The sequence below is a fragment of the Bradyrhizobium sp. CCBAU 25360 genome (assembly GCF_028128695.1).
In the GTDB taxonomy this organism is placed as follows: domain Bacteria; phylum Pseudomonadota; class Alphaproteobacteria; order Rhizobiales; family Xanthobacteraceae; genus Bradyrhizobium; species Bradyrhizobium ottawaense.
Window position 1 is genome coordinate 451,305 of record NZ_LBJA01000045.1, and the last position, 55,804, is coordinate 507,108.

Here is a 55,804-nt window from a genome sequence, read left to right on the forward strand (position 1 = left end):
CACGAGTCGAACGCGCTCGAGGTGCTGGTCGGCCGGGTGCGCAAGAAGCTCGGCGCCGATCTGATCGAGACCAGGCGCGGCTTCGGCTATCTGATACCGGAGACGACGCCGTGAGCTGGGGCTCGTTGCGGCTGCGACTGGTGGCCGGCGGCGTTGTGGCCATCCTGGTTGCGCTGACCATTGCCGGCGCCGGGCTGACGCTGCTGTTCGAACGCCACGTCACGCGCACGATCGGCAGCGACCTCGACATCTATTTGAAGCAGCTCGTCGCGGGTATCGACGTCGATGCCCAGGGCAAGCTGGTGGTGGGCCGGCCGCCGGCCGATCCGCGTTTTGCCGACCCGCTTTCGGGCCTGTACTGGCAGGTATCGGACGACGGCGGTCAGGTGCTGCGTTCACGTTCGCTGTGGGACACGGCGTTGGACCTGCCGCAGGACGAGCCGTCGCCTCGCGAATTGCACCGTCACGTCATCCCCGGGCCGGCGAACGCGCGGCTCCTGGTCAGTGAACGCCGCGTGGTGCTCACCGTGGGCGACCGCCGCGTCCCGGTGCGCGTCGCGGTGGCGGCCGATCTTGCCCGCGTGTCGGTCGCCGCCTCGCAATTCGCCAGGGATCTGGCACTGGCGCTCGGCCTGCTGGGGCTGGTGCTGGCGGCGGCCACCTCGATCCAGGTCGGACTGGGCCTACGTCCGCTCGATGCACTTCGCCGCGGCGTCGCCGACGTCCGCTCAGGCCAACGCAAGCATCTCCCCGTCGACGTCCCTGCCGAGGTGAAGCCGCTGGTGGAAGAGGTGAACAATCTGATCGACGCCCAGGAAGGCGAGATCGAACGTTCGCGCAGCCGCGCCGCCGACTTGGCGCATGGGCTGAAGACGCCGCTCGCCGCGCTCGCGGCCGACGTCGCGCTTTTGCGTCAGCGAGGTGAGCAGGACGTTGCCAAGGCCATCGAAGCTGTCGCCGACGCGATGAGCCGTCATGTCGACCGCGAGCTGGCACGCGCCCGGGCGCGAGGCACGGCACGACAGCGTGGCGGTATCTCCACGCCCCTCAGACCGCTTGTCGAGTCCCTGATACTGACGCTGGCGCGCACGCCTGCCGCGCAGAGGCTTGAATTCAAGGCCTGCATAACGGGCGAACCGAGCGTGCCGCTCGATCGCACCGATCTGGCCGAAGTGCTGGGCAATCTCCTGGAAAATGCCGCCCGTCACGCCAAGAGCCAGGTGCGCATTGGCGCGGATGCCATTGCGGGCCCGGCGATCACGGTCGAGGACGACGGGCCGGGCATCGCGGCCGCCGAACGTTCGCGCGTGCTCGAACGCGGTGCGAGACTGGATGAGCGCGGCGAGGGCGCCGGCCTCGGCCTAGCAATCGTTCAGGACGTGCTCAGTGCCTATGGATGGCTGCTTGTCCTCACCGATTCCGAGCTCGGCGGACTGAAAGCCGTCATCGCGCCAGAGGGCAGCCGCGATCGAACGGCCGCTGCTGGTTGAAGACCCTAAAGCGCGATGCGATTAGGATGAAACGTCATCGCTCTTCAGGTTGTTGTTTGAGCATGATCTTTTCGGAAAACCGCTGCGCACTTTTCCGGATCATGCTTTAGCGCCGCACGATCGAGCCGGCGCGGCTGACCAGGCGGGCGAGTGCGCGGAAGCGGCTGCCGACGCGGTCGGCGACGAGGTCGCCGAGGCGGTGCTCGAACACCAGCATCAGCTTGCGGCCCTGGCTGCGGAAATGCGTGGCCGGCAGCACGCCCGGGCGCGCCGCCGAGATCAGATGCGCGACGCGGAACGCCGCCCCCAAGAGGCGCGCGCGTTCGAGCTGCGCCGGCGTCAGCAGCTCCTGCATGGTGACCGGCGGCTGGTTTTCCTCGCTCAGGCCCGCATAGCGATAGAACACCGACAGGCCGACGAAGGCACGCTCGGTGTGGGTGATCGCGCCGAAATTGCCGTTGACGACCAGGCTCAGCGTCTGCTCGCCGCGGTGATCGGGATGCACGCGCCAGCCGATATCGGACAGCAGGCACGCGGTGTGGCGCAAGCGGCGGTCCTCCTCGGTCTCGCGCAGCTTCACCACGCGCGCGAGGCGGTCGGTCCAGGCGATCAGCTCGTGGGCGTGCTTGGCCGAGCGCGACAGCAGCTGGTTCAGCTCTTCCGCGGCGCAGATCAGGCCGTCCTTGTTGCGTTCCGGCTCCGACAGCTTCTCGTGCAGCAGGCCCTCGCGCACGCCGAAGGTCGAGAACACGATCGTCTTCGGCTTCGCCACCCGGATGATGTGCTCGAGCACCAGCGCCGCATAGGTGAGAAGGGGGCGGCGGGCATCGGCGACGCTCTCGATGTCGGCGAGCATGTCCGCGGCCGCCAGGCGACGGAGACGACGCGAGAAGTCGAGCGCTTCAGCCGCCGACAGCGAGTAACCGTGCATCACCTGGAGCGGATAGCCGCTCTGGATGATGTGAATGCGCGCCAGCGCGCGCCAGGTGCCGCCGACGGCGTAGAAGGTGCGGCCGCTGCCGGCGGTGAGCTGCGGCACCTCGTCGAGCTCCTCGCGCACGATGCGATCGGCGCGCTTGAGCGATTTATGCGCGAGGTCCTGCAGCGCGAGGCCCCCCAGCGGCAGCGTCACGCCGCTGCGCACGCTGTTCCTGCGCACGTCGATCAATTCGAGCGAGCCGCCGCCGAGGTCGCCGACGATGCCGTCGGGATGGTGGATGCCGGAGATCACGCCGAGCGCCGACAGCCGCGCCTCGCGCGGGCCCGAGAGGATCTCGATCTTCACGGCGCAGATGCGCTCGGCCTTCGCGATGAAGTCGGGGCCGTTGGAGGCGTCGCGGCAGGCCGCGGTCGCGATCGCGAACACGCGCCCGACCTGCATCACACGGCACAATGCGCGAAAGCGCCTCAGCGAGGTCAGCGCCTTGTCGACGGCGTCGGGCGCGAGCAGACCGGTGCTCTGCACCTCGCGGCCGAGGCCGCACAGCGTCTTCTCGTTGAAGATCGGAATGAGGCTCCGCGTCAGCCCCTCGTAGACGACGAGACGGACCGAGTTGGAACCGATATCGATGACCGCGACGCTCGAGCCGCGCTTGCGCGGCCGCTTCACGTCGAACATCCCTGATCAGGATTGATGGCGTTCGTTCCGGCGCGTGAGACGACGCGGCGAGGATTCCTTGAGCGACTTTCCACGGCCAGACAGACTCGGATTTGTCATGAAGTAGTTGTGGACGTTGAAAGGCTCCTCGCCTTTCGCGGTCTTCATACGCGTTGAGGACCCGTCCGGCAACAATTGCCAGCTCTGCTCATTGTCCTTGAGATTCGCGACCATGATCTGTTCGAGAACCTGCTGATGCACCGTCGGATTTTGCAGCGGACACAGCACCTCGACGCGGCGGTCGAGGTTGCGCGGCATCATGTCGGCGGAGGAGATATACACAGCCGCTTTGGCGCTCGGCAGGCCCTGGCCCATGCCGAAGCAGTAGATTCGGCCGTGTTCCAGGAAGCGTCCGATGATCGACTTGACGCGGATGTTCTCGGACAGGCCGGGAATGCCGGGGCGCAGGCAGCAGATACCGCGCACCACGAGCTCGACCTGCACGCCGGCCTGGGAAGCCTCATAGAGCGCGTCGATGATGTCGGGGTCGACCAGTGCATTCATCTTCATCCAGACCGCACCGTGGCGGCCGTGGCGCGCATGCGCGGTCTCGCCCTGGATGTGCTCGATGATGCGCTTGCGCAGGGTCAGCGGCGACACCGCCATCTTCTCCAGATCGCTCGGCGCGGCATAGCCGGTGATGAAATTGAACACACGCGCGGCGTCGCGGCCGATGGTCGGATCCGAGGTGAAGTAGGAGAGGTCGGTGTAGATGCGCGCGGTGACCGGGTGATAATTGCCGGTGCCGGTATGGACGTAAGTCGTGAGGCTGCCGCCCTCGCGGCGCACCACCATCGAGAGCTTTGCGTGCGTCTTCAGTTCGAGGAAGCCGTAGACGACCTGCACGCCGGCGCGTTCGAGGTCGCGTGCCCAGCGGATATTGGCTTCCTCGTCGAAGCGCGCCTTCAGCTCGATCAACGCGGTGACGGATTTGCCGGCCTCGGCGGCTTCCGCCAGCGCGCGGACGATCGGCGAGTTGTTGGAGGTGCGGTAGAGCGTCTGCTTGATCGCGACGACATCGGGGTCGCGCGTGGCCTGCTGCAGGAACTGCACCACCACGTCGAAGGATTCGTAGGGATGATGGACCACGAGGTCCTTCTGCCGGATCGCGGCAAAGATGTCGCCGCCATGCTCGCGCACGCGCTCGGGGTGGCGCGGCACGTAAGGGGTGAATTCGAGATCGGGCCGGTCGAGGCGGGTGAGCTGCGAGAGCTCGTTCATCGCCTGCACGCCGTCGACCAGGAACACCTCGTCATCGGCGGCCGACAGCGCGTGTTGAACGAAGTTGCGCAGCTCCTCCGGCATCTTGGCGTCGATCTCGAGCCGGATCACCGATCCGCGGCGGCGGCGCTTCAGCGCGGTCTCGAACAGGCGGACGAGGTCTTCCGCCTCTTCCTCGATTTCGAGCTCGGAGTCGCGGATGATGCGGAAGGCGCCCTGGCCGTGCAGATTGTAGCCGGGGAACAGGCGGTTGATGAACAGGGCGGTCGCCTGCTCCAGCGAGATCAGCCGGACGGCCTTGCCCTCGGTCGGCAGGCGGATGAAGCGGTCGATCTTGCCGGGCATGCGGATCAGCGCGTTCATCTGCTTGCCGTCGGCGGCGCGCGTGAGCTGGAGCGCGATGGTGAAGCCGAGGCTCGGGATGAACGGGAAGGGGTGGGCGGGGTCGATCGCCAGCGGGGTCAGCAGCGGGAATACGTTGCTGAGGAAGTAGTCCTCGATCCAGGTCCGTTCCGCCTTTGTGACCTCCTTGCCCTCGACGAGCACGATGCCGACATCGGCCAGCGTGCCGCGCAGGTCGCGCCAGATCGCCTGCTGGTCGGAGGCGAGCTCGGAGACGGTGCGGTTGATCAGCGCGAGTTGCTCGGATGGCGTCAGGCCGTCGGGGCTGCGTTCGGCAATGCCCTCACGCACCTGGGCCTTGATGCCGGCGACGCGGACCATGAAGAACTCGTCGAGGTTATTCGCCGAAATCGACAGGAATCGCACCCGCTCCAGCATGGGGTGGCTGGGATTGACCGATTCCTCCAGGACGCGGCGGTTGAAATGCAGCCAGGAGAGCTCGCGGTTGATGAATCGCTCGGGACTCGATGCGATCGCCGGCAGGCTCTCGGTCTCTGGGGCTTTTTCTTTAGTTTCAACAGCTTGCGCAGAGTCCATCAGAAGTCGGTCCATCCAGTTCGCCCCAATTTGCGACTTATGTGCAAAACCGGCCGGAGCATGTGTTAGAGCGATGACGTTTCGATGACATTGATGTTCCGCCGGTTCGCCGCGTCAAGCGGGCTTGGCGTGGGTCTGGAGGCGGCCGCGGAGGCCGATCAGGCGTCGCGGAGCAGCTCGGCGGCCAGCGCCCGGGTGACCGGGCGGCCGAGCCTGAGGGCTTCGCTGTCGAGCAGTTCCACGGCCTGGCGGGCGGCGGCCGAGGACCGCTCCAGGCGGGTGGCGAGGTAGCCGACCACGCTCTCGTCCACGGTGAGCTGGCGGTCGGCGCAGAATTTGACGATCAGGCCGCGGAACAGCTGGTCGTCGGGCGGTAGCAACGCGACCACTGGAACGGCGCGCAGACGCGAGCGCAGGTCGCGAAGCTCGATCTCCAGCGAGGCCGGCACCTCGCGTCCGGTGAACAGGACGTAGGCGCTATCCTCGCGGGCGAGGTTCATCAGGTGGAAGAGGGCGCGTTCGTCAAGTTCCCTGGCCTTGAGATCCTCGACCACCAGCGCGCCGGTGGCGAGCGCGCCCGGGACCCCCGCGGCGCTCAGCGCATTGGCCGTGGTGGAGCGGGCCCCTGATGCCTCGGCCCAGATCGCGGCGAGATGGCTCTTGCCGCTTCCTTCGGGACCGGCCAGCCACATGATCCGGTTCGGCCATTCCGGCCAGCTGTCGATCAGGCCGAGACCGGCCGCATTGGCGGGGCCTTCGAGGAAATTGTCCCGGCTGAGGCTCTCCGCATGCGGAAGCGAAAACGCCAATTGTCGGGGGTGAACGCGGCCTGGCACGCTTGCTTTGCTCCATGCCGGCGCGCCGGCGTCATTCGAAGAGGTCGGACGTATCGAGCGGGAGTTGGCCTTTTACGGGGCCGCATCGCCTCTCATTTGGCCTCGATCGTGCTACTTGGCCTCGATCGTGCTACTTGGCCTCGATCGTGCTCATGTGCCGCAGCCACTCGACCAGATAGAGCGACACGGAGGAGAGTGTGAAGACCGTGACGAGGCCCATCAGGATGATATCATAAGGGGCCGGCTTGAAGCCGAAGGCAAGCGCTGCCAGCACGAGCGCCGCGAACGCCACCTGTGCCACGGTGTTGAGCTTGGACACTTTCGACGGCTTCATCTCAACGGGCCGGTCGAACAGCCAGGACACGATCACGGCGGCGACGATCATGATGTCGCGCGAGACCACCAGGATCACGATCCAGCGCGGAATTGCGCCCCAGATGCCCAGCGCCATGTAGATCGAGACCAGCAGCGCTTTGTCCGCGAGCGGGTCGAGCAGGGCGCCGAGTTCGCTCGTCATGTTGAAGCGCTTGGCCAGGAAGCCGTCCACGGCGTCGCTGATACCGGCGATCAGGAAGACGGCGAACGCGACCTCCATTTGGCTCGACACGATGGCCCAGACGATGATCGGGACCAGCATGATGCGGCCCAGGGTAATGATATTCGGAATACTCACGAAAGCGCTTCCCGGCACCCGGTCTGACCTCGAATCCGGCCTCTCGGGAGGCTGAACCGGTTGATATCTCTACATAGTATACGGCGGTGCGCCATGCGAGCCATTGCGCGTCCCCGGAATTCGACGTAACCAGCCGCGAACCCACTGGAAATCGGGCATGACCGACCGCAAAAACGGCCTCACTTACGCCGATTCAGGCGTCGATATCGATGCGGGCAACCGCCTGGTCGACCTGATCAAGCCGATGGTGCGCGCCACCGCACGGCCGGGCGCCGACGCCGAGATCGGCGGTTTCGGCGGCCTGTTCGACCTCAAGGCGGCCGGTTTCAAGGATCCGGTCCTCGTGGCCGCGACCGACGGCGTCGGCACCAAGGTCAAGATCGCGATCGAGACCGGGCTGCATGGCGGGATCGGCATCGATCTCGTCGCCATGAGCGTCAACGACCTCGTGGTGCAGGGCGCCGAGCCGCTGTTCTTCCTGGACTATTTCGCGTGCGGCAAGCTCGATCCGGAGGCGACGGCCTCGATCGTCGCAGGCGTCGCGGAGGGCTGCCGCGAATCCGGCTGCGCCCTGATCGGCGGCGAGACCGCCGAGATGCCCGGCCTGTACAAGGACGGCGACTACGACCTCGGCGGCTTTGCCGTCGGTGCTGCGGAGCGGGGCACGCTGCTGCCGCGCAAGGACATCGCGGCCGGCGACGCCGTGATTGGCCTCGCCTCGTCGGGGGTGCATTCCAACGGCTTCTCGCTGGTGCGCAAGATCGTGGAACAATCGGGCCTCGGCTTCGAGGCGCCGGCGCCGTTCGCCCCGGTCATGACCCTTGGCGGCGCGCTGCTGACGCCGACGAAACTTTACGTCAAATCCTGCCTGCGCGCGATCCGCGAGACCGGCGCGGTGAAGGGGCTCGCCCACATCACCGGCGGCGGCTTCACCGACAACATTCCGCGCGTGCTGCCGAACAACCTCGGTGTCGGCATCGATCTGGCCCGCCTGCCGGTGCTGCCGGTGTTCAAATGGCTGGCCGCGCAGGCCGGCATCGCCGAGCTGGAGATGCTGCGCACCTTCAACTGCGGCATCGGCATGATCGCGATCGTCGAGCCCGACAAGGTCGACGAGGTCATGCAGGTCTTCACCGACGCCGGTGAGACCGTGGCGCAGCTCGGCACCGTGATCCCGGCCGAGGGCGAGCACCGCGTCGTCTATAACGGCCATCTCGACATGGCACTGTAATGACTGGCGCTGTGATGAAGCGCCGCGTCGCCATCCTGATCTCCGGCCGCGGCTCCAACATGTCCGCGCTGATCAGGGCCGCAAGCGCGGCGGATTTCCCGGCGAAGATTTCGCTCGTCATCTCGAACAAGGCCGATGCGCTCGGCCTTGAACGGGCCAAGGCAAGCGGCGTGAACACGCTGGTGATCGAGAGCAAGCCGTTCGGCAAGGACCGCGCCGGTTTCGAAAAGGTGCTGCAGGCGGCGCTCGACCAGCACGGCATCGAGCTGATTTGTCTGGGCGGCTTCATGCGCCTGTTCACGGCCGAGTTCACCAGGGCGTGGTACGGGCGGATGCTCAACATCCATCCGTCGTTGCTGCCGTCCTTCCCCGGCCTCGATCCGCACGGCCAGGCGCTGCGTGCCGGCGTCAAGCTGTCCGGTGCGACGGTGCACTTCGTGATCCCCGAGACCGACGCTGGCCCGATCGTGATGCAGGGCGCGGTTCCCGTGAGCGATCACGACACGGGGGATACGCTGTCGGAGCGCATCCTCGAGGTCGAGCATCGCATCTATCCCGAAGCGCTGCGGCTGCTCGCCACCGGCAAGGTCCGGATCGAGGGCGACGTGTGCAAGACCGACGGAAGCTCCGCGTCGGAGAATTTTCTGGTTGCGCCGGTGGTGAGCTGAGCCGCATTCCTGCGACGGGCGTCCCAAACAAAATCCCCCGGCAGAGCCGGGGGCAACGTCATGATCTCTCGCGCTTTGGCTTGAGAGATATCAGGAGACCTTGAGGTTCTCCGCGGATGCTTTGCCGCGGTTCTCCACGAGGTCGTATTCAACCACCTGGTTCTCGTTGAGGGTCGAGAGTCCGGCACGCTCGACGGCGGAGATGTGGACGAACACGTCCTTGTCGCTGCCGTTCGGCTTGATGAACCCATAGCCCTTGGTCGGGTTGAACCATTTGACGGTGCCCTTTTGCGGCATCGCTAGTCTCCTCCACTAGATATAAAAAAGACGCGGCCGCTTTTCGCGTGCCACGCCACAAACGGGCTTCCGGGAGTCTGTTCGAGTCTTGAGTCTCAATGTCGCGAAACGCACAGCCGAGCGGCCAATTCCGATTGTGTCCAACATTGCAACATGAAAATCGCCCGTTAGCAAGCCGCGCGTAAATTTCAAGGGCGGGCGGATTGTGCCGTTCTGCAATTTCCGACCTGTGGCCGCGGAACCACAATCGAGGGCAATAGCCTCGGTGACCGCGGGCTAAGCGGTTGACCCTCCGTGGCAGTTCGGCACAAATCGCGACATGCGTGCGCCGCGCGTGTTGCATTTTTGCGCGCCGCCATTTGCTTCGGGATTTGTCGTCATGTGCTGCACACCGCAGCCCTCCGGGACACGGCAGACGATCGGGCTGGACCGCGTCCGCAGGGTCGCGGCAGCGATCGCGACGGCGTTTGCGATCGTCTTGATGTCGGCCACGTCGCCAGTCTTCGCGCAAAGCCCGACGCCTACGCCGACCCCGACGCCCACGCCGTCACCCACCCCGATCCCGTCCCCGTCAGCCGGCAACGCTGCGCTCGATCTCGGCTCGAACTTCCTGGAGCGGCTCGGCAACCAGGCATCGAACGGTTTCAACCGGACGTTCCGCACCAACCCCGGCGGCGGCGGCGCGTCCGCCGCCACCGAGGATCCGCGCTACCGCACCTGGTTCGAGGGCTACGGCATCTCGGTCCGGACCGATGCGCAAGGCGACTTCGTCGGCGACCGGCGCAAGACGGTTGGCGGCGTCGCGGGCTTCGGCGCGCGCGTGGCTCCGGGTGTCAATCTCGGCTTCTCCGTCGACCAGAGCCACACCGACGTCGACGTGCCGCTGGCGCTGCAATCGGCCACGCTCGACCTGACGCAAATCGGCTTCAACGGCTCGGTCGACAAGGGGCCATGGACCTGGGCCTTTGCCGTGGTGCACGGCTTCGGCAAGGTCCGTTCCAGCCGCGACACCGGCCTTGGCCTTGCGACCGCGGGCTATCGCGCCGCGGTCGACGGCGCGCTGACCGAGATCAGCTATTACTGGACCAAGGACCAGATGCGCATCGTGCCCAAGGGCGCACTGGAATATGTGCGCGCCACCAGCGCGGCGTTCCAGGAGGCCGGCGGCCTCGATCCGCTCAACGTTGGTTCGACGGCGCTCTCACGCGCACGCATCATGATCGGGGCCGAGATCGGCCGCTACTTCATCATCGACCAGAAGATCCTGGACCTGTCCGGCTACGGCAAGTTCGTTGACAATTTCCACCAGGATCTGGGATCGGTCCAGGTCAGCCTCGGCGCCCAGAACATTGTCGTTCCCGGCATCGGCGAGAGCCGTTACGGCGTGGATGCCGGTGCCTCGGCTTCGCTCAGCCTGACCAGCGTCGCGCGGCTCTACGTCAATTACGACGGCAAGTTTCGCAACGAGCTGACCTCGCACCAGGGCACGGTCGGGTTCGAATATCGCTGGTAGGCGCAGCCTCCTAGGTCGGCGTCGCCGCGACATATCCCGTCAATCCAAAACCCTCGCGCGCCGCCGTCATCATCGGCATCAGCGCGTTCGGATGGATGAACTCGTCGCGGAAGCAGGGATAGGTCTTGGCATCGAAGATCTTCTTCAGCCAGTCGACCACGATCTTGTGGCGCTCGGAGGTGCGGAATTCCCGGTGATAGGTGAGCCAGAGATCGGCGTGGTGGCTGACGCCGAGATCGACGGCGATCAGCGGCGCGCCGAGCGCGATCGAGACCGTCGGCAGGAAGCCGATGCCGGCGCCGCGCTCGACGGCATAGAGCACGCCGACCGAGGAGTTGGTCTTGATCCCGACGATGCCCTCGAGCGACTTCAGTCCGAGCACGCGCGCGTAGGCGCCGTCGTCGACCTGCGGCGCGCTCTGCTTGATGATGCGGTGGTTCTTCAGGTCCGCCAGCGTCGCCGGCACGCCGTAGAGATTTTCGTACTCCTTGGAGACGAAGGGATAGATGTGCAGACGCCCGAGCTTGGCGACGATCAGATCCGGATTGGTCGGCGGCTCGAGCTGGATCGCGATGTCCGATTCAAGCCGTGCGACGTCGGCCTGCTCCATCGCGCAGCGCAGATCGACGGTGATCTTGCGGTAGGTCTTCTGGAAGTCGATCAGTCGCGGCAGGATCCAGAAATTGCCCGGGCCTTCCGTCACCGCGACGCGCACTGTGCCTGAGGTGTCGTTCGACGACCGCGAGGCGCGCCGGAAGACGTTGAAGGCATGACGCTCCATATGCGCAACGTCGGCGATCATCGCGGTGCCTTCATCGCTGAGCGTGAGCCCGCTCTGGTCGCGCAGGAACAGCTTGCAGCCGATGCTCTCTTCGAGCCGGTCGATCCGGCGCATCAGCGTCGTGGAGGTGAGCCCGAGCTCCTCAGCGGCGTTGCGAAAACTTTTATATTTTGCGCACGCTAAAAACAGTTTCAAATCGTCCCAGGACGCGCCCAGGGCTTCTTCACGGTGCTGCATCATAGCAGCACCCCGGTGCAATAACTGCTGCATACTCCTGATCCCCAGCCGCTAAGCTCGTCGGCATAGCGGGGCACGAAAGCCCGGACGATAGAGGCGCGATATGGCTATGGAAAGGGGCTCGTTTGCCGCAAGGCATGATTTCGATGCCTTGCCGCTGAGCTCGGATGTGGATGTCCGCTGCGCGCAATTGTCCGAAATTGCACCGCTTTCGCAGATGGCGCACCGGCTGGTGCCGGGCGTGCGGATCGGGACAGCCGAACTTGCGCATTACTTCACGTTCGATCCCCAGAGCATCCTGACGTTCCGCCGGAAAGGCGATCTCGTCGGCGGCATGGCTTTCCTGTTTCTCAATGACCGCGGGCACGATGCGCTGCTGCTCGACGAGATCTGCCTCGCCGCGCCCGAGACGCGCTATCTCGCTTCCGCGAACGAAGAGGTCGCTGCCATCTACATCTGGGCGATCGCGGCGACGGGACGCGGTATCGCCGGTCTCGGCAAGGCTGCAGCACATCTGCGACAGCTAAGGTTTCGCAGCGCCGATTGCTATGCGCAGCCGTCAACGGTGGCCGGACGCGACATCATGAAGGCGACCGGCTTTGCGCCGGTCCCGAGCTTCCAGCCCGACCTCTGGTGCTACGAGCGGCCCTGGCATCGGCAGCCGATGCGGATGCCAGGCGCGATCATCCAAGCAAGGAGTTTTGCAGATGCACGGTACTAGGATTCCCGTCGCCAAGCCCTGTTCCCGCGCCATCACCATCCGCCTTGCGCGCGATCCAAGCGATCTCATGCTGGTCACTGCCATTCGCTCGGCGGTCTATCTCGCCGAGCAGGATTGTCCGTTCGAGGAGGAGTTCGACGGCAACGACATGGTCGCGGCCCATTTCATCGGCTTCGTCGGCAACGAGCCCGCAGGCTGCCTGCGGGTGCGCTTCTTCGGCGATTTCGCCAAGGTGGAGCGGCTCGCGGTCCGCCACCAATACCGGCGCTCGCGCGTCTCGTTCAAGCTGGTGCAGGCCAGCGTCGACTATGTGAAGCGCAAGGGTTTTCGCAAGATCTACGGCCAGGCGCAGGACAGGCTGGTCGATTTCTGGGCCCATTTCGGCGCCAAGCCGCTCGGCCACAATCGCAAGGTCACGTTCTCGGATTTTTCCTACACGGAAATGCTGCTGGAGATCGAGCCGGGACCGGACGCGATCACGCTGGACAGCGATCCCTACGTGATCATCCGCCCCGAAGGCGATTGGGACCGGCCGGGCGTGCTCGACGCTTCGGCGGGGCGGGCGGTGACCTCACCGCTGCGGGATCTCGCGCTCGCCGACCGTTGAAACTGGTGCAGCTCTGCGCAAGACAATGCTGGCTTCCATTCACGAAGATCCGCCGATCCTGGTCTGCGCGGATCTCCAGGTCGAATATCTGACCCCTGGGCGCCGCCACGTCGTCCTCGACGGCGACGCCGTCACTGCGCGCTGCCTGGAACTCCTGACCTTGTGGCGGGGCAATCTCTGGCCGGTGATGCATCTGAAGCGCATCGCACAGGCGGCGTGGTTCAATCCGGCATCGAGGCTGACCGATTGGATCGCGGAGACCAAGCCGCGGCCGGGAGAAATGACGTTCGACCATCCGCTGCCGTCGGCCTACAGCTCGTCGCGGTTCGTGGACTACATGTCCAATATCCGCACTGTGCGCTGCATTCTGATCGGTTTTTCCCTGGACGAGACCATCCTGGCCACCGCCGTTGATGGGTTTCACCGCAGCCATCGCTACCAGGTCGTCGCTGACGCCGCGGCTTGCCGGCAGCCGGGTACGGGCGATGCCGCCGCCTATAAGCATGCGGTAGTGAATGTCATCGGGAATTTTGCTACAATCCAGTCCAGCGCCGAACTGATCAGAACCAGCGGCGCCGTTGCGGTGTAGGCGGCCGCGACCGGCGGATGGGGTGAGAGATTGTCACGGGGAGACGAGCTCAAGGAGCTGGCGAGCGATCTGTCGCGTGCGGCCGAGAGGGCGCGCGGGCTGGGTTTGCCGACGACGGTCTATCTGCTCTCGATGGCGCTGGTGGAGGTGAGGGAAGCCGCCGCCGGCACTGACGACGGGCATGACGACGACGCGGCATGAGAGCTGCTCCACGTGTTGCTTCGTCATGAGCGGATTTGTCACGTGCGGCTTTGTCACGTGCGGCAATGTCACGTGCAGCTTTTTCGCGTGCATCTTTGTGCATCGCTGCTGAGCGCTTGCTGCCGACGAATTGGCGTTGCAAGTTCTGCGCTGTCGCAATAGCCAAGGTACTTGATCATCGAGTGATGACGCCGGCTGTGCCTGCGACGTGACGCTTTCAAGGATCCTCGCAAATGTCCATGCTGCCCAATTCGCAAGAGGCCCGGGATGTGGCCTATCAGCTCCATCCCTACACCAATGCGCGCACCCATCAGCAGGCCGGTCCCCTGGTGATCGAGCGCGGCGAGGGTCCCTACGTCTTCGATGCGTCGGGCAAGCGCTATTTCGAGGCGATGGCCGGCCTGTGGAGCGTCGGGCTCGGCTTCAACGAGAGGCGGCTGGTCGAGGCTGCACACAAGCAGATGCTGGCGCTGCCGTTCTATCACACGTTCTCCGCCAAATCGCACGGGCCCTCGATCGACCTTGCCGAGAAACTGGTCGCGCTCGCGCCTGTGCCGATGAGCAAGGTATTCTTCACCAATTCCGGCTCGGAAGCCAACGACACCGTCCTCAAGCTGATCGCCTATCGCTCCAACGCGCTCGGCCAGCCCCAGCGCAAGAAGGTGATCAGCCGGATGCGCGCCTATCACGGCGTCACCATTGCCTCGGCGAGCCTCACCGGCCTGCCGAACAACCACCGCTCGTTCGACCTGCCGCTGCCGAACATCCTGCACACGGGCTCGCCGCATTTCTACAAGGACGGCGCCCCCGGCGAGACCGAGGAAGCGTTTGCGACGCGCCGGGCCGAGGAGCTCGACGCGCTGATTCAGAAGGAGGGTCCCGATACGATCGCGGCGTTCTTCGGCGAGCCGGTGATGGGCGCGGGCGGCGTCATCGTGCCGCCGGCGACCTATTGGGACAAGATCCAGGCGGTCCTGAACAAGTACGACATCCTGCTCGTCGCCGACGAGGTGATCTGCGGCTTCGGCCGAACCGGCAAGATGTTCGGCTGCGAGACCTACGGCATCAAGCCTGACGTGCTCGTGGTTTCCAAGCAGATCACCTCGAGCTATTTCCCGTTCTCGGCCATCATCATGAACGATCGCATGTTCGAGCCGATCGCGGACGAGAGCAACAAGATCGGCGTGCTCGGCCACGGCTTCACCGCGGGCGGTCATCCGGTCGGATCGGCGGTTGCGCTGGAAAACCTCAAGATCATCGAGGAGCGCGGCCTGGTCGCGCATGCCGCCGAGCTCGGCGCCTACATGCAGGGCAGACTGCGCGAGCTCACCAGCCATCCGCTGGTCGGCGAGGTCCGCGGCGTCGGCATGATCGCGGCAATCGAGCTCGTGCTCGACAAGGGGCGCAAGACCGCAGCGGCGACGCCGGGCGCAGTCGGTGGCATCGCCAGCCGCATGCTCCAGGAGCGCGGCGTGATCTCGCGCAACATGCTGGACGCCATCGCCATCTGCCCGCCGCTGATCGTCACCAAGGCGCAGATCGACGACCTCGTCGCCGCCATTTCGGGCGTGCTGAATGACATGAAGGCGGAAGTGGCGAAGCTGACGCCGGCGTAGGCTCTTGTCTGGGCGCTCAATCTAACACCGTCACCCTGAGGTGGCCGCTTCTTCAGCGGCCCTCGAAGGGCGACGGCCCGGCTGGCTCGCAGTGTGGCCGCTCATCCTTCGAGGATCCCCGTGCGATGCTTTGCATCGCACGCCTTTGCAGACAACGGCTTCGCCGTTGCGCGGGGATGACGGTCTGAATTATGCCGCGTTGATAGCTGGCGGCAGCCTTACGCCCGCTGCACCCCGATCACGCGGCCCTTCTCGATCGCCAGCGCCAGCTCGCCGCGCTTGAGCTTCAAGGCGGCATCGCCGAACAGCTCGCGGCGCCAGCCGCGCAAGGCGGGGACGTCGGCTTCGTCGTCGGCTGCGATCTCTTCGAGATCGTCGACGGTGGCAATCACCTTGCTGGCGACCGCATGCCGCTCCGCGGTCATGCGCAGCAGCACCTTCAAGAGCTCGACGATGGCGGCGCCATTGTTGTTGTTGCGCGGCTTCTCCAGCTTCGGCAGCGTCGAAAAATCCCGCGCCAGCCCGCGCTCGACCGCGGCGACGATGTCCGCGCCCCATTTGGATTTCTCAAAACCCTTCGGCACCGAGCGCAGATGGGCGAGCTTCTCGAGCGTGTTCGGCGCGTGGGTCGCGATATCGCTGACGGCCTCGTCGCGCAGCACGCGGCCGCGCGGCACGTCGCGGCTCTGCGCCTCCTGCTCGCGCCAGGCGGCGACCTCCATCAGGACCGCGAGATCCTTCGGCTTGCGCACGCGCGTCTTCAGCCGCTCCCAGGCGCGCTCGGGGTGGAAGTCGTAGGTCCGGGGCGAGGTCAGGACCTCCATCTCGATGGAGACCCATTCGCTGCGGCGGCGCTTCTTGAGGTCGGCATCGAGCGCTGCGAACACGTCGCGCAAATGCGTGACGTCGGACACGGCGTAATGCATCTGCTCCTTGGTCAGCGGCCGGCGCGACCAGTCGGTGAAGCGGTGGGTCTTGTCGGGGCGGTGGCCGGTGACTTTCTCGACCAGCGCGTCGTAGGCGATGCTGTCGCCGTACCCCAGCACCATCGCGGCAACCTGGGTGTCGAACACCGGATGCGGGATGATGTTGGCCTGGTGCCAGATGATCTCGATGTCCTGACGGGCGGCGTGGAAGACCTTCAGCACGGCCTCGTTGGCCATCAGCTCGAAGAACGGCTTGAGGTCGATCCCCTCGGCCAGGGTATCGACGACGACGGCTTCCTCGGCGCTGGCCATCTGCACCACGCATAGCAGCGGGTAGTAGGTGGTCTCGCGCAGGAACTCGGTATCGACGGTAATGACGGGGTGCTTGGCCAGCCGGCTGCAGGCAGCCGCGAGGTCAGCGGTGGTGGTAATCAAATCCATGAACGGCCCATGACACTTGACATCAGCCGTTCTGCCGAAAGCGCTGTGATGTCAAGGGGCTCGATGCGAATTCGAGCCTTGCATTTGGATCGGAATCGCTTTTTCCGACGAAATTCCTATTCGTAGCGGACCCGGTGCGAGGATTTGCGGGCACAGGGCAACGCCACCACGACCACGCACATGGCGACCAACGCCAATCCCAGGAACTCGAAAACCAACAGATCCACGGCGAAATCTCCAGAAACATTGATAGATTTGTCGGGGGTGCGTTGAGGGTCTGTTAATTGCGATGGTTACCGGCGGTGCGGGCCGCCGGATGGTGGACGGGGGGTTAATACGGGCGACCGCCTAAAACGAAATCGGCGCCCCGCATGACGGAGCGCCGATGGTCGTTGGCGATGCAGCGATCCTTACGGCAGCTTCAGCGACGTCTCCGCATTGTACGGCTTCAGCGTCTCATCCGCGGCCTTCTGGGCGGCGGCGAGGGCCTCCTTCGGCTGCTTCTTGCCGTTGAGGACCAGCATCACCTCGTCCTCCAGCGTCTTGCGCACCGGGACGGTCTTGTAGGTCGCAAACCAGGGCTTTGCGACATCGAGCTGCTCGACGGCGGTCTTGGCGTCCGGGTTCTTGCTCAGGAAGTCGACCATCTCAGGCGTCTTGTAGGCGGCCATGTTGGGCGCGAAATAACCGGTGGCGCGGCTCCACCAGCCGCTCTTCTCGGGCGAGGTCATCCACTTGATCAGCGTCCAGGCGGCCTTCTGCTTGTCGGCCTCGAGCCCGGCCGGAACGATCAGCGAGGCGCCGCCGATCGGCACGGCGTTGCGGACGTTGCGCGGGATGAAGGCGACCTTGTAGTTGAACTTGGCGTTGTCGCGCACGTAAGTGAGCGAGCCCGTCGACAGCATCATCATCGCAGCATTGCCTGAGATGAAAGAGGTGCTGACGGCAGGGCCGGGCGTGGCGCCGGGCGCATGGACCTTGTGCTTGGTGACAAGGTCGTTCCACCAGGTCAGTGCGCCCAGCATCGAGGGCGTGTCGTAATAGACCTCGCCGCCGAACTCCTCGTTGTAGTAGCGCCCGCCATTGCTCATGGTGAGCGTTTCCATCATCCAGCCGCAATAGTCGTAGGCGCAGGGGATCGCGACGCCCCATTGGGTCACCTTGTCGCCCTCGCGCTTGGTGAGCTTCTTGGCCCAGTCGGTGAGCTCGGCCCAGGTCTGCGGCGGCTTGCTCGGATCGAGACCGGCTTCCTTGGCCTTGTCGGCGTTGATGTAGAGCAGCGGCGTCGAATTGTGGAACGGGACGCCGTAGACCGAGCGGTTGATCACCGCGTTGCCCTGCAGCGCGGGGAAGAACTGGCCGAGGAACTGCTCCTTGGTGGTGCCGTCGGCCTTGATCAGGGCATCGAGATTGGTGAGCTCGTTCTCGATCTGCATGTCGAGCAGGAAGTTGGCCGACATGATCACGGCGGACGGCGGCTTGCCGGCCTTGATCGCGGCGCGCGTCTTGATCAGCGTGTCGTCATAGGAGCCGGTGTAGACCGCGGTTGCCTTGACGTCCGGATGGGTCTCGTTGAACTCCTTGATCAAGGTGCCCATGTCGCGGGCGAGCTTGCCGTCGACGGGGACGGGGAAGAACAAATCGATCTCGGTCGGACCTTCGCCGGCGAGAGCCGGAAAGGCGAGGGCGCCTGCCATAGAGCCTGCCATGGCGAGGCCCAGCATGAGCCTGCGGGAAAACAGCATCGAAGAATCTCCTATTTGATGCCTGAGGTGACGAAAGAGCTGATGAAGCGCTTCTGGAAGATCAGGAAGGTGATGAGCAGCGGCGCGATCACCATCAGCGTGCCGGCGGCGATGGTGCCCCACGCTTGCGTGCCCTCCGCGGTCTTGGTGAAGACCGAGAGCCCGACCGTGAGCGGCCGCTTGTCCGGCGAGTTGATCACCATCAGCGGCCACAGGAAGTCGTTCCAGTGGCTGGTGACGGAGATGATGGCGAAGGCCGAGAAGCTCGGCACCGACAGCGGCACGTAGATGTGGCGGATGCGCTGGAACAGGCTGGCGCCATCGATCAGCGCGGCGTCTTCCAGTTCGGTCGGAATGGCTTCGAACGCCTGCCGCATCAGGAAGGTGCCGAAGGCGGAGGCGAAGAACGGCATCATCACGCCGGTGAGCGTGTCGTAGAGGCCGAGCTGCGCCACCAGCGACAGGTTCGGTACGATCAGCAGCACCGGCACCAGCATCAGCTGCATCAGGAACAGATAGAAGATCAGCGTCTTGCCGACGAAGGCGAGGCGGGCGAAGGCAAAGCCCGCCAGCGTGATCGTGGCGAACTGCACCAGCAGAATGCCGGCGCAGATGATCGTGGTGTTGAGCGTGTAGCGCGGGAAATCGCCGATCTCCCAGGCATCCCTGACATTGTCGAGCGTCGGCTTCAGGCTCGGCATCAACTCGGCCATGGCGTTGATGCCGTCGGAGGCCGGGCGCAGCGTCGCCACGACCATCCACAGGAACGGGATGAGCCAGACGATCGCGAGCAGCACGGTCAGCAGGAAGCCGAGCTTGGGCGTGATCTCGCCCCTTGTGGCGAGCGGGGCGTCCCTGAACAGGCGGTCGAACAGCTTCATGGCCCGCCCTCGCGGTTGGCCATGGTGCGGAAGGAGAGCGCGGTGAGGCCCATCAGTGCGGCGAGAGTCAGCAGCGTCGCGGCCGAGGCCTTGCCGACGTCGTAATGCTCGACCGCCTGCTGGTAGATGTAGAACAGCACGAGGTTGGTCGAGTTCGACGGTCCGCCCTGGGTCATGACGAAGACGTGGTCGACCTGCGTCACCGCGTTGAGCGTGGCGATCACGGTAACGAACAGGAAAGTGGGCTTGAGCTCCGGCAGGATGATGTGGCGCAGGCGCATGTAAGGCCCGGCGCCGTCGAGATGTGCGGCCTCCATCACGTCTTCGGGCACGGCCTGGAGGCCGGCGAGGAAGAACAGCATGTAATAGCCCGCGTTCTTCCAGATCGTGATGACCATGATCGCGTAAAGCGCGATATCGGGGTCGCCGAGCCAGTTCGGCAGCACCGGAAGCAAGCGGCCAATGTAGTAGTCGAGCAGGCCGACATTGGGCAGGAAGATGAACATGAACAGCGCGGAGGCCGCGACCATCGGGATCAGCACCGGCAGGAACAGTGCCGTGCGCAGCGCGCTGCTCACGGCGTTGGTGCGCGACAGCGCCAGCGCGAACAAGAGCGCGAGGCCGATGCTGGGGACCGCGGTGCCCACAGCATAGACGAGATTGTTGACGACCGCGCCGGAGAAAGCGGGGTCGGCCAGCACCGCTGCGACGTTGTCGAGACCGACGAAGCGGACCGGCGCCTTCGGCGTGGCGCGCTGGTAGAGCGCATCGACGAGCACGCGGCCCATCGCGCCATAGGTGAACAGCGCGAGGAAGACCAGCGAGGGCAGCAACAGGAGATAGGCGGGCAGCGAAGCTCTGAAGCGCGTGCCGAGGCGCTTCAGGACGTCCAGGCGCGGCGCCGCCGAGGTCGCGACCGGAAGAGCCGCGGGTTCGGCGAGGCTCATCTCACCGCGCCGGGAAATTGAGCGCATAGTCGCGGCCGTCCGTTCCCACGGGTGGTTCGAACGGGAAGCGCAGACTTTCGTCGAGGAAGTCGTGGCTGTGCACGACGAGATTCTCGTCGTCGATCAGCACGACGCCATAGGCCGGCGGCTCGTGGCTGGCGAGGTGCGGCGCGTTGGCGTCGAGCTCGAACCAGACCTGGTGGTTGGTGCCGCGCAAGGTCGAGAACGGGATCTTGCCGTAGCTGCCGAAGATGGGACGGTGCACATGGCCGAAGAAGAGATGGCGGATGCGGGCGCGATAGGGTGCGATCACCTCGGCAAATTCGGCGCTCTGCTTCAGCCCGATCTCGTCCATCGCATGGACGCCGATCGGGAAGGGCGGGTGATGCATGAACACGACGAATTGCTGGTCGGCAGGCGCAGCCGCGAGCGTCTTCGCGAGCCAGTCGAAGCGCTTGGCGCACATCTCGCCGGCGTGGCTGGTCTCGTCCAGCGTGTCGAGGAAGACGAACAGGCCGTGCTCGGTGGTCCGCGTGCCCTGCACGAAGCCGTTTGAATCGCGCGGCGCGGCCTTCAGGCTATCGAGGCAAGTCACGCGCTTGTCGTGATTGCCGACCATGGCAATGTAAGGGATTTTGAGCGCGGCCATCGCGTCGGCGAAATTGGCGTAGGACTCCGGCTCGCCCCAATGCGTGAGGTCGCCGGTCACGACCGCGAACGCCGCGTCGGACTGATGCTTGTTGATGTCGGCAATCGCAGCGTCCAGCCGGGCGCGCGGGTCGAGGCCATAGAGCTTCAAGCCGGGGTTTGCCAGATGCGTGTCGGTGATGTGGATGAATTTGAAGGGCATGGCGCGCTTTGTCGGGACCGTTGGAGGATGGGCGCCTCCGGCAAGACGACCCTGACAGGCGGTTAGAGGGCGTGTGTTTCAGTTTGATGACAGCGGTTCCTGCGTCCACAGTGCTCGCTTCGTAGGGTGGATTAGCCGAAGGCGTAATCCACCACAGTGAGCCAACTTCAAGTTGTGCTATCGGTGGGCGATGTCCGACTACCGCCGCGCATTCGTCCCGGGAGGATGCTGGTTCTTTACCGTGAACCTGCTCGATCGGCGGAAAGCTCTTTTGACCGACCAGATTGAGAGCCTACGAGACACGGTCGCCGCAACGCGACAGAGCCACCCCTTCGCAATCGATGCTTTCGTGGTTCTGCCGGACCATCTCCGCGCAATCTGGAAGCTGCCGTCGGGCGACGCCGATTTTTCGGTGCGCTGGCGCTTGATCAACTCTCGTTTCGCCAAAGCACTCCCGGTGACCGAGCGGCTGAGCGCTGTCCGTTTCTCACGGAATGAACGCGGCATATGGCAGCGACGGTTCTGGGAGCACCTGATCCGGGACGAGGCCGACTACGCCCGCCACGTCGAGTATTGTTATTACAATCCCGTCAAGCACGGGCATGTGTCGCGAGTCTGCGACTGGCCGTATTCGTCATTTCACCGCGATGTTCGTGCAGAACTGCTTCCGGAGGATTGGGGCGGAGACACTCAGTTCATCGGCGAGTTCGGAGAGCGGACGTGATAGCCGCGCCAATCTGTAGGGTGGATTAGCGAAGCGTAATCCACCTCTTTACTTTCCGGCTTCGAGAGAAGTGGTGGATTACGCCTTCGGCTAATCCACCCTACGCACCGGGTTTGTGGCTACGTCCCGCAGAACGTCTGCAACACCCGCTGGTCCGGCAGCGGTGGATCGGCATAGGCGGCGTAATCGGGCTGGTCCTCGAAGGGTTTCGCCAGCACCTTCACCAATTCCTCGAATGGCGCGTAATTGTCGTCGTTGACCGCGGCCTGGATCACGGCCTCGACGCGGTGGTTGCGCGGGATGAACATGGGATTGACGGCGTGCATGGCCGCCTGCCGCTCGGCGGCGCTCTGCGGCTCCAGCGCGATGCGTGCGCGCCAGCGGCCGGCCCACTCGTCGAAGGCCGCGGGCTCCATGAACTGCGCGCGCGCATCCGCACTGCCATCAACGGCGGCATGGCCCAAATTGCGGAAGGTGAGGGTGAAGTCGGCCTGGTTCTTGGCCATGGCGTCAAACAGGTCCTGGATCAGCGCCTCGTCGCCGTCGCGCTCCGTGAACAGGCCGACCTTTTTGCGCAGGCCGGCTTGATAAGCCGCGCTGAACTGGTCTGAGAACGCGCCGAGGATGTCCTGGGCCTCCGCGACCGCCTTCTCCTGCTCGTCGGAGAACAGCGGCAGCAGGCATTCGGCGAGGCGCGTCAGATTCCACAGCGCGATACGCGGCTGGTTGGCATAGGCGTAGCGGCCCATCTCGTCGATCGAGGAGAACACCTGCGAAGGGTTGTAGGCGTCCATGAAGGCGCAGGGTCCGTAATCGATGGTCTCGCCGGAGATGGAGCTGTTGTCGGTATTCATGACGCCGTGGATGAAGCCGACCAGCAGCCAGCGCGCGACGAGATCGGCCTGGCGCGCGACGACGCCGGCGAGCAGCGCATGATAGGGCCGCTCGGCGCCGACTAGTTCCGGGTAGTGCCTGGCGACGACGTGGTCGGCGAGCCGGCGGATCGCATCGGTGTCACGGCGCACGGCGAAGAACTGGAAGGTGCCGACGCGGATATGGCTGGAAGCAACACGCGTCAGCACCGCGCCGGGCAGCGCGGTCTCGCGGATGACGTGCTCGCCGGTGACGACGGCGGCGAGCGAGCGGGTGGTCGGGATGCCCAGCGCATACATGGCTTCACTGACGATGTATTCGCGCAGCACAGGTCCGAGCGCGGCGCGGCCGTCGCCGCGGCGGGAGAACGGGGTGGGGCCCGAGCCCTTGAGCTGGATGTCGCGGCGGATGCCGTCGCTGTCGATGACCTCGCCGAGCAGGATGGCGCGGCCGTCGCCGAGCTGCGGCACGAACTGCCCGAACTGATGTCCGGCATAGGCCATGGCGATGGGATCGGCGCCGGCGGGAACCGTTTTGCCGGCCAGGATCGCCGCGCCCTCCGGGGTCTCCAGCAGGTCAGGATCGAGCCCGAGCTGGACCGCCAGCGGGCGGTTCAGCTTGATCAGCCGGGGGGCGGCGACCGGGGTCGGCGCGACGCGGGCAAAGAAGCTGTCCGGCAGCGCCGAATAGGAGTTCTGGAAGGGGAAATGAACGGTCATGGAGGTAAAGATAGGCGGGGAACGCCTGATGGCAAAGGCTTGACGTCAGATCGGCCCAAAATGGGCCTTCCGAGCCCAAAACAGCCCGTTCCCTTGGTTGCCGCCTCGGGTCTCGTCGGGTAAACCCTGCCGCAATCTCGGACCGGCCATGACAGGCCGTCCGATTCGCTTCCTCCGACATCATTTTTGGGACGACCATGCATCGCTACCGGTCACATACATGCGGCGCGCTCCGCGAGAGCAACATCGGCGAGACGGTCCGCCTGTCAGGCTGGGTCCATCGCGTTCGCGACCATGGCGGCGTGCTGTTCATCGACCTGCGCGACCATTACGGCCTGACCCAGTGCGTGGTCGATCCGGACTCGCCGGCGTTCTCGCTGGCCGAGAAGCTGCGCTCGGAATTCGTGGTGCGGATGGACGGCAAGGCCCGCCGCCGCCCCGAGGGCACCGACAATGACGATCTGCCGACCGGCAAGATCGAGATCTACGTCACCGAGATCGAGGTGCTGGGTCCGGCCGGCGATCTGCCGCTGCCGGTGTTCGGCGACCAGGAATATCCTGAAGACATCCGCCTGAAGTACCGCTTCCTCGATTTGCGCCGGGAGAAGCTGCACCAGAACATCATGACGCGCGTCGAGATCATCAAGTCGATGCGCAGGCGCATGGAGGGGCAGGGCTTCTTCGAGTTCAACACGCCGATCCTGACCGCGTCCTCGCCGGAAGGCGCACGCGACTTCCTGGTGCCCTCGCGCATCCATCCCGGCAAGTTCTATGCGTTGCCGCAGGCGCCGCAGCAGTACAAGCAGTTGCTGATGATGTCGGGCTTCGACCGCTATTTCCAGATCGCGCCCTGCTTCCGCGACGAGGACCCGCGTGCCGACCGCCTGCCGGGCGAGTTCTACCAGCTCGACGTCGAGATGAGCTTTGTGACTCAGGAAGACGTGTTCGCGGCAATGGAGCCCGTGATCACCGGCGTGTTCGAGGAGTTCGCCAAGGGCAAGCCGGTGAGCAAGAACTGGCGCCGGATTCCGTTCGCCGAGGCCTTGCGCAAATACGGCAGCGACAAGCCGGATTTGCGCAACCCCATCGAGATGCAGGACGTCTCCGAGCACTTCCGCGGCTCCGGCTTCAAGGTCTTCGCGCGCATGCTCGAAGACCCCAAGAACCAGGTCTGGGCGATCCCCGCACCGGGCGGCGGCAGCCGCGCCTTCTGCGACCGCATGAACTCGTGGGCGCAGGGCGAGGGCCAGCCTGGCCTCGGCTACATCATGTGGCGCGAGGGCGGCGAGGGTGCAGGTCCCCTTGCGAACAACATCGGGCCTGAGCGCACCGCTGCGATCCGCGCACAGATCGGCGTGAAGGAAGGCGATGCCGCCTTCTTCGTCGCCGGCGATCCCGACAAGTTCTGGAAGTTTTCAGGGCTCGCCCGCAACAAGGTCGGCGAGGAATTGAACCTCACCGACAAGGAGCGGTTCGAACTCGCCTGGATCGTCGACTTCCCGATGTACGAGTACAACGAGGATGACAAGAAGGTCGACTTCTCGCACAACCCGTTCTCGATGCCGCAGGGCGGCCTCGACGCGCTGCAGGGCCAGGACCCGCTCACCATCAAGGCGTTCCAGTACGACATCACCTGCAACGGCTACGAGATCGCCTCGGGCGGCATCCGTAACCATGTGCCGGAGGCGATGGTGAAGGCGTTCGAGATCGCAGGTTACGGCGAGCAGGAAGTGGTCGACCGCTTCGGCGGCATGTACCGCGCCTTCCAGTACGGCGCCCCGCCGCATGGCGGTATGGCCGCGGGCGTCGACCGCATCGTGATGCTGCTGTGCGGCACCACGAATTTGCGCGAGATCTCGCTGTTCCCGATGAACCAGCAGGCGATGGATTTGCTGATGGGCGCGCCGTCGGATGCGACCACAAAACAGCTTCGCGAGCTGCATGTGCGGGTGAACCTGCCGCAGAAGTGAGTGGTGCGTGCCCCGGACGCAGCGCAGCACGCAGTGATGCGCTGCTGAGCCGGGGCCCACATTTCGGCACAGCAGGCTTTCTCCCGGACGCGCAGCGTCACTGCGTGCCGAGGCGCGTCCGGGACACGAGAGCTACAATCCCGTCGACGCCTCGATCCTGAACTGCGCCAGTGCGCCCTCGGGGTCGCTTTGCGACAGCTGCATCAATTGCATCAGCGGCACCTTGGCGCGGGGCGTTAGCTTGACGGTCAGCGTCTGCCCTGACGTCTCCACGAAACCGGCGAGCGCATCGACCGCCATTTTCACGTCGCCATTGGCCCCTGTGATCTTCTCACCCTGCGCCCTGATCATCGCGACGATGGCGCCGCGTGCGGCGTCGCGGCTGACGTCCTGCATGCGCGCGAACTGCGCCACGACGAGATCGACCACGCCGCTGTCGCGCAGTGAGAGCTCGAACGTGCCGGTCTCGACCTGCGCCGCCTGGCCCATCGCCTGCACCGGGTCGGTCGTGAACAGGCTGCGCGGGACGTTGGCAAGCCCAAAGCGGGCCTGCGCCTTGGCAAGGTTGCCGAGATCGAGCGTGGCCGGCGCGAGCGCGAATGCGCCGGACGATTCCGTCCAGGCCGCACCGAGATCGAGGTCGATCGCGAGCTTGTCCACGCCTGCCATGATCAGCGGCCGTTGCGCCGGATTGGCGGGATCTGCCGGCGCGACCATCCTCACGACCAGATTGGCCTTGCTCGGAATCGATCCGACCAGCTGGCCCCAGTTCAGGCTGATCGTGTCGATGGTGACGAACTGCCGCGTATTCTTGTAGGGCGCCACCACGCCCTTGATCTCCGCGCCTTCGAGCACGCGGAACAGGCCGAGCATCTGATCGGGCGAGGGCGGCTGCCCGTGGCTGCTGAGCCCCGCCGCCCAGCGCATCAGGTTTGCCGCGCTGAACGATTTCAGCGCGAACCGCTCCATCTTGAACTGCCCTTGCGGCGAGGGCGTATCGGCGCCCTCGACCGCGAACTCACCCTCCCGGTATCTGACGGCATTGATCCTGGCCATCCCTTGCGGCGTGCCCATGGATGACTTGCCGACCTCGATCTTGCCGATGCGAAATCCATCATAGAACCCGGCGAGCTTCTCCATCATCTCGCGCGATTGTGCGACGGTCGGGACCACCGACCGGTCCGTCGGCAATAGCGCAATGATTTCGGCCGGCCGGAATTTTGACGGTTGCACCGCGATGTCCTCGAAGGTGATACCGTCGATGTCCATCCGAATGCCCTGGGTCGATTTGAGCACATAGGGGCCGGCCGAGATCTGGCGGTAGACGCGATGATAGCTGTCGTCGCCGGTCTTCTGCGGATCGAGCGCCGCGGCGATCGCGGTCGCGTCGAAATCGTTGACGACGACGTTGGAGAGGTCGCCGGTCAGCTTGTCCTGCTTGCCCGGTTGCGGCACGTCGATGGTGAAGACGGCGCGGTCCGCTTTCATTGCATCGATCTTGCCGCGCTTGAGATTCTGGATTGCCAGCCCGGAATAGGCGACCTCGCCGCTGCCGGCGGCGCTGCCGCTCGCATCGAAGGTCATCGTCAGCGTCGGAGCCGTGACTGACGATGCCGTGATGCTGGCGTACTGATCGAGTACATAACGGTAAAGCTCGATCAGGGATCCGCCCGTCGGCGCATTGCCGGCGTGAACGGGGCCGGCATAGTCACGCAAGGTGAGTTGCGGAATCTTGTAGGACGCCTTCAGCTTCGCGGCGCCGACCTGGTCCAGCGCGACTTCGAAACCCGTGACGTCGATGCTGTCGGCCGAGAAGCTGTTATCGTCGATCAGGCGAACGCCGGCGCCCTTGATGCCGGCAATCTTGATCTGCGCCTGCGGCTGCTCGCCGGGAGCGATCGTGATATCCTCGATCGTCAGCGTGCGCGTCCCAAGTTCGAACCCGATCTTGCCATGGCTCGCCTTGCCGCCGCCTGCGCGTAACTGCTCGAAGGCTGCCTCGACCTCGCTCGTCGCCCGATGCTGGACATAGAGGTTGAAGCCGAACCATCCGCCCGCGCCGAGTACGGCTGCCACGATCAGGCCGATCAGGATTCGCTTCATTCCCAGCTCCAGTTGCTCGTTTTGCACCGCGCAACCTGCCATATTCGCGAAACGCCGCGTGGTCCAGGGAAAGCTATGGTTTTCAAATATTTGACCGCGCGCCCTGTTGATGGGCGCGCAATCGGATGTTGCCACCGGGGCGCCCGGCGTGCTTCATCCCGTTTCCATGACCCGGAAATACGGTCCGCTTGGACAGCCGCTTTCGGATCGTGCATTTTTGAGGCCGGTAACGCGAGGCGAGACACCGCATGTCGTCCTATTCTGATGATCTCCACCAGGCGGCGCTCGCCTACCATCGTCTGCCGCGCCCTGGAAAGCTCGAGATCCAGGCAAGCAAGCCGCTTGCCAACCAGCGCGACCTCGCGCTGGCCTATTCGCCGGGCGTCGCCGCGGCCTGCACCGAGATCGCCAAGAACCCGGCGGAAGCCGCCACGCTGACTACCCGCGCCAATCTGGTCGCCGTGGTCTCCAACGGTACCGCCGTGCTCGGCCTCGGCAATATCGGCCCGCTGGCATCCAAGCCGGTGATGGAGGGCAAGGCCGTCCTGTTCAAGAAATTCGCCGGCATCGACGTGTTCGACATCGAGATCGCCGCCGACACCATCGATCGCGTGGTCGAGACTGTGGCGGCGCTCGAACCGACCTTCGGCGGCATCAATCTGGAAGACATCCGCGGACCGGAATGCTTCGAGATCGAGGCGCAGCTCAAGGAGCGCATGAAGATCCCGGTCTTCCATGACGATCAGCACGGCACCGCCATCATCGTCGCCGCCGCCATCACCAACGGCCTCAGGCTGAACGGCAAGAAACTCTCCGACGTCAAGATCGTGGCGTCCGGGGCAGGGGCCGCGGCGATCGCGACGCTCAATCTTCTGGTGTCGATGGGCGCGCAGCGCAAGAACATCTGGGTCTGCGACATCGACGGCCTCGTGCATGAGGGCCGCAACACCACGATGGACCGCTGGAAGGCGGTCTATGCGCAGAAGACTGACAAGCGGACGCTCGGCGACGTCATCGGCGGTGCCGACATCTTCATCGGTCTCTCGGCGCCCGGCGTGCTCAAGCCGGAGATGGCCAAGGCGATGGCCGACAAGCCGCTGATCATGGCGCTCGCCAACCCGACCCCGGAGATCATGCCGGAGGAGGCGCGCAAGGTGCGCCCTGACGCCATGATCTGCACCGGCCGCTCCGACTATCCGAACCAGGTCAACAACGTCCTCTGCTTTCCCTTCATCTTCCGCGGCGCGCTCGATGTCGGCGCCAGCGCCATCAACGAGGAGATGAAGCACGCCGCCGTCGAGGCCATCGCGCAGCTCGCGCGCGAGGCGCCGTCGGATGCGGTCGCCCAGGGTTTCGACACTGGCGAGACGCAGGGTTTTGGCCCGGGCTCGCTGATCCCGAGCCCGTTTGATCCCAGGTTGATTTTGCGCATCGCGCCGGCGGTGGCGAAGGCGGCGATGGAGTCGGGGGTGGCGACGCGGCCCATCACCAATTTCGACGAGTACACCGCGCTGCTCGAGCGCTTCGCCTTCCGCTCCGGCCTCGTCATGAAGCCGATGTTCGCCAAGGCCAAGACCCAGCCGGTGCGCGTGATCTACGCCGAAGGCGAGGACGAGCGCGTGCTGCGCGCCACGCAAGTGGTGCTTGAGGAGAACCTGGCGCGGCCGATCCTGGTCGGCCGTCCTTCGGTCGTGGAAGCGCGCATCCAGCGCTTCGGCCTCTCCATCCGCGCCGGCAAGGATTTCGACCTCGTCAATCCCGAGGACGATCCGCGCTACCGTTCCTACGTGCAGTCCTATGTCGAGGTCGCCGGCCGCAGGGGCGTGACGCCGGATGCGGCGCGCACGGTGGTGCGTACCAACAACACGGTCATCGCTGCGCTCGCGGTGACGCGCGGGGAGGCGGATGCGATGCTCTGCGGCGTCGAGGGCCGATACATGAGCCATCTTCGCCATGTCCGCGAGATCGTTGGTTTTTGCCCGGGCATCAGCGACTACGCGGCGCTGGCACTGCTGATCACCAGCAAGGGCGCCTTCTTCATCGCCGACACGCAAGTTCGCCCCAATCCGAGCGCGGAGGAACTCGCCGAGATCGCTTCGCTCGCCGCGGTCCACGTTCAGCGCTTCAACATCAAGCCGAAGATCGCCTTCGTCTCGCACTCGGATTTCGGCAGCTACGACACCGATTCCTCGCGCAAGATGCGCCGCGCGACCCAGCTGCTCAAGGAAAAGCATCCGGAGATCGAGGCCGACGGCGAGATGCAGGGCGATACTGCGCTCTCCGCTGCCGCGCGAAAAATGGTGCTGCCGCATTCCAATCTCGAGGGCGAGGCCAACATCCTGATCATGCCGACGCTGGACACCGCCAACGTCGCCTATCAGATGATCAAGTCGCTGGCGGACGCGCTCCCCGTCGGCCCGATCCTGATCGGCCCGGCGCGCCCGGCGCATATCCTGACGCCGTCGGTGACGGCACGCGGCATCCTCAACATGACGGCCGTCGCCGTGGTCGAAGCGCAGGAGCGCGCGGCCCGGCAGCCGACGCTGTTTACGTAAGGGACCGTTCAAGTAAGATTCTCCGAACTCGTCATGCCCGGGCTTGTCCCGGGCATCCACGATCTTCGTGCCGCGGGACAGGCCGTGGATGGCCGGGACAAGTCCGGCCATGACGCAGAGAGAGAGTGGTGGTCGAATTCGTCCCGGTAGTTCGACTCCGGTAGCGAGCGCCACTACACTGTCCGCCTCGCCAACGTTGAATTACTTTCAGTTCTCCATTTCCCCGTTTGTAAAGCGGCGCGCAACTCTTCATAATCCTTGCGCGTTCCGTGCTTAGCGCTTTGCCAAGAGGCCGATCATGCCAGCGTTCGTGACTTTCGGGCGAATCCTGTTCGCCGTGCTGTTCATCTACACGGGCGCGACCAAGCTCTTTGCCATCCAGGCGACGGCCGACTTCATCGCCACCAAGGTCGTGGTGCCCGACATCGTCGCCCCTTACGCCAAGCAGGTGGAGACGGCCACCGCCATGACCACGCCGCAACTGCTGGCGATCGCGGTCGGCGCGCTCGAGATCATCGCGGGGCTGATGATCGCGCTGAATTTCGGCGCGCGGTTCTTCGCGATGCTGCTGATCGTCTATGTCGCGGTCGCGACCGTGCTGTTCGACGATTTTTGGAACCAGGCGCCGCCCGACAACGCGAAGATGGTGGTCGACGCGCTGAAGAACCTTTCGATCATCGGCGCCTTGTTCATGATCATGGGATACGGCCGCACCACGCGTCCGGCCGAGGCGGCGTACGGGGACGTCTGACGGCCTACGTTCGGCGCCAGGGTGTCACAGTCACCTCATGCGCCGCGTCGAGCAGATACGGCGTGCCCGGCTTCAGGCCGTGCGACGCCAGCACCTCATGCGGGCTCCGCTGGGGCACGCCGACGAAGCAGCCTTCGCCGCCGGGCAGGCGCACATGCGGGGCTTCCGACAGCCAGAAGGTATCGTAGCGGCCCATGAACATCTCGAACACGGCGGGGCCGCCGATGATGGCGACCATGCCGGAGGCGACATCGGCAAAGGCGCAGGCCTCCTCGAAGCTCGCCTGTTTCGGATTCCACAGCGTTGCGTTCGGCATCTCCGGATCGACGGAGAGCGCCTTGATCTTGCGGGTCAGGATCAGCCGCTTGCGCTTCGGCGAATTCGGCTGCTGCTCATGCGAGTTGCGGCCGTGCACGATCAGCGCGGCGCGATCGAGCGCCTGCTCGAAGAACAGCTTGTCGCCGTCGAACTTCAGGCTGTCGGGCATGACGTGGCCGGCGTCGGCGAGCATGCCGTCCGCCGAGACGATGACGTAGCCTTCGATACGGAAAGACAATGGCCGTCTATTCGGAAACGGTCGTCACCACGGAATTGACCGGGCGCTGGCTCACCGTCGGCAGCTTGGCGTCCTTGAGCAGCTCCTGGTCGTATTCGGGCAGCGACGAGGCCGGGAATTTGGCGCGCATCGCCACCACCTTGTAGCCACCCGCCTTCAGGCGCTTGAGCAGCTCGGGCAGGGCCTCCGCCGTGTGCTTCTGGAAGTCGTGCATCAGGATGATGCCCTTGCCCTTGGTGTCGAGCTTCTTCATCACGGTCTCGACCACCTTCTCGGGCTTGGAAGCCTTGAAGTCGAAAGAGTCGATATCGCAGGAGAAGATCGCGGTGTTGCGGTTGCCGAGATAGGTGACCATCTCCGGCGGATGCTGAAGCGCCGGGAAGCGGAAGAACGGCGAGGGCGAGATGCCGCCGAGCGCCCACTTCACCGCGGACAGGCCCTTCTCGATCTCTTCCTTGCGCTGCGCTTCGTTAAGCTTCTTGTTGTTGAGATTGGCGTGCGACCAGGTGTGGGTGCCAACGGTGTGGCCGGCGTTGTAGACCTGCTTCAGGATCTCGGGCTCATAGGTCGCGTGCTTGCCGATCGAGAAGAAGATGCCGGTGGTGCATTCGTCGGCGAGCGCCTTCAGCACAGCGGGCGTGTTCTTGGGCCAGGGGCCGTCGTCGAAGGTCAGTACCACCTCCTTGTCGCGCAGGAAGTCGAGCTCCTTGAAATGCTCGAAGCCGAAGCCCGGACCGCCCGTGGTGTCGATCTCGACGGTGCGGGCGACACCGAGCGCGCCCGGCGTGTTGCAAGCCGCGCGGGCCGGCTGCGGCGCCTGCTTGGGCGGAGGCGGATTGACGAAGCCTGCCGGCGCGGCGGCGGCCGCGGGAGCTGCTGGCGGAGCGGCAGCAGGCGCAGCCGCTGCCGGCGTCGCCGCGGGTGCGGCTTGCGTCGCAGCTGCGGGCTTTGCGGCCGGGGTCTGCGACCATGCTGCGCCGGTCATCGCAACCGACATCGCGCTTGCCAAAATCAGTCCTGCCGCCACACGCATGGTGTTGTCCTCGAGATTGATCCCGTTGTTCCGCCGCTGCTTTTCGCCCCCGGCAAAAACCGTCCTGCCCCAAACGATCCTAGCCTAGATGGTGGGCCATCGCCATTGCAACGGCTGTTTGGCATCCCGCCACAATTGTGCCCAGCCGGATTGGGGCGCCGCGCGTCAACTGTCGGCCAGCGTCCTGGCAATGGCCGTCTTGATCCGCGTGTCGGCCGGTTCGACCGCGGACGGAAAGACCTCGACGATGTAGCCGTCGCGGCCGATCAGATATTTGTGGAAGTTCCAGCGCGGAACTTCGCGCGGGCGCGCATCGGCGGCCCATTTGTAGAACGGATGCGCCTTTGCTCCGACGACGTTCACCTTGGCTGCGATCGGAAAGGTAACACCATATTGGTGGTGCGCGGTCTCGGTGATCTCGCTGCTGCCGCCCGGCTCCTGGCCGCCGAAATCGTTGGAGGGCACGCCGATCACGGTGAGCCCGCGCGCACGAAACTCGTTCCAGATCTCCTGCAGGCCGGCATATTGCGGCGTGTAGCCACAGAGCGATGCGGTGTTGACCACCAGCAGCGGCTTGCCAGTGAAGGCGGCAAGGCGGATGTCGTCGCCGGACAAAGCGGGGAAGGAAAAGGCGTAGGCCGAGATCCGGCTCATGCCGCCATCGGCCAGTGCGCGCGTTGCCGGCGCGAGCATGCCTGCAAGCGCCGCGGTGAGCACGGTTCTGCGATTCATCATGACGGCGTCCCCCGAAATGATCCGGGCCGGATGTTACTCCGCCGCTGCGACCTGCCTCGTCAACACCGCGTTATCGACGCGCCGTGAAACAGGTCAGTACAGGCGGACGATGAAGTCGGTGCCTTCGCCGGTCTCGCCCTGGTTGATGCCCTGGTCCGAGATGATGATCGAGCCGCCGGATGTCAGCATCTCGTTGATCTTCGCCATGGTGTCGGCGGGGATAGAGACGCGGTCGAGGGCCGCGGCCGGGCTGTCCGGCGTGACCACGGGCTTGGCAGCCACAGGCTTGGCGGCGACGGGGATCACCGCAGCGTCACCCTTGCGGCGCGTGAGGCGGCTGTCGTCCTCGCGGGCCGCGGAACGGGCGGAGACCGGAAGCGACACCACCGACCAACGCAGCGCATTGGAGTCGGTCTTGTCGAGCTCGGCGGTGAAGATATGCGTGCCGAGCGGACGGTCGCTCGTGGCGATCGTGATCGGGACCTCGAACAACGGCGCGAAATTCTGCCGTACGTAGAGCTTGGAATCCTTGCGGCTGATGAAGACGGCGATCTGGCCGGCCCGCTTGGGCGCTTCCGGCTTTGCGGCCGCCGCCGGTTCGGCAACGCGGCCGTCATCCTTCTTCGCGTCGGGCGAGGCGGCGAGCGCAGGTGCAGTGGCCGGCGCATCGGGCGTCTTCGCGGAGTCCGCGGCTTCCGTCTTGACCGGCTCGGTCTTGACAGCTTCGACCTTGTCGGTGGCCGGCTTGTCGTCGCTAGCCGGCTTGGCGGCTTCCTCCGATTGAGGCTTGGCGGCGTCGGATGCCTCGGCCGTCTTGGTCTTGTCGGCCGGCACGGCGGCTTCGTCGCGGGCTGACGCATTGCCCGTGGTCACATCCGACATCACGACGTGTCCGACGGACGTGCGCAGCTCGAGCACGCTGTCGGCGCTGGCAGTTTTGGTCTCGGCGCCTTTGGTCAGCGCGGCGCCCTTGTCGGCCTTGTCGCCGACATTGGTCTGCGGCTCGAGGCTGGCGGCAGGCGGCGGCGGCACGCGCACGGAGGCGAGCAGGGGGTGGGAGAAGTTATGCGGCGTCATCTCGCCGGGCGCGACGATGACGCGCGCGCCCATCCTGGTCCAGTTCCACATCTTCACCGCGAACGCCATCGGCATGCGGATGCAGCCATGCGAGGCCGGATAACCCGGCAGCACGCCGGCATGCATGGCGACACCGGACCAGGTGATCCGCTGCATGTACGGCATCGGCGCGCCGCTATAGATGTTGGAGTGGTGGAATTTGTGCTTCTGGATGACGCTGAACACACCCATCGGCGTCGAATGGCCCTTCATGCCTGTCGACACCGGAGATTCCGCGAACACGCCGTTGGTGTCGTAGACCGTGACCTTCTGCCGGTCGATCGAGACGACGATGACCAGCGGCCCTTGGGGCTTGGTCCCGGCTTCCTTCCCGGCGACAGCTTCCTTCTTGACGGCAGCGCCGCGCTTCTGCGGCTTCTGGCGCGGTATTTCGGGATGCCGGTCCTGCCGGGCGTAATAGGACCCGTCGGAATAATCCGTCCAATAATAAAATGCAGCGTCTGCCTGGCTGGTCGCGCCGATCACACCCGCCGCCGTCAAAATGGCGACCTGCCACAGCCGCGCCGGCTTGGCAGAAAAACCCGACCCGTTCACGCTGTTCATCCTCGAATCCATAATCCAAATCAGAAGTTAGTCTCGCAGAGGGGATACGCGTTCACCAGCAGGGCGGTTCTGCCATCAGCTACATTTGTCCAAGTCGTAGCAAAAAAGCCTCACGGAGCGGTAAACGGCGGCCGCGCCCGTCTGTCCGTCGTCTTCCTGAGCGGCTGCCTCATGCCTACATTGTGGCGACTTGTTAGCGGAGAACTTCATGTCATCTCGTTTCCTCGGTCTTTCTGGCATCCGATTGAAAGGCTTAGCTTTCTTCCTCCTGGCTCTGGTCGTGCAGTCGGCGTCCGCTTCGGCTGCCGACGAGCCCGATCTGATCTTCCGCCGCTCCACCGTGTTCAAATGGATGAGCCCGAACGACAAGCTCGCGACCTATGGTCTCGACGATCCTGAAGTCGAGGGCGTCGCCTGTCATTTCACCGTGCCGGAGAAGGGCGGCTTCAAGGGTTGGCTGGGCCTTGCCGAGGAGGTCTCGGACATCTCGCTGGCCTGCCGCCAGGTCGGCCCGATCAAGTTCAAGAACAAAATGGAGCAGGGCGACGACATGTTCCGTCAGCGCCGCTCGCTGTTCTTCAAGAAGATGCAGATCGTGCGCGGCTGCGACGCCAAGCGCAACGTGCTGGTCTACATGGTCTATTCGGACAGGCTGATCGAGGGCTCGCCGAAGAACTCGACCTCGACCGTGCCGATCATGCCGTGGGGACCGACGGACGCAAACGTCCAGAAGTGCGGCGAGTTCTTCACTCAGTGACGCGCTTGCGTTCACTCAGTGCCGCGCTTGGGTTCACTCAGCGCGGCTGGCCCGCGGTTTGACAAGGTGCGAGCCGGTCAGGCGCACGAACGCTTGTGGCGCGGCTTCAAAGCCGCGGCCAGACTGCAACGACATTGCGCCGGCTGAGGCGACGCGATTCGACCGTTGATCTCCGCGGTCCGTCCGTTGGTCCGCCTCGCGCGGCATTGCGCGATCTTGCGCCACCATAATAGCCATTCCTCAAGTAAACGCGCCCGGTGATCCGGGCGTCCTGGCTTCGATGGCTTGGGTCGCGGCCGACGTGCCCTCGGTTCGACCCAGCCTTCGTTTGCCGTTCCATTCAGCAGAAAAACGTAAAATGCGTGTGAAGCGGGTAAGGCGCGAGCATGACGGCGGCTGCGTCTGGTGTGGTCGCGCACCGCAGCCGGAACTTGGCAGGCTACTTTGATCTGCGGCGAGACCCATCTGAAATGATTGGTCTTTTCGGAGAATTATGTCGTCGTCCCGGGCTCGACGAAACAATTCTCACGGAGATGAAACCATTTTGCGCTTTTGGCGCATCACGCGCGAAACCGCCCATGGTTATCAGCTTCACAACGAACGACGGCGCATCGCCGGCCACCGAATTCGGAGACAAGACCATGCGCGCGCTCAGCTTCATCCTTGCCTTCGGTTTGGTGATTGCAGGCTCTTCGTTCGCGGGCGCGCCGGACGGCGGTCTCCCCGGTGTCGGCACCTTCCAGTACAGCGGCTCGCCGATCACCCCCACGGCGTCGCAGTCGATCGTGGTTGCCGCCCGCTTCTGATCGATAACAAGAAAATCAGCCGATAAAGGCCATCATGATCGTTCGATTTTGCGCCGCTGCGTTCGTGTCCGTTCTGACGATCAATGCCGCCCAGGCGCAGGTGCGCGCTCCCACCAGGTTACCGGATCCCCGCACTGAGTTCGTGCGCCAGTGCGCGCCGCGGATGCTTGGGCGGTGGGAACATCCCGAGGAAGTCTGCGGCTGCCTGCACGATCACGCCGCGGCGGCCGTCGAGGACCGCGATCTGCGCGAAGCGCTGTTGCGCGGCATCAGCGAGACCGGCGTGCCCACCATCGAGACCGACTGGGTGCCGACGTCCAAGCAGGGCGAGATCGGTCCGACCTTCACCAAGATCGCCAAGCCGACCTTGCAGTGCATGTTCGATCCGGCGAAGCAGTAATTATTTCGTCTTCGGACCGTAGCGCGGCACGCAAGCGCTGGTGCGCGCGACGCCCTTATCGGTCATCTTCGTTCCGCGCACTTCCTTGACCTGTCCGGCGGGGCAGGTTCCGTCGTCCACCTGCACGCGCTGACCTAGCTTGAGATCGACGATGTCCTGCTCGCGTCCGACCGTGACGGCGTGCGCCGTCGTCACTAGCGCGGCGGAGATCAGGACTGAGAGGCAAGCTGCACGGCGGAAAGGCATGGCGAAAGATCCCGGCATTGATACCGCAATGTAAGGACGGGCTCGCGATTCTGATAGTGAACCTTTGTCAGGGCCCCCGGGCGGATCTGTTCCTCGTGCGCAGGGCGGTGCGCGATTCCCGCGCGAGCCGTTCGGCGGAGGCGATGAGCTGTGGAACCGCGTGGCCGGAAAATCCCAGCACGAAGCCAGGCAGAGGGCGCGCGCGCGAATAGGTGTCGGCCAAGAGCCAGCCTTCCGCGCCGGCCGCGTGCTTGGCCCGCGCTGCCACCGAAAGGTCGACCGAGCGATCAAACCGGGCGACCAGATGCAGGCCCTGCGATGGCACTGGTACCGAGAGCGCGCCATCGGATGCGGCTTCCAGCGTTTCGGCCAGCACATCGCGGGCGTCGCGATAGAGTTTTCGCACGCGCTTGAGGTTGGCGGCGAAGGCGCCGGAGTTGAGCATGTCGGCGACCGCACCTTCCATCAGCGTGCCGGGGAAGCGGTCGAGCGCCGCGCGCGCAGCCGTCACGTCCGCGATCAGGCGTTCGGGCAGGGCGCAATAGCCGATGCGCAGGCCGGGAAACAGCGTCTTGGCAAACGTGCCGAGGTAGATCACGCGCTGGAGGCGATCGATGCCGGCGAGCGACATCAGCGGTGCGCCGTCATAGCGAAACTCGCTGTCGTAATCGTCCTCCAGTACGAATGCGCCGGCCTGCCTGGCCCAGTCCAGAAGCTCGAGCCGCCGCGGCATCGACATCTGCACGCCCAGCGGAAACTGATGCGACGGCGTGACATAGGCCGCGCGCGCGTTGGGGCCGGCAGTGCGTCCCTTGGCGACCTGCATCCCGTGCTCGTCGACCGGAACCGGCACGGCGCGATAGCCGCAATGCGCGATGGTTTTTCGCGCGGCGGGGTAACCTGGGTCCTCGCACCAGACCTGGTCGTTGGGCTTGAGGATCGCGCTCAGCACGATGCGCAGCGCATGCAGCGTGCCCGACGTCAGCATGATCTGATCGGGGTCGCAGCGCAGGCCGCGCGCCGACAACAGATGATCGGCGATCGCCGCGCGCAGCTCGCGGCTGCCGCGGGGATCGCCATAGTGAAGGTGCTCAGGCCCGAAGGCGCGCATGCGTCGGCCGACGAAGCCGCGAAAACGCTGCACCGCGCGTTCGTCGATATGGGTGCAGCCGAGCGCGAAGGCGCCTTGCCCGGGCGTTTCGACGATGGCCTTCGGCTTGTCCGGCTCGGCCGTGCGCGCAGGAATGCGCGCGGCGACGAACGTTCCGGAGCCGACGGTCGCCTCGGCGAAGCCGTCGGCGATCAGGCGCTCATAGGCGATGACGACGGCGTTGCGCCGAAACCCGGTCTGCCTGGCCAGCGTTCGCGACGGCGGCAGCGGCTCGCCGGGCTTGACGAGGCCGGAGACGATCATCTCGCACAGCGCCTGATAGAGCCGGTGTGCGGCGGAGGCGCCTGGCGTGACGTGCGGGCCTGTGAGGTCGAGCGGCAGCTCGGTCTTTGTCGGCAAGGAAGGCCTGGCCGGTGAGGGGAGAGAATTGGTCGGAATATTTCGCATGGAATTGGAACTATCGCAGACCAAATGCGCCGCTACAACTGCTTCCAGATTTCTTCCAATCCGAGCAGGAGCGGCCGTGAGCCAGACCGAGACCTCGAATTCCTATCCGACCTCAGTGCGCAACCAGGTGAAGCGCCGGCACGACCGCGGCTTCTACGACCACGCCACGGTTCATCGCATCCTGGATTCCTCGATGCTCTGCCACGTCTCCTACGTGATCGACGGCCAGCCCTATTGCACGCCGACCTTCTTCTGGCGCGAGGGCACCAAGCTGTACTGGCATGGCTCGAGCGCAAGCCGGATGCTGCGCAGCCAGACCAAGGGCGAGCGCGTGTGTCTCACAGTCGCCCATCTCGACAGCCTCGTGCTCGCGCGCTGCGGCTTCAATCACTCCGCCGACTACCGTGCGGTGATGGCGTTCGGCACCGCCTATCTCGTCACCGACCCCGAGGAGAAGGAGCGCGCGGTGATCGCGATGGTCGACCGCTTCTTTCCGGACCGCACGGCGAGCCTGCGGGCCAGCAACACGCAGGAGATCAAGGCGACCTCCTTCATTGCGATGGAGATCGAGGAGGCCTCGGCCAAGGTCCGTGCCAAGGGTGTCGCCGACGACGACGAGGACTATGCGCTGCCGATCTATGCCGAGCGCATCCCGGTGCGCACCGTGCTCGGCGCGCCGGAGCCGTGCCCGCGCCTGCTCGACGGCGTCAGCCGGCCTGCGACGCTGAATGGCTATTCGGAAGGCCGCCTGCTCGAAGATGCATTGCGGGATGCTTATTTTGTGGAGTACCCGAACGGCTGAAATCGGCTAGCTTGCGCGCTCCTTGGGAACCATTGGAATGCCGGGAGTTGCCTGATGAATGCCGAAACGCAGCAGAGGATTCTTGACGCCGTCGATGCCGGCTTCGAGGCCCAGCTCGCCACCACACGCGATTTTGTCGCAATCCCTTCGACCCGCGGGGCGGAGGGGCCGTGCCAGGACATGATCGGCGACCTCCTGCGCGCGCGCGGCTACGAGGTCGACGACTGGCACATCGACGTCGACGATCTCAAGGACCTGCGCGGCTTCGGCCCCATCGAGCATGACTTCTCCAAGGCGCGTTCGGTGGTGGGCACCTACCGTCCGCAAACGAATGGCGGCAAATCGCTGATCCTGCAGGGCCACTGCGACGTCGTGCCCGCAGGCCCCCTGGAACTGTGGGACACGCCGCCGTTCTCGCCCGTCATCAAGGACGGCAAGATGTTCGGCCGCGGTGCCTGCGACATGAAGTCTGGCACCATCGGCGCGCTCTATGCGCTGGATGCGATCAAGGCCGCGGGCTTCAAACCGACGGCACGGATTCACTTTCAATCCGTGATCGAGGAGGAGAGCACCGGCGTCGGCGCGCTGTCGACGCTGCAGCGCGGCTATCGCGCGGACGCCTGCTTCATTCCGGAGCCGACCGGCGGCAAGATGGTGCGTTCGCAGGTCGGCGTGATCTGGTTTCGCCTGCGGGTGAAGGGGCACCCGACCCATGTCGCGTTTGCCGGCTCCGGCGCGAACGCGATCATGGCCGCCTATCATTTGATCCAGGCGCTGCAAAAGCTCGAAATCGAATGGAACGAGCGCGCCAAGGCTGACAGGCACTTCAAGACGCTGAACCATCCCATCAACTTCAACCCCGGCATCATCAAGGGCGGTGATTGGGCCTCCAGCGTGCCGGCCTGGTGCGATGTTGATTGCCGGATCGCGGTGTTGCCGGGCTGGTCGATTGCCGATCACCAGAAGGAGATCACGGCCTGCGTCGCCGCTGCCGCGCGCAACCACCGCTTCCTCGCCAACAATCCGCCGGAGATTGAATGGTCCGGCTTCCTGTCGGAGGGCTATGAACTGACCGACGCGGCGGCACCGGAAGCCGCGTTCGGCAATGCGTTCGACAAGGTCTATGGCGGCATGCCGGAGGATCTCGTCTTCACCGCGCTCACCGACACCCGCTTCTACGGCCTCAACCACGGCATCCCGAGTCTCTGCTTCGGCGCCAGCGGCGGCGAGATGCACGGCTTCAACGAATATGTCGAGCTGGAGTCGCTGAAGAAGACGACCAAGGCGATGGCGCTGTTCATCGCGGAATGGTGCGGGGTGGAGAAGGCGTAAAGGTCTGGTGTCCCGGACGCGGGGCAGCGCGAAGCGGTGCGCCGCCGAGCCGGGACCCATGTTGCGGCAGAGGCGCTGGACCCCGGTTCAGCAGCGCATCGTTGCACGCTGCGCTGCGCCCGGGGAACGTGCCCAACCGATCGTCGCTCGATCTGCTAGATGCTTTAAGCTTAAAAGAAAGACTAGGATGCTGGCCTGACCGGTGGCAGACTGGCGCCCGGTTCGCTGGACGAGTCCTCTGGGAGTGACAATGCGCGATTGGGATGATGCTTACGCCAACTCGGCCCACATCCCCGGCTCGGACAAGATGCCTGGACAATGGGCCGAGCGGGCGGCCGCCTACCGCGCCGGGCTGAAGGATTTTCGCGCCGACATCGCCTATGGCGCCGGCGAGCGTCAGCGCCTCGACCTGATCCTGCCCGACGGCGACAGCAAGGGCCTCGTCGTCTTCGTCCACGGCGGCTACTGGATGCGCTTCGACAAATCGACCTGGACTGATCTGGCCGAAGGCGCGCGCCAGCATGGCTGGACGGTGGCGTTGCCGAGCTACACGCTGACGCCGGCCGCACGCATCTCCGACATCACCGCCGAGATCGCCGCGGCGATCGCCAAGGCGGCTTCGCTCGTCTCCGGGCCGATCCGGCTCGCCGGCCACTCCGCTGGCGGCCATCTCGTCACCCGCATGCTGTGCGATGACAGCCGGCTGGAGCCCGCCGTCTACAACCGTATCGCCGGCGCGCTTTCGATCAGCGGCCTGCATGATCTGCGTCCGCTGCTCAAGACGAAGATGAACGAGACGCTCGGCATGACCATGGAGGAGGCGACGCTCGAAAGCGCGGCGCTGCATCTGCCGCGCGGGCATTCGCCCGTCACCGCCTGGGTCGGCGGCAGCGAGCGGCCGGAATTCATTCGTCAGTCCGACCTGATGGCCAATCTCTGGACCGGCTTCGACGTGCCGACACGCCTCGTCGTCGATCCCGGGCTGAACCATTTTACCGTGATCGACGGACTGAAGGATCCGTCATCGCCGATCACCGCGCGCCTGATCGGCCTCGACTGAGCCAAGCCGGGGAAGATCGATCGAAAGGGCCTGCCCATGACGTCCAACGATTACGATCCCACGAGAGAAGGCGCCGAGACCGATTTCGCCCGGCGGATGTCCTACGGCGACTACCTCGCGCTGGATGCGATCCTGGGCGCGCAGCATCCGTTGTCGGAAGCGCATGACGAGATGCTGTTCATCATCCAGCATCAGACCACGGAGCTGTGGATGCGCCTCGCCATCCACGAACTCAGTGCCGCACGCCGTGCCATCGCCGGGGACGAGGTGCAGCCCGCCATGAAGATGCTGGCGCGGATGTCGCGGATCTTCGAGCAGCTCAACAACGCCTGGGACGTTCTGCGCACGATGACGCCGAGCGAATACACGCGCTTCCGCTCGCAGCTCGGACAGTCCTCCGGTTTCCAGTCGCGGCAATACCGGCTGATCGAATTCCTGCTCGGCAACCGCAACCACGCCATGCTCAAGCCGCACACGCACGATGTGGAGACGACGAGGCTGCTCGAAGCTGAACTTTCGACGCCCAGCCTCTACGACGAGGTGCTCAGGCTCGCCGACCGCAACGGGCTGAAGATGCCGGCGGCGGTGCTCGCGCGCGACGTCCGCGAGACCCACAGCTTCAACGAAGGCGTGCTGCAGGCCTGGCGCGTCGTCTACGAGGCGCCGGAGACGCATTGGATGCTCTACGAGCTCGCCGAAAAGCTGGTGGATTTCGAGGATTACTTCCGTCGCTGGCGCTTCAACCACGTGACGACGGTCGAGCGCGTCATCGGCTTCAAGCGCGGCACCGGCGGCACTGGTGGCGTCAGCTATCTCAAGCGCATGCTGGAGGTCGAGCTATTCCCCGAACTCTGGCGCGTCCGCACCATTCTGTAGAAATGCCCAAGAAATATCCATGACCAGATATCGCGTCTATGACGACACCAAAGCGCTGTTCCATCTGCCTGAAGGCGTGATCTATCTCGACGGCAACTCGCTCGGCGCGCTGCCGCTGGGGGTGGCCGAGCGCGTCAACCGCGTCATCACGACCGAGTGGGGCAATGAGCTGATCCGCGCCTGGAACAGTGCAGGCTGGTATGCGCAGCCGCGCCATGTCGGCGATCGCATCGCGCGGCTGATCGGCGCGGAAGCCGGCTCGGTGATGGTCGGAGACACGCTGTCGCTCAAGGTCTACCAGGCGCTGGCCGCTGCGCTCGACATGAACGCGTCGCGCAAGATCGTGCTGTCGGACACCGGCAATTTCCCGACCGACCTCTACATGGCCGAAGGCCTGATCGCGACGCTCGGGCGTGGCCATCAATTGCGTCTGGTGGCGCCGGAGGAGATCGAGGCTGCGTTGTCGGAGGAGGTCGCGGTGCTCTACGTCACCGAGATCGACTATCGCACCGGTCGCCGCCACGACATGGCGAAGCTCACGGCAAAGGCGCATGCGCTCGGCATCGTCACGGTCTGGGATCTCGCGCATTCCGCCGGCGCGCTGCCGGTCGATCTCGCCGGGAGCGGCGCCGATTTCGCGGCGGGGTGCACCTACAAATATCTCAACGCCGGCCCCGGCGCGCCGGCCTTCCTCTATGTCGCGCCACGCCACGCCGACAGCGCGCGCGCCGCTCTGTCGGGATGGATGGGGCATGCAAAGCCGTTCGCATTCGAGCTTGGCTATGCGGCCGCAGGTGGCGTCGAACGTATGCGCGTCGGCACCCCCCCGGTGCTGGCAATGGCGGCGCTGGAGGCCTCGCTCGACATCTGGGACCGTGTCGATATGGCAGAGGTCCGTGCGCGCTCGCTGGCGCTCGGTGACTTGCTGATTGCCGAAGTCGCGCGCCGCTGCCGGTCTCTGAAGCTGGTGACCCCGCGCGCGCATGAGCACCGCGGCTCCCAAGTCTCCTTCGCCTTCGACGGCGGTTACGCCGCCATGCAGGCGCTGATCGCCCGCGGCGTCATCGGCGATTTCCGCGCGCCTGACATCATGAGGTTCGGGATTACGCCGCTGTATATTGGTGAGACCGAGGTGCTGAAGGCGGCCGAGATCATCGAGGAGGTGATCGCGGGCGAGGTCTGGCGGCGGCCGGAATATCAGGTGGTGAATGCGGTGACGTGAGGGAAGCCGTGCCCCGGAACGCGGCGCGGCGCGCCGCACTTGCGGCGTGATGCGCTGCAGAGCCTGGGCCCACGCCGCACCGTGCTCCGTCGCGAGATGGGTCCCGGCTCTGCGGAGCAACGCTGGGGCGTTGCAGCGCGTCCGGGACACGAGAGCGTCGGCGGCCGCGCTATCGGCGCTTATCCCACAACGCTGTCACGATCGCATCCAGCCCGTCCGTCAGCGCCGCCGGTCCCGGTTGCAGAATGATCGGCGACCTGATCTCGACGATACGATCGTCGCGCACGGCGGGGATATCACTCCAGCCCTCGCGCGCGCGGATGCGGGCAGAGACGACCTTCTTGCCGCACCAGGAGGCGAGGATGATTTCGGGCGCTGCCTCGCGAACCGCCTCCGCCGCAACGATGCGATCCTTCGCGGCCTGCTGATGTCTCAGCTCCGGAAAGATGTCCGTTCCGCCCGCGATCTCGATCAACTCCGACACCCAACCGATGCCCGAGATCAACGGATCGTCCCATTCCTCGAAATAAACTCTCGGTCGCGGCGAGGGGCGGGGTGTCGCGGCGATCGCGGCAAGGCGCCGCTCAAGGCCTTGCGCGAGTTCCTCCGCGCGTTTCGCCGCGCCGACCAGCGCACCGAGCGTGCGGATCATCGCCAAAATCCCGGCGACGTCGCGCTGGTTGAAGACGTGGACGTCGATGCCTGCGCGGACGAGATCGGCGACGATGCCGGCCTGGAGATCGGAGAAGGCCAGCACAAGATCCGGTCCCAGCGCCAGGATCTTTGGAATGTCCGCGGACACGAACGCCGACACCCGCGGCTTCTCGCGCCGCACCTGCGGCGGACGAACCGCGTAGCCGGACACGCCGACGATGCGATCCTGCTCACCGAGCAGGTACAGCGTTTCGACGGTCTCTTCGGTCAGGCAGACGATGCGGCGGGGCGGGAAGTGGCGCATGGCGTTCCATATGCGCAAATGCCGGGCGATGTCACGGCGGCCCATGACTTCTGACGTCATTGCTTTGCCGCCCGAAGCAATTCACGTTTGGACAACAATCAATTGGGAGGACTTTTGATGACGCCGCTCGAGAAACTTAAAGCGATGAAGATGCCGTTTGCCGAGCTCAAGGGCGTCGAGTTCGTCGAGGCCGGGAAGGACCGCGTGGTGGCGCGGATGATGGTCCGACCCGATCTCTGCACGCTTCATCACACCATCCATGGCGGCGCTGTGATGGCGCTGGCCGATTCCGTCGGTGCGGCCGCGACCGTGATCAACCTGCCTGAGGACGCCAAGGGCACGACCACGCTGGAGAGCAAGACCAATTTCATCGGCGGGGCCAAGGAGGGAACCACGGTCATCGCCACCGCGACCCCGGTCCATCGGGGCCGGCGGACCCAGGTTTGGACCACCCGGCTGGAGACCGAGGACGGCAAGCTGGTCGCCGTTGTCACCCAGACCCAGCTGGTCCTGTAAGACTACGGGGCGTTGATTTTATTAACGAATTGGTCGTCTCCCGTGCCTCTAAGTTGGGCAGGTCCTCGTCTTGTAAAAGATGCTGCGATGCACAATATAGGGGGCCTAGGGATTCGAACGCCTCCTCGAGGGACACCAAGAGGAGTTTTAACTTGTCACTCGAAGATTTGGCCCTTGAGGCCACCACCCGCACAATCCACGTTCCGGGCTATGTGCGGACCTTGAGCCAGCAGGAAGAATTGCCGCTCCTGCGCGATCATCTGCTGCGGCTGGATGCCGGAAGCCGGCACGACCGCTTTAACGGCTTTCTCGACGACTCATTCATCGAGCGTTACGCCGCCCGCTGCGCCGAGGACGGCACCGTGATCGTCGCCTATATCGTCGACGGCGTGGTCCGTGGTGCTGCCGAGTTGCATCCGCCGGAAGATGGTTCGCTGCCTGAAGTCGCCTTCAGCGTGGAAGCCACCGCGCGCCGCCAGGGCGTCGGCACGGTCTTGTTCAGCCGCCTGATCGCTGAAGCGCGCTGGAAAGGCTACAAGAGCCTGCGCATCACCACGGGCGCCGAGAATCACGCCATGCGGGCGCTCGCCAGGAAGTTCGGCGCGCATCTGGCTTTCCGCCACGGCGAATCGACTGGCACTATCGACCTCGCCAAGACGCCTGAGGCCGAACTCGCCGATCTCGCGGCCTCGCCGTTCAGGGCCGGCCGCGCTTTGCTCAGCTTCAACTCGACCTGCTGGAAGATCATCTCCAGCATGTACGGCCATCGCGCCGCCTGAGTTCAGGAAACTGTCGGGAATCAAAAAGCGGACCGGCAAAACCGGTCCGCTTTCGTATTGGGAGCAGGGGTATGAAGCCCTTTAGGTGCCAGTGCGTGTGGCGGCGCTGAAGCGGCGGACGACGCGGCGTTCGACCACGACCGACCGCTGCGCGCCCTGTTCGCCGGCGATCACGCGCGTGGCGGTGATGCGGCTGTTGGTGCGCGCCTGCTTCTTGACCTCGGCCTGCACGACATCAAGCGGCATCCCCATCAGAGCTGCGGCGATCTCGGCCTGCTGCTCATGGTCGTCGGTGATGCCGACGGCGGCGAAGATCGCCTCATCCAGGGTGGGCGGATCATGGCGGACGCGCCGCGTGCCATATTTGGTATTCCAGTCTGCGCTCATAACGGCCTCGTTTTGATGCCGGGATACCTAGTGCCGCAAATGTTGCATTGCAATATGAAATTAGTGTGGCATCTCAGCTATGCACCGGTCGGGTGTCAGGGCGGTGATGCGACACCGGCATCGACCTCAATCCGTTGTTGCGGCCAGCGCTTCAGGGCGGCATGCCCGGCCTCGGTGAGCCCGTAGATTCCCCGGTCGGCCCGTTCGAACCAGCCATACACATTGTTAAGCAAGATCTTGCCGGCGTCAGGGCAGCGCTCGCGCAATTCGCGCACGGGCCGCGGCCCGTCGGCGAGCGCCGAGGCGCAGGCCAGAGCCTGCTGCCGATAGGCCGTCATGATCGGTGCGCGGGTGCTGCCGCCGAGCACGGGATCGCCCTGGCGGCGCTGGTGCTCCGCGACGAGACGCGACCGTACCTTCGGCTCGCGGCGGGGCGCCGCGGTCGGCGGCTTCACCAGCACCTCGACCTGGCCGCGATCGGTCACGCCGAGCATGCCGAAGCCGAGGCGGCGGCAGAGATTGCGATAGCGCGCATCGCTTTCACGCCCCTTGCCCCGGATCGACATCTTTGCCGCAATCCAGACCTCGTCGCCGGCCGGCGCGCGGTCGACCGCCTGGAGGATCAGCTCGAGATTGAAGGCGAGCTTGAGCTCGCCGATCACCACCACGGGCGGATCGCCGGCGCTGAGGCCCACGAGATCGCAGCCGCCGATCTCGCCCTTTACGGTGAAGCCGAGCTCTTCGAGGAAGCGTTTGACGGGCAGGTAAAGCGCGGTTTCCAAAGAACGTGTCCGAAGCTTGCGTTTCGATCGGAGAATCAGTTGCGGGCAGTCTAGCCCGGATCGGACACGGCCAGAGGGCCACGTTTCAGCCTACGAGCCGATCATAGTCGGCATGGGAGCCGATCCAGAACCAGACGTAGGCGTCGTTCGTCTCGACCGCCAACGCTCTATAGCGAAGGCTGACTCTAGCCGACCAAAATCGTCCGACTTTCTTGAATTGCAGCGATGGGTGGGTGGGATCGCTTTTCAAGAGCGCGAAATTCGCGTCTGCCAATTTCCTAACATTAGCAGGCAAGGCCGCGTAAGCTTTCCAAAATCTTGGCGAAGCCGCGTGTTTCACAAGTCGCGCGTCTGCCCTGTGCGGTAGGCGTTCAGCGCTTCCTCGGCGAACGCATCGAGCCTTCCTGCTTGAGCGTCGCGCTCCAGGGCTTGATCAAAGCGCTGTGCATCAAACTGCTCGAACCACGCGCGAAAGCGTGCCAGTTCGCTTGGCGTCAGCAGCTCTACCGCTTTCTCAATATCTTCGGTCGTCATGACTTAATTATAGCAATTTCTGCTTGCTACGAAAAGACGGGCCGAACCTCTTCGATTAAACCCGCCCGCCGACCGGGATCAGCGCGCCGGTGATGCCGCTCGCGGCGTCGCTGGCGAGGAACAGGATCACCTCGGCGAGTTCCCGCGGCGTTACCCATTTGGAGAAGTCTGCTTTCGGCATGTCGGCGCGGTTGGCGGCGGTGTCGATGATCGACGGCAGCACCGCGTTCACGGTGACCTTGCCTTTCCACTCGTTGGCCAGCGACTCGGTGAGGCGATGCACGCCCGCCTTCGACGCCGCATAGGGCCCCATGCCGGAGCCTGCCTGGATCGCGCCCATGGCGCCGATATTGACGATGCGGCCGGCCCTGGACGTTGCGAGATGCGGCAGCGCCGCGCGCGAGGCGTTGAGCGCGGTCAGGACGTTCAGTGCGTACATGCGCTGCCAGGTCTTGACGTCGCCATCGCCCACGGTCTCGAAGGCGAAGCCGCCGGCGATGTTGATCAGCGCATCGAGCCTGCCGAAATGCTTGGCCGCCGCATCAATTGCCGTCTTCGCCTGGGGCGCCTCGGACAGGTCGACGCCGCCGATCTCGATGCTCTCGAGCGTTGCGGGAATCTGCGATGGCGCGTGATCGATGCCGGCCACGCGCGCGCCGCGCGATCGTGCGATCTCCGCAACCACCTTGCCGAGCGCGCCGTGTGCGCCTGTCACGATCAGGACCTTGTCTTGCATCATCGTTCTCCGGGCACAGCTGTCTATGATTGCAGGTAGCGCGCCTGCAGCGCGGTCCGCTCCGCCGTGCCGAGATTGAGGGCGTCGCGCAAATAGGTTTCGAGGTCGCCATATTCACTGCCGATGGCTTCGAATGCAGCGGCAAGGTACGAGGCTTCGACGCTGCCGATGGCATTGCGTACGTCCTCCGGCAGGTCGAAGGCGGCCGTCGCATCGCGTTTGTAATGCCGGTTGGTGAGCAGGTAGTCCTCGGCAATGATTTCATCGGGTACGCCGAGCGCATGCAGGATCAGCGCGCTGGCGAAGCCGGTGCGGTCCTTGCCCGCAGTGCAATGGATCACCAGCGGCGCGCGATCTTCGAGGAGATGGCCGAACAGGTTGCGAAAGCTGTTCGTGTGGTGGCGAACGTAGTTGCGATAGGATTCGCGCATGAGCTCCAGCGCGACCGGTGCAGTCAGCGTGCCGCTTGCGAGTTCGGTACGCAGCGCAGCCACGACGCTCGGTTCGATCGGCAGCGAATGCACCGTGATCTCGCTGACGACGCAGACGCCGGCCGCGCGCTCCTCAACCCCACGGAAATCGAAAGCGCTCCGCACCCCGAGCGCCCTGACGATCTCGATATCGGCGGCGGTGAGCTGGCCGAGATGGTTGGAGCGGAAGATGTGCCGCCAGCGCGTGGTGCGGCCGTCGTTGGTCGGGTAGCCGCCGAGATCGCGAAAATTGCTGGCGCCTTGCAGGGCGAGGTGACGGGCAGGGGAATCTGACATGGGATCGGCTTCGGTTATGGTTGCATTGGGCGCACGAGGGGGCGTCCTTGAAAGCTATTACAGGGGGCGATCATGGGCCGGCACAAGGCCATTCTTTTGACGACCGCCATGCTGGCAGCTGGAATGACCAGTGCGCGACAGACTGAAGCGCAGATGTTCCAGACCTATCGCTGTGCCGATGGTACGCAGTTCGTCGTCGGGTTTTATGACGACGACAAGCGCGCCTTTCTCCAGATCGACGGCGAGCCGGTCACGCTCGCCAAGCGGCTGTCGGTCGCCGGAAAACGCTATTCGGGGGTGGGTATCACGCTGACCATCGGAAAGACCGGGGGCACCACGGTCAAGCATCTGAAGCGGCCGGTGACGGCCTGCGCGGTGATCTGAACGGCGCGGTTCACGCGAGCATCAAAAAGGGCCGAAACATCGCTGTTTCGACCCTTTTCGAGCTGCCGCCGGGCGCCTGCGAGACGCGGCGGTTTCAAACCGACCATAGGCATTAGCGATCCCATTTCGGCTTGGCGTCGTCGACCGCGTCCTGGTGGTACCAGCTGTCGCTGCAGATCGAGACATTCGCCGGAAGCGAAGCGTGATCGGCAGGAAGGCGGGTCTCGCCGTAGCGGCGTCCCGCGAGAGCCGCGCGGCCCCCGACCGGGAATTGGTAGATCGTTGCCGATCCGTGACTCAGACCATTGTTCATCATTGCGATTTCTCCTTGGTCGAAGCGCCTTGGCCTCCATGGTGCGCCCGACTCGTTCGATTGTGGTTACTGGAATCCCCATATCGGCCGCGCATCCCGAAATGCAAAGTGCTGAAAACGAAATCAGTTTCCGCCTAATTTGTAGGCATGTGGCCTGCTGCATCCCCTAAGGCACGGTGTCGGTGGCCAACGACTGGGCCATTCCAAAGGTTGCTAGGCAGGGGTGTGGAGCTTTGCGAAAATTGCTGGACGTTGATGCGCGTTTCATCGGCAACTCCCGGCACGGGCCGGCCTGCTTCAGAATCGGGCGCTTTTCACGGGATTTTTGCGGTGCAGCTACACGCAAAGGTGCGCGGCTATGACGCACGACGAGGTCGACATCGCCTCGACGCCGGGCCGGGGACAGTCCCGGTGGAGAACCTCCCGCGCTGCGGCCTTTTGGCACGTTAAATGCTTGTAAAGGGCCGGCCGATGATGGCCGGGTACAAAACGTTCGGGGGCCGCCAGGCCCCCAACCTTTCGCATCATCTACAGAGAGGCTCAATGACCAAGTATAAGCTCGAGTACATCTGGCTCGACGGATATACGCCGACTCCGAACCTGCGCGGCAAAACTCAGATCAAGGAATTCGCGTCGTTCCCGACGCTCGAGCAGCTTCCGCTCTGGGGCTTCGATGGCTCCTCCACCCAGCAGGCCGAAGGCCACAGCTCCGATTGCGTGCTGAAGCCGGTCGCCGTCTTCCCGGACGCCGCGCGCACCAACGGCGTGCTCGTGATGTGCGAAGTCATGATGCCCGATGGCAAGACCCCGCACGCCTCCAACAAGCGCGCCACCATTCTCGACGACGCCGGCGCCTGGTTCGGCTTCGAGCAGGAATACTTTTTCTACAAGGACGGCCGTCCGCTCGGCTTCCCGACCGCTGGTTATCCGGCGCCGCAGGGTCCGTACTATACCGGCGTCGGCTACTCGAACGTCGGCGACGTCGCTCGCAAGATCGTCGAAGAGCACCTCGACCTTTGCCTCGCTGCCGGCATCAACCATGAAGGCATCAACGCGGAAGTCGCCAAGGGCCAGTGGGAATTCCAGATCTTCGGCAAGGGCTCCAAGACCGCTGCTGACCAGATGTGGATGGCCCGCTATCTGATGCTGCGCCTCACCGAGAAGTACGGCATCGACATCGAATTCCACTGCAAGCCGCTCGGCGACACCGACTGGAACGGCTCCGGCATGCACGCCAACTTCTCGACCGAGTATATGCGCAACGTCGGCGGCAAGGAGTATTTCGAGGCCCTGATGGCCGCCTTCGACAAGAACCTGATGGACCACATCGCCGTCTACGGCCCGGACAATGACAAGCGTCTGACCGGCAAGCACGAGACCGCGCCGTGGAACAAGTTCAGCTACGGCGTTGCCGACCGCGGCGCTTCGATCCGCGTGCCGCACTCCTTCGTCAACAATGGCTACAAGGGCTATCTGGAAGACCGTCGTCCGAACTCGCAAGGCGACCCATACCAGATCGCTTCGCAGATCCTGAAGACGATCGCCTCCGTGCCGGCCGACAAGAAGGCTGCGGCCTAAGATCCTCCCGGCCCGGGCTGGGGGCTGGCCCGGGTTGGCTCTCAATCCGCCGGAGCTGAAAGGCTCCGGCGGATTTTTAGCATCTTGATGACAGCCATTCCCGTGACGCAGCAGGGCTGCGTCGCGTGAAGCCTGTCCATATCGGCCCAAAGCGGGATAGAGTGCCCGCAGGATGCGCGCAGGGCCGGGGACGGCTGGTGTTTGAAGGCTTCTACAAGGTGAAATTTCAGCTCGGCGACGCCGTCGGCCGGAGCGTGATGCATGCCGGCAACGGCAAGATGCTGGGCGGCAACTCGGCCTTCGCCCATATCGGCACCTACGAGAAGACCGACAGCGGCGTCGACGTCGTGATCAGCACCGTCCGCCATAACCCCGATCCGAACTACCGCGCCATGGCAGGCACCGACGATGCGACCTTGCTCGCCAAGGGCTGGGCGGATGGCGACCTCTATCGCTTCAAGGGTGAGCTGAAGGAGCTGCCCGGCATTCCCTTCCAGTCGGTGATGACGCCGATCACGGAAGACGAGGTGCCGATCGCCGGTGGCGTCGGCGAAGCCGGCATCGCGGACGGCATCTACTCAATCCATCTGCGCATGCTCGACGGTCTGGACGGCGGCCTCACCGGCGTGATGCTGCTCAACCGGGGCCGCATCCTCGGCGGCGATGCGGCATTCTACTATCTCGGCAGCTACACCGCCGCGAACGGGCGCTGGAAGGGCCAGATACTCAACCAGGAGCACACGCCGGCCAAGGACGACCCGATCTTCGGCGGCCACGAGGTCGGTATCGGCTTCTCCGGCAGCTACGATGCGGAGCAGGCGGTGCTGGAGGCGACTGCGCTTGCCGGCAAGCGCAGCCTGCGCCTGACCGCCGCGCTCAAGCTGATGCATCGCGCCTGATCGCGACGGAAATCGCTCATGGAAATCCTTCGCATGCTTTCGACGCTCGGCCTGATGGGTGCGATGCGCAGCCTGTCGTCCGCGTACGAAGCCGCAACCGGCGTCCGCATCGACGCCGACTTCGCGCCGACCCTCGCTCTGCTGAAGCGCCTGCGCGACGGCGAGGCCGCCGATCTCGTGATCCTCACGCGCGAGGGGCTGGACGAGATGATCGCGGAGGGCCGCGTGCTCTCAGAGAGCGCCGCCGATCTGGCGCGCTCCTATGTCGGCATTGCCGTGCGGGCAGGGCAGGCGCATCCCGATATCGGAAGCGAAGCGGCGCTGCGCAGGACGCTGCTCGCAGCGCGGTCCATCGCCTATTCGCGGCTGGGCGCGAGCGGCGTCTACTTCGCCCAGCTGATCGTGCGGATGGGGATCGCAGCCGAGATCAACGCAAAGGCGACCATCGTCGAGCAGGGCTTTACAGCCGAGCGTCTCGTCAGCGGCGAGGCCGACCTCGCCGTGCAGCAGATCAGCGAGCTGAAGCAGGTCGGCGGCATCGAGGTGGTGGGACCGATCCCGCACGAGCTGCAGACACCGGCGGTGTTCTCCGCCGGCCGCATGGCAGGGGCGAAGCACGCCGACGCCGCGGACCGTCTGCTGCGCTATCTGGCATCGCCCGAGGTCGTACCCGTCCTGCGTCAATCGGGACTCGAGCCTTGAATTTGCCGGGGCGGGGACGCAACGTGACGACCATGCGGACTTGTCTCCTTGCCATCGTCCTCGTGCTTGCCGCGCCGTTGGCGGCGCGCGCGCAATCGGCCGATCTGGTGTTGTGCGACCGGGTCGCGGCCGATCCCAGCGATCCCGACAAGCCGGCTGACGTGAAGGGCGTCGCGGAGATCGCGTCTTCCGACGTCGCGACGGCGATCAGGTTCTGCAAGCAGGCCGCGCCGTCCTCGCGCCGCGCGATGTTCGCACTCGGCCGCGCTTACGCGGCCAACCGGCAGACGGCGGAGGCGATCGCTGCCTGGCGCAAGGCCGCCGACAAGGGATCGAGCGCGGCGATGGTCGAGCTCGGTGTTGCCTATGGCACCGGCTCCGGCATTGCCAAGGACGAGGCGCAGGCGCGAAAACTGTTCGAGAAGGCGGCGCAATCAGGCAATCCCCGCGGCGTCAGCAACCTTGCTGCGCTCGGCGGCGCAGGGGGCGCCGCGCCGGCCGATCCCGCGCAGGCGCGCGCGCTGCTCGGCAAGGCTGCCGAGACCAATCCGGAGGCGCAGTACCAGCTCGGCCTGATGCTCTCCGAAGGCACGGGCGGTGCGAAGGACGACGTCGCGGCGCGTGCGCTGTTCGAGAAAGCGGCGGCGCAAAATCATCCCGGCGCGCTGGAGCGGATGGGGGCCTTCGCACAGGAAGGCCGCGGCGGCGCAAAGGACAAGGACGCCGCGAAGACCTATTACGAGCGCGCCGCCGCGCTCGGCGACGAGGACGCCAAGAAGGCGCTGGAGCGGCTGCGCTGCCCCTATGCGATCAAGGACAAGCAGGGCAAGCTCGTCACCACGCTGTGTTTCTGAGCAGAGCCGCACGCGACGGAACCTCAATCGCGTGGACGCCGTTGATCTCAAGACACAACGGAGCGCGATCATGATCCGTAAACTGGCGTCGGGCGAATACCGCCTCTATTCACGCAAGGTGAATCCGAAGACCGGCAAGCGTCGTAACCTCGGGACCTTCCGGAGTCGCGCGGCCGCCGAGAAGCACGAGCGCGAGGTGCAGTATTTCAAGCGTCACTGAAGCGGGACGCCGTCCGCCGGAACAAAAATGTCGAAAACAACCCCATGCACAGTAGGCGGGGCCTTGAAATCGCAGCGGAATTACGCGCGATGGATTTTGCGAAACCCGCTTTGACCCGTCGGGCAAAACAGGAGCATGATGGCATTGTGGCGGGGAGGCGCCCCGCAAGGGCCCTGCGCGAAAAAGCCGGATGGCCTGGCTGGGGCAGCAGTGCTAGGTAGCCCACGATTCTTTTCCGATTTTGCGGGTTCATTGCGTTGCTGGACGGGCTCTACAAGGTTGAATACGGCGTCAACGATGCGTTCGGGCGCAGCATCATGTGCCTGCACGACGGCAAGATGCTGGGCGGTAATTCGGCCTTCGCGCATCTCGGCACCTATGTCGAGCGCGATGGCGAGATCATTGCCGAGGTGATCACCGAGCGGCATAACGAGGATCCCCATTACAAGCCGCTGATGGGCGCCGACGTCGCCAGGATCGGCGCGCGCGGGCGGCTGCACGGCAACCAGATCCGTCTTGCCGGCGGCGCGGATACCATGCCGGGCGCCGGTTTCTGGGCCAATCTGACTAGGCTCGACGATGGAGCGCTGCCGCCCCGCGGCACGATCGGGCAGGGCGGCATCGCCAACGGGCTCTACGGGATGGGTCTGCGCGCGCTAGACGGTGTCGATGCAGGGCTCTCCGGTGTCATGCTGCTGATCGACGGCCGCATCCTCGGCGGCGATGCGTTCTTCTACTATCTCGGCTCCTATTCCTCGGCGGACGGCCGCTGGAAGGGCGAGATGCTCAACCAGGAGCACACGCCGGCGAAGGGCGAGAACCCCGTGTTTGGCGGCTATGAGGTCGGGATCGGCTTCTCCGGGACCTGCAACGAGGATAGCGGCGAGCTCGAAGGCATCGCGCTTGCCGGCAAGCGCAGCTTGCGGCTGGCGGCTTCGCTGAGGTTGATGAGAAGGGCTTAGGACGTTTGCCGGGCGGATGTCCGGTTGCTGAGGTGAAGCGGCCCTCGACGCGTCGGCGCGGCGATGTCAGCTAGTGACCCGAAGCGGGCATGCGCCATCTCGCCGCATTTGCGACGCGGCAGTTGCATTCGCAGCAAGTGCGACGACCATTGACACCTGATACTCTGCACCTGTCCCCCCAGCTGCGATGAGGATCGAATGAAGCGGCGGGAGTTCATGGCGACTGCTGCGGTGCTGGTCGTTTCGCCACGACGGTTGGGGGCGCAAGGAAGGCCTCGCCGAATCGGTTTCTTCGGTTTCTTAGATCCGATAGCTCGCGAAGCGTGGCGCACTGGCTTACGTGAAAGGGGTTGGATCGAGGGCAAGAACCTGCTCATCGAATATCGCAACTATGCAGACGCCTCGGATCGCTTGCAAACCTCTGCTGCGGAGTTGGTAGCCCTAGCTCCCGATCTGATAGTTGCCGCCGGGCCGCAAGCAGCCTCCGCCCTGAAATCGGCCGCCATTCCGATTGTCTTCGTGGTTGTTGCCGATCCTGTTGGACTTGGCCTGGTTCAAAGCCTCTCGCGCCCAGGCGGCAACATGACCGGTCTTACCTCGTGGGTTCC

59 protein-coding genes (2 of these 59 only partly in view) are annotated in these 55,804 nt (G+C 64.9%); 32 read left to right on the top strand and 27 right to left on the bottom strand.

What is annotated here, in order from left to right; all coding sequences use genetic code 11:
* Positions 1-114 carry the end of a response regulator transcription factor gene (locus tag XH81_RS36270; RefSeq protein ID WP_028144991.1) on the top strand. It extends 552 nt beyond the left edge of the window, so the window shows 114 of its 666 coding nt (coding positions 553-666); its start codon lies off the left edge, out of view; it ends in the stop codon at positions 112-114.
* Complete coding sequence (locus XH81_RS36275; RefSeq protein WP_028144990.1) at positions 111-1,490, top strand: sensor histidine kinase; 1,380 nt, start codon at positions 111-113, stop codon at positions 1,488-1,490. The genes XH81_RS36270 and XH81_RS36275 overlap by 4 nt, the downstream gene beginning before the upstream one ends.
* A 106-nt stretch (positions 1,491-1,596) precedes the next feature.
* On the opposite strand, the gene ppx is transcribed toward XH81_RS36275, so the two are convergent.
* The 4 genes from ppx to XH81_RS36295 form a co-directional block, all read right to left on the bottom strand.
* Positions 1,597-3,099 (bottom strand): exopolyphosphatase, encoded by a 1,503-nt coding sequence (ppx, locus tag XH81_RS36280; protein WP_028144989.1) that lies wholly within the window; start codon positions 3,097-3,099, stop codon positions 1,597-1,599.
* A 15-nt stretch (positions 3,100-3,114) separates the two neighbouring features.
* Positions 3,115-5,307: an RNA degradosome polyphosphate kinase gene (locus XH81_RS36285; RefSeq protein ID WP_028144988.1), complete on the bottom strand. Its 2,193-nt coding sequence runs from the start codon at positions 5,305-5,307 to the stop codon at positions 3,115-3,117.
* Positions 5,308-5,465: 158 nt separating this feature from the next.
* Positions 5,466-6,143: a DnaA ATPase domain-containing protein gene (locus XH81_RS36290; RefSeq protein WP_028144987.1), complete on the bottom strand. Its 678-nt coding sequence runs from the start codon at positions 6,141-6,143 to the stop codon at positions 5,466-5,468.
* Between the two features lie 130 nt (positions 6,144-6,273).
* Positions 6,274-6,816: a CDP-alcohol phosphatidyltransferase family protein gene (locus tag XH81_RS36295; protein WP_025035876.1), complete on the bottom strand. Its 543-nt coding sequence runs from the start codon at positions 6,814-6,816 to the stop codon at positions 6,274-6,276.
* Between the two features lie 157 nt (positions 6,817-6,973).
* Between XH81_RS36295 and purM the strand changes: the two genes are divergently transcribed.
* Together purM and purN are read left to right on the top strand one after the other, a co-directional pair.
* Positions 6,974-8,047 (top strand): phosphoribosylformylglycinamidine cyclo-ligase, encoded by a 1,074-nt coding sequence (gene purM / locus XH81_RS36300; RefSeq protein WP_028144986.1) that lies wholly within the window; start codon positions 6,974-6,976, stop codon positions 8,045-8,047.
* A gap of 14 nt (positions 8,048-8,061) precedes the next feature.
* A complete protein-coding gene (gene purN / locus XH81_RS36305; protein ID WP_271596805.1) occupies positions 8,062-8,715 on the top strand; it encodes a phosphoribosylglycinamide formyltransferase in 654 nt (217 codons plus the stop codon).
* Positions 8,716-8,805: 90 nt separating this feature from the next.
* Here purN and XH81_RS36310 read toward each other — a convergent pair whose 3' ends face one another.
* Positions 8,806-9,012: a cold-shock protein gene (locus XH81_RS36310; protein WP_007591938.1), complete on the bottom strand. Its 207-nt coding sequence runs from the start codon at positions 9,010-9,012 to the stop codon at positions 8,806-8,808.
* A gap of 379 nt (positions 9,013-9,391) precedes the next feature.
* Here XH81_RS36310 and XH81_RS36315 point away from each other — a divergent pair, with 379 nt between their 5' ends.
* The gene (locus tag XH81_RS36315; protein ID WP_028144984.1) at positions 9,392-10,525 is read left to right on the top strand and encodes an autotransporter outer membrane beta-barrel domain-containing protein; all 1,134 of its coding nucleotides are present in this window, start codon (positions 9,392-9,394) and stop codon (positions 10,523-10,525) included.
* Positions 10,526-10,535: 10 nt separating this feature from the next.
* Here the strand turns inward: XH81_RS36315 and XH81_RS36320 are convergent, their stop codons facing one another.
* On the bottom strand, positions 10,536-11,576 hold the full coding sequence (locus XH81_RS36320) for a LysR family transcriptional regulator (protein WP_271596806.1): 1,041 nt from the start codon (positions 11,574-11,576) through the stop codon (positions 10,536-10,538).
* A gap of 70 nt (positions 11,577-11,646) precedes the next feature.
* Here XH81_RS36320 and XH81_RS36325 point away from each other — a divergent pair, with 70 nt between their 5' ends.
* From XH81_RS36325 to XH81_RS36345, 5 genes are all read left to right on the top strand, one after another.
* Positions 11,647-12,264: a hypothetical protein gene (locus XH81_RS36325; protein WP_028144982.1), complete on the top strand. Its 618-nt coding sequence runs from the start codon at positions 11,647-11,649 to the stop codon at positions 12,262-12,264.
* A complete protein-coding gene (locus XH81_RS36330; protein WP_028144981.1) occupies positions 12,251-12,871 on the top strand; it encodes a GNAT family N-acetyltransferase in 621 nt (206 codons plus the stop codon). The genes XH81_RS36325 and XH81_RS36330 overlap by 14 nt, the downstream gene beginning before the upstream one ends.
* A gap of 25 nt (positions 12,872-12,896) precedes the next feature.
* Positions 12,897-13,460: an isochorismatase family protein gene (locus XH81_RS36335; protein ID WP_028144980.1), complete on the top strand. Its 564-nt coding sequence runs from the start codon at positions 12,897-12,899 to the stop codon at positions 13,458-13,460.
* A gap of 30 nt (positions 13,461-13,490) precedes the next feature.
* Entirely contained in the window at positions 13,491-13,661 is a 171-nt protein-coding gene (locus XH81_RS36340) for a hypothetical protein (protein ID WP_162832232.1), read from the top strand.
* 233 nt (positions 13,662-13,894) lie between these two features.
* The gene (locus tag XH81_RS36345; RefSeq protein ID WP_028144979.1) at positions 13,895-15,277 is read left to right on the top strand and encodes an aspartate aminotransferase family protein; all 1,383 of its coding nucleotides are present in this window, start codon (positions 13,895-13,897) and stop codon (positions 15,275-15,277) included.
* Positions 15,278-15,495: 218 nt separating this feature from the next.
* On the opposite strand, the gene rnd is transcribed toward XH81_RS36345, so the two are convergent.
* From rnd to XH81_RS36370, 5 genes are all read right to left on the bottom strand, one after another.
* Positions 15,496-16,644 (bottom strand): ribonuclease D, encoded by a 1,149-nt coding sequence (rnd, locus tag XH81_RS36350; RefSeq protein WP_028144978.1) that lies wholly within the window; start codon positions 16,642-16,644, stop codon positions 15,496-15,498.
* A 410-nt stretch (positions 16,645-17,054) separates the two neighbouring features.
* The gene (locus XH81_RS36355) at positions 17,055-18,389 is read right to left on the bottom strand and encodes an ABC transporter substrate-binding protein (protein ID WP_028144977.1); all 1,335 of its coding nucleotides are present in this window, start codon (positions 18,387-18,389) and stop codon (positions 17,055-17,057) included.
* 11 nt (positions 18,390-18,400) lie between these two features.
* Entirely contained in the window at positions 18,401-19,270 is an 870-nt protein-coding gene (locus XH81_RS36360) for a carbohydrate ABC transporter permease (RefSeq protein ID WP_028144976.1), read from the bottom strand.
* Entirely contained in the window at positions 19,267-20,217 is a 951-nt protein-coding gene (locus tag XH81_RS36365) for a carbohydrate ABC transporter permease (RefSeq protein WP_028144975.1), read from the bottom strand. Before XH81_RS36365 ends, XH81_RS36360 begins: the two co-directional genes overlap by 4 nt.
* 1 nt (position 20,218) lies before the next feature.
* Entirely contained in the window at positions 20,219-21,067 is an 849-nt protein-coding gene (locus XH81_RS36370) for a phosphodiesterase (RefSeq protein ID WP_028144974.1), read from the bottom strand.
* 190 nt (positions 21,068-21,257) lie between these two features.
* On the opposite strand from XH81_RS36370, the gene XH81_RS36375 reads away from it, so the two are divergent.
* Positions 21,258-21,791, top strand: a complete 534-nt coding sequence (locus XH81_RS36375) for an REP-associated tyrosine transposase (protein WP_028144973.1) — start codon at positions 21,258-21,260, stop codon at positions 21,789-21,791.
* A 119-nt stretch (positions 21,792-21,910) separates the two neighbouring features.
* On the opposite strand, the gene XH81_RS36380 is transcribed toward XH81_RS36375, so the two are convergent.
* Complete coding sequence (locus XH81_RS36380; RefSeq protein ID WP_028144972.1) at positions 21,911-23,383, bottom strand: protein adenylyltransferase SelO; 1,473 nt, start codon at positions 23,381-23,383, stop codon at positions 21,911-21,913.
* 197 nt (positions 23,384-23,580) lie between these two features.
* Here XH81_RS36380 and aspS point away from each other — a divergent pair, with 197 nt between their 5' ends.
* Positions 23,581-25,353, top strand: coding sequence for an aspartate--tRNA ligase (gene aspS, locus XH81_RS36385; RefSeq protein ID WP_028144971.1), 1,773 nt, complete (start codon positions 23,581-23,583; stop codon positions 25,351-25,353).
* Positions 25,354-25,485: 132 nt separating this feature from the next.
* Here the strand turns inward: aspS and XH81_RS36390 are convergent, their stop codons facing one another.
* Positions 25,486-27,456, bottom strand: a complete 1,971-nt coding sequence (locus XH81_RS36390; protein WP_028144970.1) for a hypothetical protein — start codon at positions 27,454-27,456, stop codon at positions 25,486-25,488.
* A 248-nt stretch (positions 27,457-27,704) separates the two neighbouring features.
* Here XH81_RS36390 and XH81_RS36395 point away from each other — a divergent pair, with 248 nt between their 5' ends.
* Together XH81_RS36395 and XH81_RS36400 are read left to right on the top strand one after the other, a co-directional pair.
* A complete protein-coding gene (locus tag XH81_RS36395; protein ID WP_028144969.1) occupies positions 27,705-30,011 on the top strand; it encodes an NADP-dependent malic enzyme in 2,307 nt (768 codons plus the stop codon).
* A 298-nt stretch (positions 30,012-30,309) separates the two neighbouring features.
* Positions 30,310-30,762, top strand: a complete 453-nt coding sequence (locus tag XH81_RS36400; RefSeq protein WP_028144968.1) for a DoxX family protein — start codon at positions 30,310-30,312, stop codon at positions 30,760-30,762.
* Positions 30,763-30,766: 4 nt separating this feature from the next.
* On the opposite strand, the gene XH81_RS36405 is transcribed toward XH81_RS36400, so the two are convergent.
* From XH81_RS36405 to XH81_RS36420, 4 genes are all read right to left on the bottom strand, one after another.
* On the bottom strand, positions 30,767-31,318 hold the full coding sequence (locus XH81_RS36405) for a dihydrofolate reductase (RefSeq protein ID WP_028144967.1): 552 nt from the start codon (positions 31,316-31,318) through the stop codon (positions 30,767-30,769).
* A gap of 7 nt (positions 31,319-31,325) precedes the next feature.
* A complete protein-coding gene (locus XH81_RS36410) occupies positions 31,326-32,351 on the bottom strand; it encodes a polysaccharide deacetylase family protein (protein WP_028144966.1) in 1,026 nt (341 codons plus the stop codon).
* A 165-nt stretch (positions 32,352-32,516) separates the two neighbouring features.
* Positions 32,517-33,086: a glutathione peroxidase gene (locus XH81_RS36415; RefSeq protein ID WP_028144965.1), complete on the bottom strand. Its 570-nt coding sequence runs from the start codon at positions 33,084-33,086 to the stop codon at positions 32,517-32,519.
* A 93-nt stretch (positions 33,087-33,179) separates the two neighbouring features.
* Complete coding sequence (locus tag XH81_RS36420; protein ID WP_028144964.1) at positions 33,180-34,766, bottom strand: L,D-transpeptidase; 1,587 nt, start codon at positions 34,764-34,766, stop codon at positions 33,180-33,182.
* A 208-nt stretch (positions 34,767-34,974) separates the two neighbouring features.
* Here XH81_RS36420 and XH81_RS36425 point away from each other — a divergent pair, with 208 nt between their 5' ends.
* From XH81_RS36425 to XH81_RS36435, 3 genes are all read left to right on the top strand, one after another.
* Entirely contained in the window at positions 34,975-35,523 is a 549-nt protein-coding gene (locus XH81_RS36425) for a CreA family protein (protein WP_028144963.1), read from the top strand.
* 386 nt (positions 35,524-35,909) lie between these two features.
* A complete protein-coding gene (locus XH81_RS36430) occupies positions 35,910-36,329 on the top strand; it encodes a hypothetical protein (RefSeq protein ID WP_131233220.1) in 420 nt (139 codons plus the stop codon).
* Positions 36,330-36,363: 34 nt separating this feature from the next.
* Positions 36,364-36,729: a hypothetical protein gene (locus XH81_RS36435; RefSeq protein WP_028144962.1), complete on the top strand. Its 366-nt coding sequence runs from the start codon at positions 36,364-36,366 to the stop codon at positions 36,727-36,729.
* On the opposite strand, the gene XH81_RS36440 is transcribed toward XH81_RS36435, so the two are convergent.
* A complete protein-coding gene (locus XH81_RS36440) occupies positions 36,730-36,975 on the bottom strand; it encodes a DUF6719 family protein (RefSeq protein ID WP_028144961.1) in 246 nt (81 codons plus the stop codon).
* A 67-nt stretch (positions 36,976-37,042) separates the two neighbouring features.
* A complete protein-coding gene (gene pdxR, locus XH81_RS36445; RefSeq protein ID WP_028144960.1) occupies positions 37,043-38,533 on the bottom strand; it encodes a MocR-like pyridoxine biosynthesis transcription factor PdxR in 1,491 nt (496 codons plus the stop codon).
* Between the two features lie 76 nt (positions 38,534-38,609).
* On the opposite strand from pdxR, the gene XH81_RS36450 reads away from it, so the two are divergent.
* From XH81_RS36450 to kynU, 5 genes are all read left to right on the top strand, one after another.
* Positions 38,610-39,335 (top strand): pyridoxamine 5'-phosphate oxidase family protein, encoded by a 726-nt coding sequence (locus tag XH81_RS36450; RefSeq protein ID WP_028144959.1) that lies wholly within the window; start codon positions 38,610-38,612, stop codon positions 39,333-39,335.
* Positions 39,336-39,389: 54 nt separating this feature from the next.
* Entirely contained in the window at positions 39,390-40,667 is a 1,278-nt protein-coding gene (locus tag XH81_RS36455; protein ID WP_028144958.1) for an ArgE/DapE family deacylase, read from the top strand.
* A 250-nt stretch (positions 40,668-40,917) separates the two neighbouring features.
* On the top strand, positions 40,918-41,727 hold the full coding sequence (locus XH81_RS36460; RefSeq protein ID WP_028144957.1) for an alpha/beta hydrolase: 810 nt from the start codon (positions 40,918-40,920) through the stop codon (positions 41,725-41,727).
* A 36-nt stretch (positions 41,728-41,763) separates the two neighbouring features.
* Positions 41,764-42,603 (top strand): tryptophan 2,3-dioxygenase, encoded by an 840-nt coding sequence (gene kynA, locus XH81_RS36465; RefSeq protein WP_028144956.1) that lies wholly within the window; start codon positions 41,764-41,766, stop codon positions 42,601-42,603.
* Positions 42,604-42,622: 19 nt separating this feature from the next.
* Entirely contained in the window at positions 42,623-43,825 is a 1,203-nt protein-coding gene (kynU, locus tag XH81_RS36470) for a kynureninase (protein WP_028144955.1), read from the top strand.
* A 169-nt stretch (positions 43,826-43,994) separates the two neighbouring features.
* On the opposite strand, the gene XH81_RS36475 is transcribed toward kynU, so the two are convergent.
* Positions 43,995-44,783, bottom strand: coding sequence for a cobalamin-binding protein (locus XH81_RS36475; protein ID WP_028144954.1), 789 nt, complete (start codon positions 44,781-44,783; stop codon positions 43,995-43,997).
* 117 nt (positions 44,784-44,900) lie between these two features.
* Here XH81_RS36475 and XH81_RS36480 point away from each other — a divergent pair, with 117 nt between their 5' ends.
* Positions 44,901-45,299 (top strand): PaaI family thioesterase, encoded by a 399-nt coding sequence (locus XH81_RS36480; RefSeq protein WP_028144953.1) that lies wholly within the window; start codon positions 44,901-44,903, stop codon positions 45,297-45,299.
* A gap of 167 nt (positions 45,300-45,466) precedes the next feature.
* Positions 45,467-46,078, top strand: coding sequence for a GNAT family N-acetyltransferase (locus tag XH81_RS36485; RefSeq protein ID WP_028144952.1), 612 nt, complete (start codon positions 45,467-45,469; stop codon positions 46,076-46,078).
* Between the two features lie 81 nt (positions 46,079-46,159).
* On the opposite strand, the gene XH81_RS36490 is transcribed toward XH81_RS36485, so the two are convergent.
* The 6 genes from XH81_RS36490 to XH81_RS36515 all read right to left on the bottom strand — a co-directional run bounded on the left by XH81_RS36490 (position 46,160) and on the right by XH81_RS36515 (position 49,284).
* Positions 46,160-46,465 (bottom strand): hypothetical protein, encoded by a 306-nt coding sequence (locus XH81_RS36490; RefSeq protein ID WP_028144951.1) that lies wholly within the window; start codon positions 46,463-46,465, stop codon positions 46,160-46,162.
* A gap of 95 nt (positions 46,466-46,560) precedes the next feature.
* Positions 46,561-47,247 carry a DUF2161 domain-containing phosphodiesterase gene (locus tag XH81_RS36495; protein WP_028144950.1) on the bottom strand — a complete coding sequence of 229 codons (687 nt, stop codon included), beginning with the start codon at positions 47,245-47,247 and terminating at the stop codon, positions 46,561-46,563.
* Between the two features lie 85 nt (positions 47,248-47,332).
* Positions 47,333-47,587 carry a ParE family toxin-like protein gene (locus XH81_RS36500; protein ID WP_080670307.1) on the bottom strand — a complete coding sequence of 85 codons (255 nt, stop codon included), beginning with the start codon at positions 47,585-47,587 and terminating at the stop codon, positions 47,333-47,335.
* A complete protein-coding gene (locus tag XH81_RS36505) occupies positions 47,584-47,781 on the bottom strand; it encodes a hypothetical protein (protein WP_028144949.1) in 198 nt (65 codons plus the stop codon). The genes XH81_RS36500 and XH81_RS36505 overlap by 4 nt, the downstream gene beginning before the upstream one ends.
* Before the next feature lie 55 nt (positions 47,782-47,836).
* A complete protein-coding gene (locus tag XH81_RS36510; protein ID WP_028144948.1) occupies positions 47,837-48,517 on the bottom strand; it encodes an SDR family oxidoreductase in 681 nt (226 codons plus the stop codon).
* Between the two features lie 23 nt (positions 48,518-48,540).
* Complete coding sequence (locus XH81_RS36515; protein WP_028144947.1) at positions 48,541-49,284, bottom strand: tyrosine-protein phosphatase; 744 nt, start codon at positions 49,282-49,284, stop codon at positions 48,541-48,543.
* A gap of 72 nt (positions 49,285-49,356) precedes the next feature.
* On the opposite strand from XH81_RS36515, the gene XH81_RS36520 reads away from it, so the two are divergent.
* The gene (locus XH81_RS36520; protein ID WP_028144946.1) at positions 49,357-49,668 is read left to right on the top strand and encodes an MliC family protein; all 312 of its coding nucleotides are present in this window, start codon (positions 49,357-49,359) and stop codon (positions 49,666-49,668) included.
* A gap of 112 nt (positions 49,669-49,780) precedes the next feature.
* Here XH81_RS36520 and XH81_RS36525 read toward each other — a convergent pair whose 3' ends face one another.
* Complete coding sequence (locus XH81_RS36525) at positions 49,781-49,984, bottom strand: DUF2735 domain-containing protein (RefSeq protein ID WP_028144945.1); 204 nt, start codon at positions 49,982-49,984, stop codon at positions 49,781-49,783.
* Between the two features lie 540 nt (positions 49,985-50,524).
* On the opposite strand from XH81_RS36525, the gene XH81_RS36530 reads away from it, so the two are divergent.
* From XH81_RS36530 to XH81_RS36560, 7 genes are all read left to right on the top strand, one after another.
* On the top strand, positions 50,525-51,559 hold the full coding sequence (locus XH81_RS36530) for a glutamine synthetase beta-grasp domain-containing protein (RefSeq protein ID WP_028144944.1): 1,035 nt from the start codon (positions 50,525-50,527) through the stop codon (positions 51,557-51,559).
* 197 nt (positions 51,560-51,756) lie between these two features.
* Positions 51,757-52,458, top strand: coding sequence for a GrlR family regulatory protein (locus XH81_RS36535; RefSeq protein WP_028144943.1), 702 nt, complete (start codon positions 51,757-51,759; stop codon positions 52,456-52,458).
* 18 nt (positions 52,459-52,476) lie between these two features.
* The gene (locus XH81_RS36540) at positions 52,477-53,160 is read left to right on the top strand and encodes a substrate-binding domain-containing protein (RefSeq protein WP_028144942.1); all 684 of its coding nucleotides are present in this window, start codon (positions 52,477-52,479) and stop codon (positions 53,158-53,160) included.
* A gap of 32 nt (positions 53,161-53,192) precedes the next feature.
* Positions 53,193-54,014, top strand: coding sequence for a tetratricopeptide repeat protein (locus tag XH81_RS36545; RefSeq protein ID WP_028144941.1), 822 nt, complete (start codon positions 53,193-53,195; stop codon positions 54,012-54,014).
* A gap of 70 nt (positions 54,015-54,084) precedes the next feature.
* On the top strand, positions 54,085-54,234 hold the full coding sequence (locus XH81_RS36550; RefSeq protein ID WP_007591825.1) for a hypothetical protein: 150 nt from the start codon (positions 54,085-54,087) through the stop codon (positions 54,232-54,234).
* 257 nt (positions 54,235-54,491) lie between these two features.
* Positions 54,492-55,196 (top strand): hypothetical protein, encoded by a 705-nt coding sequence (locus tag XH81_RS36555; protein WP_028144940.1) that lies wholly within the window; start codon positions 54,492-54,494, stop codon positions 55,194-55,196.
* 198 nt (positions 55,197-55,394) lie between these two features.
* A protein-coding gene (locus XH81_RS36560) for an ABC transporter substrate-binding protein (protein ID WP_028144939.1) crosses the window boundary here: on the top strand, positions 55,395-55,804 show its beginning. 550 nt of this gene lie beyond the right edge of the window; the window shows 410 of its 960 coding nt (coding positions 1-410); its start codon is at positions 55,395-55,397; its stop codon lies beyond the right edge, outside the window.

Coding starts and splice junctions, on each gene's coding strand:
- kynU (WP_028144955.1), top strand. CDS start 42,623: ATGACCAGATATCGCGTCTATGACGACACCAAAGCGCTGTTCCATCTG.
- XH81_RS36345 (WP_028144979.1), top strand. CDS start 13,895: ATGTCCATGCTGCCCAATTCGCAAGAGGCCCGGGATGTGGCCTATCAG.
- XH81_RS36455 (WP_028144958.1), top strand. CDS start 39,390: ATGAATGCCGAAACGCAGCAGAGGATTCTTGACGCCGTCGATGCCGGC.
- XH81_RS36360 (WP_028144976.1), bottom strand. CDS start 19,270: ATGAAGCTGTTCGACCGCCTGTTCAGGGACGCCCCGCTCGCCACAAGG.
- XH81_RS36370 (WP_028144974.1), bottom strand. CDS start 21,067: ATGCCCTTCAAATTCATCCACATCACCGACACGCATCTGGCAAACCCC.
- XH81_RS36325 (WP_028144982.1), top strand. CDS start 11,647: ATGGCTATGGAAAGGGGCTCGTTTGCCGCAAGGCATGATTTCGATGCC.
- XH81_RS36415 (WP_028144965.1), bottom strand. CDS start 33,086: ATGATGAATCGCAGAACCGTGCTCACCGCGGCGCTTGCAGGCATGCTC.
- XH81_RS36400 (WP_028144968.1), top strand. CDS start 30,310: ATGCCAGCGTTCGTGACTTTCGGGCGAATCCTGTTCGCCGTGCTGTTC.
- XH81_RS36550 (WP_007591825.1), top strand. CDS start 54,085: ATGATCCGTAAACTGGCGTCGGGCGAATACCGCCTCTATTCACGCAAG.
- rnd (WP_028144978.1), bottom strand. CDS start 16,644: ATGGATTTGATTACCACCACCGCTGACCTCGCGGCTGCCTGCAGCCGG.
- XH81_RS36440 (WP_028144961.1), bottom strand. CDS start 36,975: ATGCCTTTCCGCCGTGCAGCTTGCCTCTCAGTCCTGATCTCCGCCGCG.
- XH81_RS36335 (WP_028144980.1), top strand. CDS start 12,897: ATGCTGGCTTCCATTCACGAAGATCCGCCGATCCTGGTCTGCGCGGAT.
- XH81_RS36330 (WP_028144981.1), top strand. CDS start 12,251: ATGCACGGTACTAGGATTCCCGTCGCCAAGCCCTGTTCCCGCGCCATC.
- XH81_RS36525 (WP_028144945.1), bottom strand. CDS start 49,984: ATGATGAACAATGGTCTGAGTCACGGATCGGCAACGATCTACCAATTC.
- XH81_RS36410 (WP_028144966.1), bottom strand. CDS start 32,351: ATGCGTGTGGCGGCAGGACTGATTTTGGCAAGCGCGATGTCGGTTGCG.
- XH81_RS36390 (WP_028144970.1), bottom strand. CDS start 27,456: ATGAAGCGAATCCTGATCGGCCTGATCGTGGCAGCCGTACTCGGCGCG.
- XH81_RS36355 (WP_028144977.1), bottom strand. CDS start 18,389: ATGCTGTTTTCCCGCAGGCTCATGCTGGGCCTCGCCATGGCAGGCTCT.
- XH81_RS36520 (WP_028144946.1), top strand. CDS start 49,357: ATGGGCCGGCACAAGGCCATTCTTTTGACGACCGCCATGCTGGCAGCT.
- XH81_RS36435 (WP_028144962.1), top strand. CDS start 36,364: ATGATCGTTCGATTTTGCGCCGCTGCGTTCGTGTCCGTTCTGACGATC.
- pdxR (WP_028144960.1), bottom strand. CDS start 38,533: ATGCGAAATATTCCGACCAATTCTCTCCCCTCACCGGCCAGGCCTTCC.
- XH81_RS36490 (WP_028144951.1), bottom strand. CDS start 46,465: ATGAGCGCAGACTGGAATACCAAATATGGCACGCGGCGCGTCCGCCAT.
- aspS (WP_028144971.1), top strand. CDS start 23,581: ATGCATCGCTACCGGTCACATACATGCGGCGCGCTCCGCGAGAGCAAC.
- XH81_RS36505 (WP_028144949.1), bottom strand. CDS start 47,781: ATGACGACCGAAGATATTGAGAAAGCGGTAGAGCTGCTGACGCCAAGC.
- XH81_RS36510 (WP_028144948.1), bottom strand. CDS start 48,517: ATGCAAGACAAGGTCCTGATCGTGACAGGCGCACACGGCGCGCTCGGC.
- XH81_RS36310 (WP_007591938.1), bottom strand. CDS start 9,012: ATGCCGCAAAAGGGCACCGTCAAATGGTTCAACCCGACCAAGGGCTAT.
- XH81_RS36540 (WP_028144942.1), top strand. CDS start 52,477: ATGGAAATCCTTCGCATGCTTTCGACGCTCGGCCTGATGGGTGCGATG.
- XH81_RS36380 (WP_028144972.1), bottom strand. CDS start 23,383: ATGACCGTTCATTTCCCCTTCCAGAACTCCTATTCGGCGCTGCCGGAC.
- XH81_RS36460 (WP_028144957.1), top strand. CDS start 40,918: ATGCGCGATTGGGATGATGCTTACGCCAACTCGGCCCACATCCCCGGC.
- XH81_RS36515 (WP_028144947.1), bottom strand. CDS start 49,284: ATGTCAGATTCCCCTGCCCGTCACCTCGCCCTGCAAGGCGCCAGCAAT.
- XH81_RS36315 (WP_028144984.1), top strand. CDS start 9,392: ATGTGCTGCACACCGCAGCCCTCCGGGACACGGCAGACGATCGGGCTG.
- XH81_RS36425 (WP_028144963.1), top strand. CDS start 34,975: ATGTCATCTCGTTTCCTCGGTCTTTCTGGCATCCGATTGAAAGGCTTA.
- XH81_RS36375 (WP_028144973.1), top strand. CDS start 21,258: ATGTCCGACTACCGCCGCGCATTCGTCCCGGGAGGATGCTGGTTCTTT.
- XH81_RS36545 (WP_028144941.1), top strand. CDS start 53,193: ATGCGGACTTGTCTCCTTGCCATCGTCCTCGTGCTTGCCGCGCCGTTG.
- purN (WP_271596805.1), top strand. CDS start 8,062: ATGAAGCGCCGCGTCGCCATCCTGATCTCCGGCCGCGGCTCCAACATG.
- XH81_RS36365 (WP_028144975.1), bottom strand. CDS start 20,217: ATGAGCCTCGCCGAACCCGCGGCTCTTCCGGTCGCGACCTCGGCGGCG.
- XH81_RS36530 (WP_028144944.1), top strand. CDS start 50,525: ATGACCAAGTATAAGCTCGAGTACATCTGGCTCGACGGATATACGCCG.
- XH81_RS36320 (WP_271596806.1), bottom strand. CDS start 11,576: ATGCAGCAGTTATTGCACCGGGGTGCTGCTATGATGCAGCACCGTGAA.
- XH81_RS36480 (WP_028144953.1), top strand. CDS start 44,901: ATGACGCCGCTCGAGAAACTTAAAGCGATGAAGATGCCGTTTGCCGAG.
- XH81_RS36285 (WP_028144988.1), bottom strand. CDS start 5,307: ATGGACTCTGCGCAAGCTGTTGAAACTAAAGAAAAAGCCCCAGAGACC.
- XH81_RS36430 (WP_131233220.1), top strand. CDS start 35,910: ATGACGGCGGCTGCGTCTGGTGTGGTCGCGCACCGCAGCCGGAACTTG.
- XH81_RS36420 (WP_028144964.1), bottom strand. CDS start 34,766: ATGAACAGCGTGAACGGGTCGGGTTTTTCTGCCAAGCCGGCGCGGCTG.
- kynA (WP_028144956.1), top strand. CDS start 41,764: ATGACGTCCAACGATTACGATCCCACGAGAGAAGGCGCCGAGACCGAT.
- XH81_RS36395 (WP_028144969.1), top strand. CDS start 27,705: ATGTCGTCCTATTCTGATGATCTCCACCAGGCGGCGCTCGCCTACCAT.
- XH81_RS36475 (WP_028144954.1), bottom strand. CDS start 44,783: ATGCGCCACTTCCCGCCCCGCCGCATCGTCTGCCTGACCGAAGAGACC.
- purM (WP_028144986.1), top strand. CDS start 6,974: ATGACCGACCGCAAAAACGGCCTCACTTACGCCGATTCAGGCGTCGAT.